The organism is Metabacillus arenae (assembly GCF_014773385.1).
GTDB lineage: Bacteria > Bacillota > Bacilli > Bacillales > Bacillaceae > Metabacillus_D > Metabacillus_D arenae.
In genome coordinates, this window is record NZ_JACXAI010000049.1 from 1 (window position 1) to 44,510 (window position 44,510).

Here is a 44,510-nt window from a genome sequence, read left to right on the forward strand (position 1 = left end):
GCTTAAGGTCTTTCAGATGACTTCAGTCTTAGTTAACGACTTTAGTCGTCGACATTTATGTCAAAATCCACCTGCTTTAGCAGGTGGTCGTTTAAGCAAATTTACCCTCTCCCGTTCTTTTTTGTCAGACTGCCCCAAATTCCTAAAAAGTAATTTAGCCACCAAATTAAACATAATAAATAATTTTCTCATATATCACCTCAAAACCCAATAAATTCTATGTCTCTTTCAATCTATTGACGATCTAGTATTTATAATTGTTTCACCTTTTTTCAGTTTTTTTATAAATAATTGCCTAACTTTAACCTCCTAGCTTCGGTTAGGCTTTTTTCTTCACATGATCGAACTTTTGTTCGTGTAATATAACATAGAGGTGATCGCGAATGAAATATCATATAATGTTAACGCGTAAAGTTGATCTAAGAAGGATTGACGCTCTTTTTGTTGAAGTTACTGCACGAACGAAGCAGGTTAGTGGAAAGAACGCTATCCTGGAACAAGGATTGGCGCTCATTTTTCATTTTAGGGCCAGTTTATGGAGGATTTTAACAGGTTTTTTTAGAGTAATAGGGATTATGAAGTCTTTTGGTGAATATTAAATGTTAATCTATAAAAGATGGAGGTTGTTGCGATGTTGAAACTGTTTCAATATAACTGGCAAGTTCGTGATGATTGGTTTACATTGTGCGAAGACATCCCGGATGAAGAACTATTAAAGAAACGGGTCGGTGGGTTCGGCAGTATCCTACATACCCTATTTCACATAGCAGATGTGGAATATATGTGGATCTTAGGGTTGCGAGGTGAACCAGTGCCTGAGGAGCCATTGTTTGAGAATTATGCCAGCTTACAAAAAGTGAAAAATCTTTCAGCTCAATACCATGAGAAAGTGAAGCCATTTGTGACATCTTGGACAAATGAAATGGATTCTCGGAAACTTTCAGAAACTGATTTCAATGAAGAACCGATTAGCTCTAGAGACGCACCAATCAGGCGCCGAGTCATTGAATGTACACACGGAGAGATCATACGTCATGTCATTGTCCACGAAATCCACCATATCGGCCAGTTATCTATATGGGCACGTGAAATAGGAAAGGAGCCTGTTTCCGCAAATCTGAGAGGAAGAGGGCTATTCGATAATTAGGCTGCCTTTGCCAATTTCACAATCGGGCGCTTTCCTGCAGTAAGGATTGCGTCTTTTTTGCTTTAAAGGGCCTTCTTAAATAACTAATTGAGTAAATAATGGAAATTTGTGATGATTGTTATTAAGTTAAAGGGCAGGTTTAATAACATCAGTAATTTTATTCAGAAATAAATGCTGTAAATATTGAAAATATAAAAACCTTTGAGTGAGAAACAATATTTAAATGATTAAAGGGAGGAAGAATTATGTCCAATAACGTAAGACCAAGAAGAATAATTTTAGATTTAGCAGTTTCTTTAGATGGTTTTATTGAAGGGAAAAATGGGGAAGTTGATTGGTGCATCATGGACTCTGAGATGGGGTTTATTTATTTTTTAAATCAAATTGATACGATTTTATATGGAAGAAAAAGCTACGATTTATGGGGACAATTTACTCCAGAAATGGAAGATACTGATCCTGAAAAAGAAATTTGGGATTTAGTTCATAGTAAAGACAAATATGTGTTTTCCAGAACGCAAAAAGGGACTGATAGTAAAGCAATATTCATAAATAATAATATTCTTGAAGAAGTAAATAAATTAAAGAATAAGCCTGGTAAAGACATCTGGCTATATGGTGGAGCAAGTCTTATGACAACTTTTATCAATTTAGGACTTGTTGATGAATTTAGATTATCTGTTCACCCTGTTATTTTGGGAGAAGGAAAACCGTTGTTTATTGATATAAAACAGAGGTTGAATTTAAAAATGGTTAATACAAGAACGTTCTCATCTGGCGTTGTGCAATTAATCTATCATTTGAATGAGAATGAATAATATTTCCCATTCCAAAGATAAAATACAATAAATATCATTAGGAAATACTCGATAGTAATTGTCACTTCTTCAGCAATCAGGCACATTTCATAAGTAATGAGATGTGCCTTTTAGTATTATTCGATAAAAGGAAAATAGTAATATTTAATTGTATAAAAACATGTTATTATGAATAATTATACAGTTTGATTTATAATATAAAATTTAAAAAGGAGTAGCAGAATGTCTAATAGTGCCCTGATACAAAAATTAGAAGAATTATCAATGAATGCTTTACCAGCACTTCAAACTCTAATGTATGATGGATGGATATTACGTTTTTCAGAAGGATATACAAAAAGAGCAAATTCAATCAATCCTATTTATTCCTCAAATGAAGATATGAAAAGAAAGATAGAGAATAATGAAAAAATGTATCGAGAAAACAATTTAAGGGTTGTTTATAAAATGACACCACTAGTTGGTGGTTTAAGCAATTTAGATAGCGTTCTTGAAAAGAATGAATATACTCTTGAGGGTGAAACAAGTGTTCAATTGTTGCCAATATTTGAAATCGATAAAACAGCAGCAACAAATGTTGTTATTTATTATAATTTGCATGAAAATTGGTTTCATAATTTCTGTATTTTAAACAATATAAGTGAAAAACATCAACTAACACTAAAGAAAATGCTAGAAAATATTGTTTCTGCCTCTTGCTTTATTTTGTTAATTGATTATGATTCAGTCGTAGCTTGTGGACTGGGTGTTTTAGAAGATGAATACATAGGCTTATTTGATATTGTATCGCATGAAAAATATAGGAACCAAGGCTATGGAGCCGAAGTAATTAGACATTTGATCCATTGGGGTAAAGAAAATGGGGCTAAGAATGCCTATCTACAAGTTGAATTAAACAATATTCCTGCATTAAACCTTTATTCTAAATTAGGATTTAAAGAACAATACAGATATTGGTATAGAATTAAAGAATAAAAGTGTGATCACTCGTAATCGGCTGCAATTCTGTAGCAGGAATTGTGCTTTTTCTTTATATATTTGGCCATATTCTTTCATAAGAGATATACATTATTTTTGAGTCCTGCTAAACAATTTGTAACAGGTGAATCAAGAGAAGACGGAGTATCTATTGGTGACAAACTTATACATATGGGATAACGCACTTCCCTGGAATTCATCAGGGAGAATACTTGAAGCTCTAAATAAACAAATCATCGATCGTGGTAAGTTGCCAAAACGATATATGGAAGTAGAAAGGCTGCATAGAATTCGTCCCGAATTCTATAAAAACTTAAGGGTTGTTATGTTTATACTGAGATTAATAAAAACTCAAAAAGTTATTTCTCCAGTCAGAAATCCTATAAATATATGGTTGCTAAAACAATGGCTATATATAAAGTAAAATCTTATTAAGTAAAAGAATAGGAAATAAGCGTTTATGAAACTTACAAATTAGGCCGACAATAAGTAAAACGTTAAGAGCAAGGGGGAAGCGTCAGGAAAATGGGGATTTTAAGATGTATATTTCCGAACAGGGAGGGATCATTTCGTAACATACTAAAGTTGATTTAATGGAGAAATTAAGATGAAAAAAGGTAAAATAAAGTTTATATGGCGGTTTATTATATCTCAGAGAATGAACCCTAAATGGCTAACGAATTCCTTTTTTCTTTTCCTGAACAAATACTAAAGGGGAAGTCCTGACCGTTAAGTATCGTCAAAGGTAAATCATTAACTATGTTTCAATAATAGCAGTATTCTAAAAAGGAGATAGCTGTACTTTATGTATTTACAACTTCGTTTATTCTGTTTTTTTCTGTATTTGATTTTGCTTGTCTCCTCTAATCCTGTATCTGCATCTGTAGAAATGGAGGATCGAACAGCAGGGAAGTCCGATCATTTACAAGATAAAAAAGTATATCGCATCGCAGGCGAAAAACATCTTGCTCCTTTTTCTTATATCAATAATCATGGAGAGTTCACCGGTTTTAGCATTGATCTTCTTGATCATATTGCAGAAGAAGAGAATGTGGAGTTTGAATATATTCCGATGGATCTTTATCAAGCGACACGTGCGCTGCAAGAGGGGAAAATCAATGCCATTATGGGGTTGAAATACTCGGCAGATCAAAATCAAATCTTTCAGTTTTCTGAGCCGTATTTTACGATGGCGGACGTTGTTATTATTCCAAACCATTTGAAATCCTCCGTTAATTCCTTAGCTGACCTGCGCGGCAAAACCGTTGCAATGCGTGAGGATCCTGTTTCCTTCGAACTGCTGCAAAATGTAAGACAAATTGAATTTCAATTTGCACTGGATCCTGAAGATGCGCTTCACCTTCTGTTTTTAGGACGGGCCGACGCTTTTCTTTCCAACAAGTGGACAGCCGAGTTCTATCTTGAACAATCACAGAAAAAAGGACAGTATGCCGTTCTTGATGATTTTGGGGTACCTTCAGAGTTTGCGGTGGCAACTTGGCCGGGGGATACACAGCTCCTCTCAATGATTAACCATGCCCTTGTTGATATGAAGGCCAGTGGCGAATATCAAAGGTTATACACCAAATGGTTTGCCCCTTCTGACGAGCGGCTGAAGGAAATGCAGAATTGGATTACCGTACTTCTTGTTATGATTGGATTGACGTTTGGTAGTTTATTAGTCATTTATATTTGGAGTAAGCGGTTGAAGAAAGAAGTGGAGAAGCGGACATCCGCTCTTGCCGATGCAAACAGGAAGCTGGAGGTTCAGCAACACGCAATTTCACAGGCTCATGCATTTAAGACACAGATTATTGACCATATGTTCTCCGGGGTTCTGACTTTTGACCAATCTCTCAAGCTTACAAGCCTGAACCAGCGGGCGAAGGAAATGCTTTGCCTTACAGAGGTAGAGTCTGTTCAAACAACAGAAATTCATAAACATCCGCTTATCCGCCAAATTTTTCAAACGTATGAAACGGCAAAGCATAAAAAAAGCGGACCGTTTCTGTTTACGGAAGAAATTGAATATAAACAAGATGGCGAGCTTCACTTTGTATTATATCGAGTGATCCCACTTTATGAAGAGCGGGATCAAAAGAATGGATATTTAATTACGCTTGCGGACCGTTCTGAAGAACGAATGCTTGAGAAAAAGCTTGCGACTCAGGAAAAGATGCGGGCTCTCGGGCAGCTTGTAGCGGGTGTTGCACATGAGGTTCGCAACCCGCTTACATCAGTAAAAACTTTTATTGATTTGCTGCCGAGGAAATATGAAGATCCCGCCTTCCGGAAAGAATTGCTTAAACATGTACCGGAAGCGCTTAAAAGAATGAATCATATTGTGGAGAGTTTACTTGATTATGCACGCCCTAAATATCCCCAAAAAATAACTTTTGATTTAGAGTCGTTCATCCACTCCCTCGTGGCCATCATAGAGCCTACTTTGAAAAAACAGGGAGTCCGCTTACGTTTGGAAATCGAGCCTAGTATGCAGCTGTATAGTGATCCGGATCAAATAAAACAAGTTATGCTGAATCTTATGTTAAATGCGCTTGATGCGATGGAAACCAGTGCCGAAAAAAAGCTGTCTATCCGAGCTGAAGTAGAAAACGGAACGGGCTTTATCCATGTTGAAGATACAGGCAGCGGTATGGAAAAGGAGGAGCTTCCTCACATCCTAGAACCGTTTTATACAACGAAAAAACATGGAGTAGGTCTTGGTTTATCGTTATGCTACCAATGGATACAAGAAAATAACGGGGAAATGAACGTTGAAACGAAAAAAGGGTGCGGGACTACCTTTACTCTCAATTTGCCTGTAGCTAAAGAAAAAGGAGATAAATAACATGAAGCCAACTGTCCTCATCGTAGATGATGAACCTGCTATCGGTTCATCTCTCCGATTCGCTCTAGAAACCGACTATGAAGTGACCGCCATCACGCACGTCCTAGAAGCTTATGATCTTCTTGGCAGACGGCAAATACATGTTGTTTTGCTGGACTGGCGGCTCGGTGAATATAACGGGCTGGAAGTGCTGACTAAAATTAAAGAGATCCAGCCGCAAACATCGGTCATTATGATGACTGCCTATGGGACGATCGAGTCTTCTGTTGAGGCTATCAAGAGGGGCGCCTACCATTACATCACAAAACCGCTTGATATTGACGAGCTGCAAATTTTAATTGAAAAAACATTAGAACATCAGGAGCTACATAACAAAATTCGTAAATTGAACGAAACGATTGAGAAAATCAAAGGATATGACCAAATGATCGGCAAAAGCATGGTTATGAGGCAAGTTTTTTCTATCATTGATAAAGTGAAAGATATTGATTCAAGCGTGCTTGTTTTCGGTGAAAGTGGAACAGGGAAAGAGCTTGTAGCTCGAGGCATTCATAGGCAGGGAAAGAGAGCAAATGGGCCATTTATTTCTGTTAATTGTGCCGCCATTCCGGAAGCACTTCTTGAAAGTGAACTGTTTGGCTTTGTGAAAGGTGCTTTTACAGGTGCTGTACGCAGTCAAAACGGCAAAGTGGCGGCCGCTGACAGAGGCACACTTTTTCTAGACGAGATTGGAGAGATGCCACATTCCCTGCAGGCAAAAATGCTTCGCGTTTTACAGGAAAAAGAAATAACTCCGCTTGGTACAACGGAAGCGAAAAAGGTTGATGTCCGTATTATTAGCGCTACGAATAAAGGGTTGCTGCGCATGGTAGAAGAAGGTTCCTTCCGTGAAGACTTATATTTCCGTCTGAATGTCATTCCGATTGAATTGCCGCCGCTGCGTGAACGGAAAGAAGATATAGCACTTCTCATCCCATATTTCCTAAAAAAATATTCTGAAGAAATGCAGCGACCACTCCATTCTCTTTCGCCAGAAGCATTTAAAGTGCTGCTGACATATGACTATCCTGGAAATATAAGACAGCTGGGCAATATACTTGAATATGCTGTTGCAATGGCCAAAGACAGCATAATCTCGGCCAAAGACTTGCCAATCGTAGTGCAAAATGAGCACGGAGACCACTCGCCAATTCCTGCTGATTACATGCCGGAGAAGAAGATCATTGAAATTCCATTTAACTCTACTATGAAAGAAGCAGAGCAGTTGATTATTGAGTCTGTACTTGCACAATGCGGGGGAAATCGAAGAAAAACCGCTGGTATGCTCGGCATTAGCGAACGAAATCTCCGTAATAAACTTCATCTTTACCGTCAAGATCAACAAGAGTAGGCAAAAAATGCCGGGTAGGAATGTTTTGCCGGTCTTATGCGGCATTTTTTGCCGCCTATCCCTCTGTTTCTATTAATTAGTATGAATTTTATAACTGGCATGAAAATTGCATATTAATAATGTAAGCTCTAATAAAATAGGAGTGCAGATATGAAAAAATACACAGGATTGGCGTTTGTTTTATGTTTATTGCTTATCGTGTCTGTGGGGTGTAGAAATCAAGCTTCTTCTGACGAAGAGAGTGAAAGCGGTTCCGAATATGAAGGGCAAGTTACTGAAAAACCACTCACTATTTTGACTGGAGGAACATCCGGAATTTACTTCCAGATTGGTAATGCCATTGCCAAAATTTATGGAGAGAAGCTGGATGCCCAGGCAAGCGTGCAGACAACCGGGGCTTCTGCAGAAAATACCGTCAAAATTTCACAGAAAAAAGCGGAGCTCGGATTTGCAATGGCTGATATTGTGGCAGACGCTTATAGCGGGGAAGGAAACTTTGCTAAGGCAGGAGCGCTCTCCAACGTAAGAGCTGTTGCTTCGCTGTATCCAAACTATATGCAGATTGTAGCGCCTAAGTCGGTAAAAGTTCATACACTACAAGACTTGAAAGGAAAAGATATTGCTATCGGAGAGATGGGCAGCGGTACAGAAATTATGGCAAAGCGGATTCTGGATGCGGTCGGTATCACATATGACGAGATTAACGCGGACTTCCTGTCTTTTTCAGAAAGTATCGAAAGTATTAAAAACGGTACAACAGACGTAGCTTTTCTCTCTTCCGGTTATCCAAATTTGGATATTATGGAATTAGCTATAACCGACGAAGTTGAAATTATTCCGGTACCGAAAGAACTTATAGAGGAATTAAAGAAAAAGTATCCGACTTTTGATATTGGAACAATTCCAGCTAACACATATAATGGTGTAAAGGAGGACAGGGAAACGGTAATGGTTAATAGCCTCCTGATTACAAATAAAGATATGCCGGAAGAAGAAGTTTATGAACTGACAAAAACATTATTTGATAATCTGGAAGATCTACGAAATGCACACAGCTCGGCCAAGAAAATCGAACTGGAAAAAGCCACCCAAAAACTGCCGCTGCCATTACATCGTGGAGCTGAAAAATATTATAAAGAAAAAGGGGTTCTAAAATAAAAGGAAAAGATACATATTACAAGGAAGGGGTAGATTATCTCGCTTGTAATATTGGTGCTACTACCTTTATCATGGCAGCAACATTGGGTTTGTCTAGACTGGTAGTATCTCTATGGCCAAGTTTGATAGATTTTTTGTACTAGAACCAAAATTCCAAAACGTTTAAATACCAGTATTTTCCAAATGATTAGAAATTCCTATTTTATACTTAAGAATAAAACTAAAATGGGTACAAGCATAAAAGAATGGATTTAAATGCTTTTTTGTTTCAAAAAGTTAGGAACTTTTTAATTAAGCCTAAATAGTAAGAAATTAGCTATTGATAAAGAAGTAGCCGAAGAAAAATACGATTTCACACAAATTAACTTATTTTGGCAAATTTTTAGATTCTATTAACTAATAAAAACGAAATCTTGCTGATAACTGGTATGATCTTGGTGGATTTCCAGAAACAGATTCTAGTGATTCTGCTGGTCTATAAGGGAAAATGGATTTTAACACCAAAAATTTGAAAGCGATATCAACATGAATACAAAGGAGTTTACAATGAAAGAAGAAAAACAAATACAGACACAAATTGAGGGAAATCTAGGGGCGAAAAAAGCTTCTATTATCGGACCAGGATTGATCGTTGCCGCTACCGGAGTAGGTGCAGGTGATTTAGTTGCTGCACTTGTGGCAGGTACAAATTATGGATTAGTATTTCTTTGGGCGATTCTAATAGGTTCCATTCTTAAATTTACTTTAAATGAAGGCGTTGGTCGTTGGCATTTAACAAGTGGTAAAACCATATTAGAAGGATGGCATCTTATGGGGAAATGGGCAACAGGTTATTTTGGTGTTTATTCAGTCATTTGGGGCTTTGTTTATGGTGCTGCAGGTACAGCTTCATGTGCGCTGGCAATGGCGGCATTATTTCCTCAACTTTCTTTAACTCAATGGGCAATCATTCATGGATTATTAGGATTTATATTAGTATGGTGGGGAAAATATAAAACGTTTGAAAAGGTCATGAACGGTTTAATTGGAATGATGTTTATTACAGTTGTTGGATCTGCTATCCTAGTTATCCCGCAACTAAGTGATGTTTGGGGCACCGCTTTACCAACACTTCCAGAGGGTTCATTGGTATATGCTCTCGGTTTAATTGGCGGAGTAGGTGGTTCACTAACGATGGCTTCTTATGGATATTGGTTACAAGAGAATAAATGGAAGGGACCTTCATTTATTCGTGCCGTTCGCTATGATTCTGCGATTGCATATATTGTTACTGCGTTGTTTACGATCTCACTCCTTGTGTTAGGTGCGGGATTACTATATGGAACGAATGTGAATATTAGCGGGGAAAAAGGATTGATCGAATTTGCTTCAATCTTAGGTAACGAACTACATCCATCTGTTCGATATTTATTCTTAATTGGATTTTGGTCAGCTTCATTTACTTCTGTACTTGGAGTATGGAATGGCGTTCCTTATTTATTTGCTGATTTTATTAGAACGATTCGTCATCAAGACATTAGTAAAGATGATTTAAGTAAAACAAAGGCCTATCGTTTCTATGTATTATGGTTAACATTTCCTCCAATGCTGTTGCATTTCATGGGAAAACCTGTTGGGTTAATCATTGCATATGGTGCATTAGGAGCTATTTTTATGCCCTTCATGGCAATCACTTTGCTTTATTTACTAAACAAGAAAAAATATGTTGGTACGATTGATCGTCATCAGTGGTTATCTAATATTGGACTAGGTGTTAGTATTTTATTATTTATTATTTTAACGGTTAATGAATTAAAACATATATTTTTTGGTTAATCGGTAGAAAAATGATCGTATGTGATGAACGACTTCCTTATAGACGAATCCAACAAAGGGGCTGTCCAGAAAGTCAGTGAAAACTGATTTTCTGGAGTCCCTTTTTATTCTTTATCAAAAAAACTGCCTACATTGTGTTGATTGACAATAAAGTCGTTAAAATACAAATAAAGTAATTTAATAATGCCAATTAGGTTGTTCAATAAAATGCCAGATTGTTTAATAGAAAAGCAATTGGTTAAGTAAAATAGGAGTTATATTTTATCAAATGAGAAATAACAACAGGTTTCAAAGTCAACACCTTCATCTTGAATGTATGTTATGCCAGTTTGTTAAAAATCCTATATTTATATGCGCAATACAAAATTAATAGATAAGGTAAGTCTTTGCATACCTGTATCAGTGAGTGCCAAGGAGGAATTATTCAGATATGATAACAAGAGAAGAAATCTTTAAACACGTCAAAGAAAACTATGGTACATCGCCTGATTATCCATTTCAAAAATTCCCAAACTATGCCGCCTTAAGACATGAATCTAACAAAAAATGGTATGCTCTTATAATGAATGTTCTCCCTGAAAAATTAGGTCTAGATGGAAATAAGGAAATAGATGTTTTGAATTTAAAATGTCCCCCCGAAATAAGTGACAGTTTAAGAAATGGAACAAATATTTTATCTGGATATCATATGGATAAAGAAAATTGGATTTCACTTGTTTTAGATCGTACCGATCCAGAGGGAGAAATTTATAACTTAATTGAGCAAAGTTTTTATTTAACCAAGAAAAAATAAAGAGTTGTTTCAATAAAGGTTACATGACCTGTGCCGCAATAGGGCGCTTTAAAGGGGTAACGAAAAAAGCCCAATTTCTTAATATTAATACAAAGAAATTGGGCTTTTTAATATTGGAATTTCTTAACGTTGTAAATCTGTATTTTCCTGACGCTGCATGAAATGATTGGATAGTTGGATATCATTTTTTGTGAGTCATTTGTCTTGTGAAAAGGGGTTTTTCTTCCTATGAATTTGCAACAATTATGGTCGTGTATATACATTGATAAAAATGAGAAACTATGGTAAATTTATATGGATACACTAATATATTATTTTTTGTATAAATTATCCCTATTATAATTATACATTATAGAATCCTTTGCAGTCAACCCCTATTTTTATTTTTTTAAAGGAGTGTTTGATAGGAACATGGAACTTTGCCAGGAGCGAGAACGAGTGGACAGCGTAATTGGTTGATCAGATAAACAATTTTTGTCATATGATTCGTCTAGGTAATGAGCGATAAATGGGAGGGAAAGAAATGAAACCATATGTACTAGCGTTTCGGGAGATCGATAAAACGAGACAAATGTTGGTCGGTGGCAAAGGGATGAATTTGGGGGAACTATCGAAGATTCATAGAATACAAGTGCCAGAAGGATTTTGCGTTACCACTGAGGCATATAAAAGAGTCATTGGGAAAAATGAGGAGCTTCATCAATTACTGGATCAACTAACACTGCTAAAAGTAGAGGATCGAGATCAAATTGGTGAAATCAGCAGGAAGATTCGGAAAATCATTATGGAAGTAGAGATTCCTTCCGATGTTGCGTGCGCTGTTGCTCACTATCTCTCCCGGTTTGGCGATGATCATGCTTATGCAGTGCGTTCCAGTGCAACTGCTGAAGATTTACCACATGCCTCTTTTGCCGGTCAGCAAGACACCTATTTAAATATCATCGGAAAAGAAGCCATTTTGCGGCACATCAGCAAATGTTGGGCTTCCCTATTTACGGATCGCGCAGTAATTTACCGAATTCAAAACGGATTTGATCACAGCCAATTGTATTTATCCGTTATCATTCAACGGATGGTGTTCCCACAGGCTTCAGGAATTTTATTTACTGCTGATCCGATTACTTCCAATCGAAAGCTGCTATCTATCGATGCTAGCTTTGGACTAGGAGAGGCCCTTGTCTCCGGCTTGGTATCTGCCGATTGCTATAAGGTCCATGAAGATAAAATCGTCGATATGATGATAGCAGCCAAAAAATTGGCTATATATGGACGAAAAGAAGGCGGAACAGAGACACAGCAGATCGATCCGGATCAGCAAAAGACTCAAACACTTACTGAACAACAAATTTTACAACTGGCACGCATCGGAAGACAGATCGAAGCTTATTTTGGTTGCCCCCAGGACATCGAATGGTGTTTGGTTGATGATACATTTTATATTGTCCAGAGTCGTCCAATCACTACTTTATACCCCATCCCTGAAGCAAATGATCAGGAAAATCACGTTTATGTATCTGTCGGTCACCAACAAATGATGACCGACCCCATGAAACCATTGGGATTATCTTTTTGGCTGTTAACGACTCCTGCACCCATGCGTAAAGCTGGCGGTAGGTTGTTTGTTGATGTCACACATCAACTGGCTTCGCCTGAAAGTAGAAACATTTTATTAAATGCTATGGGACAACACGATCCGCTCATGAAAGACGCACTAATGAACATCATTGAGCGTGGAGATTTTATAAAATCGTTACCAAATGATAGTAAAGCACCGAGTCCCAGCAGAGGCAATACAGATATGTCGGAACAAATTGAAAACAATCCATCATTCGTTTCTGATTTGATTAATCGCAGCCAAACATCCATAGAAGAGTTAAAACAAAACATTCAAACGAAAATACGATCAGATTTATTTGATTTTATTCTAGAAGATATACAGGAATTAAAGAAGATTTTATTTGACCCACAAAGTTCAGCTGTATTTATGGCTGCTATAAATGCTTCATCATGGATCAATGAAAAAATGAACGAGTGGTTAGGTGAAAAAAACGCGGCGGACACGCTTTCTCAATCTGTACCAAACAATATTACTTCGGAAATGGGGCTGGCACTGTTGGATGTCGCAGATGTGATTCGTCCTTATCCAGAAGTAATTGCTTATTTACAACATGTAAAAAATGATAACTTTTTGGATGAACTGGTTAATTTTCATGGTGGACAGGGTGCTAGAGATGCCTTCAATGCTTTTCTCAATAAATACGGAATGCGATGTCCCGGAGAAATCGATATCACGAAAACTCGTTGGAGTGAAAAACCTATTACACTTGTCCCTATGATTCTTGGTAATATCAAAAACTTTGAAGCCAATGCTGGCAAGCGCAAATTCGAGCAAGGGCGACAAGAAGCTTTGGAAAAGGAACATGAGTTATTGGATCGATTGAAACAATTACCGGATGGTGACCCAAAAACCAAAGAAACAAAACGAATGATTGACCTAATTCGAAATTTCATCGGTTATCGAGAATATCCAAAATACGGCATGATTAATCGCTACTTCGTTTATAAACAGGCTTTACTGAAAGAAGCCGAACAACTCATACAAGTGGGCATTATTCACGAAAAAGAAGATATATACTATCTCACCTTCGAAGAATTTCGCGAAGTCGTACGCACAAATAAGCTGGATTACCAGATCATCAGCAAACGAAAAGACGAGTACAAATTATATGAAAAACTAGCTCCCCCACGTGTTATCACGTCTGATGGTGAAATCATTGCAGGTAAGTACAAACGAGAAAATCTCCCAGCTGAAGCTATTGTAGGTCTACCGGTTTCTTCCGGAGTTATAGAGGGCAGAGCACGCGTCATCTTAAAGATGGAAAATGCAAATCTAGAAGATGGAGATATCTTAGTCACAGCCTTTACTGACCCTAGCTGGACACCATTGTTTGTATCCATAAAAGGTCTCGTCACCGAAGTTGGCGGACTGATGACCCATGGAGCGGTTATTGCCCGTGAATATGGATTGCCAGCAGTTGTCGGTGTAGAAAATGCCACCAAGCTGATCAAGGATGGACAAAGGATCAGGGTGAATGGAGCAGAAGGGTATATAGAAATACTATAATTCATTACCAGTGACAAATAGGGCTACTGTCCGCGATTGGATAACAAGAGGCGAATGAAGGGAGACCTTCACGATCTGTTCCGTGAGAGACTAGAGGATACCCCCGGTCTACTTACCTCTTTTACTCCATGAACGAGCGTTCGTTCAAGGCATCGTATTTTAGAATGTCCATTCTCATCCTGTTTCCCCACTTTTTTAAAAACGGCGCCGTTTCATGTCTTTCAACATGGGCCGTCAGCGATTCTTGATCTTGCCACCGCTGGACAGTCAGCATGCGTCCGGCGCGCGCATCTTCCAAAGTAAAGGCATAAAAGAGGCCTCCCTTTTCAGCTCTCGTGCTGGAAGCGACGGCCTGAACGTCTGCGGTGAACTCATCCACATCAGACGGATTCAGGTGAACGTAACCCATGAGTATAATCATTTTTTTCATCCTTTTTCTCTTAATGAAGTTAGCAAACTCTTCAAAGCTCATTCACAGTCCTCGCTTATGGAACGTTGCAAAGTTTTGCGACGTTCCACGAGGAGTGCAATGATCAATCGAGCTGTCGCCTCAAACGACCGTGAGCACGATCTTGCCTTGGTTGTGCCCACCGGCGGCTCGTTCATGCGCCTTACGAGCATCTGCAAGTGGGAACGTGCTGTCGATGGCGACGCGAACCGTCCCGGCATCAAGCAAGCGCCCTAATTCCGCTAGCTGCGGGCCGTTCGAGCGCACTTGGGTCGTTGAAACTGTAACGCCCAGCTTTGTGGCTTCCTCAGCGTCGGAGAAACCTAGGAACACCGGGAACAAAGCGCCGCCACGCTTGAGTGTACGCAGGAAACGATCGGTTGTTGGACCGCCGAAGGTATCGAGGACGAGATCAACGTCATGCGCGACGTCCTCGGGAGGGCTCTTGGTGTAGTCGATGAATTCGTCGGCACCGAGCTCATGCAGGAACGACTCATGCTTGCCTGATGCCACCGCGATGACGTGCGCACCCTTCCATTTAGCTAGCTGCACCGTTAAATGCCCCACGCCGCCCGCGGCACCATTGACGAGCACCGTCTTGCCGTTGAGCCGTACCGGGCGATGCATCTCCGGTTGAAACGGATTCGCTTCATTGTGCCCCAGATCGATCAGGAACTGCCATCCGGTGAGACCTGCCATCGGCGCTCCTGCGGCGTGCACGTGATCGATGCCAGCCGGTTTGAGTGCAAGATCGGACGCTGGCGCGATGACGTACTCGGCATAAGCAGCGCTCTCTCCCATGCTAGGAAAGCGAACCATGCCGAAAACTTCATCGCCGATGGAGAAGCCTTGCACATCCGTGGCTACCGCCTCGACGACGCCCGACACGTCCGACCCCAGAATGAAGGGAAAGGACACCGCCGGCTGCCACTCAGGAGGCAGATCCTTATACCCCTCGCGCAGGTACCAGTCGGGGGGATTGATGCCAACCGCGTGAACGCGGACAAGCACCTCACCTTGCTTCAGCTCGGGGAGCGGCGCCTCCTCGTAACGCAGTACCTCTGGGCCGCCGAAATTATGCAGACGAATCGCCTTCATTGTATCTGTAGACATCTTGCTTTCTCCTTTCATGCAAATGAGTTATACTTACCAGGGCAGTGCTCCACATAAGAGGATCACTGTTCCGTTTACGATTATACGGAGCGTCGCTCCGATTGTCAAGGAGGAATTCTATGCGAGCTGATGCAAAGAAAAACTATGAGCACATACTCGCAGTCGCGAACGTCGTTGTAACCGAGCAGGGCGTCGATGCATCGCTGCGCGAAATCGCTCGCAGAGCTGGTGTCGGGCTCGGCACACTGTATCGTCATTTCCCGACGAGAGAGGCGCTGCTCGAAGCTTTGCTCCGCTCAAGCTTCGACGAGTTTACGACAAAGGCACGTGAGCTCGAAACTGCGAGTTCGCCCGATGATGCACTCGTGTCGTGGCTGCGCGACGTCGTTGCATTCACGGGCAACTATCAAGGTGTTGTGGACGCAATGATGGCAGCCAAGGAGGACACGGAGTCCGCACTCCACGCTTCGTGCGTCACCATGCGCACGGCAGGCACGCGACTTCTCGCTCGTGCTCAGACCGAGGGTCTGGCACGTACCGACATGGATGGTGATGATCTGTTCTCGCTAGCTGCTGCGCTTGCATGGCTCAGCAACCAGCCCTCGTCCGCGCCACGAGCTGAGCATCTCTTCAGTATTATCGCGAGCGCGATCTTAACGAATCGAGCGAGCGGTCCATCAAGCCATTTGTAATCGGGCGAAAGAACTGGCTGTTCGCCAACACACCGGGCGGCGCAAAAGCGAGTGCGACGATCTATAGCGTAATCGAGACAGCGAAGGAGAACGGGCTGCGTCCATACAACGACTTGAATTACCTCTTCGAGCAGTTGCCGCAGCTCTCCGGTCCGCTGGATGCCGAAATGCTGGAATTGTTCCTGCCCTGGTCAGCCTCGCTCCCCGCCGATTGTCGGATGAAGCAGGATCTATAGAAGTATGTCCCAAGTCCGCTCACGCTGCTAGGTGGGGGCTATCTGACACTCACCACAAACTAAGCGGCTCCACAACACTGAAAAATTCAGCGTACAAAAAAAGCAGCTCTGGACATTTGCCTGAAGCTGCGTTGACCGATGTGTTTTCCCGACAAGGGCACCTGTTATCTTTTTCATTACATATTTTTACGGCTTGATGATAGGTCCAAATATCTCATTCTAGATACGGAAACAAACGGCTTAGATTAAGACTCCGAAATTGTAGCCGGCCACATCCGAAGGCTTAGTGTATATTTATGCGAATTTACAACGTTAAGGAAATACAATATTAAAGAGTCCAATTTCTCAGTATTAAAATTGAGAAATTGGACTTTTTCCTTACTTCATAAAAGCGTCCTTTAATAGAATAAAGTAATCAGTATTAGCCGCCTTATTCAACTAGCCTTTTAATATTTTGTATATCCTTCTCGCTTATTCGAGATCCTAAGCTATCATTAATCAGCATTTGCATTTCTTGAATAAATTGTTCTCCTTTTTTCATGAGAAAGATATCAACAGATCGTTTATCAATTGCATCCGTTTGGCGTTCAACTAACGACTCGCCTCGATGTTGTTCCAGTCTTGTAATTAAGCGTGATAGAGCACTATGACTAAGACCCACTTTTGGAACTAAATCTGATAACCTCATCTTCTTTTGTTCTGATTGTGCCAAGTAATACATAAGGTAAAATTCTTTAATTCCTAATTGGAATTGATCCTGAAGTGTATAATCCATTGCTTTCAGTATACGGTCGTGATATTTCGTCAGATTAATCCAAGTATTAAACAACTCATTATTATTATTCATGATAATAATCCTTTCAAGCCCTATTTATTGACATCATTATAACACAAGTTATAATATATGCATGCGCAAACAAATAGTTATTCGATGTTTCCCATTCTAAATTCTAGGCATCATAATTATATGTATGTGCAAACAAACAAAAGAAAAGGAGTTTTCCGTTATGAGTCGTTTATTCAGTTCATATACAATTAAAAATCTAACGTTGAAAAATCGTATTGTTATGTCACCGATGTGTCAGTATTCAGTCTCAAAAGAAGATGGTATCCCAAACGATTGGCACTTTGTTCACTATGTCTCAAGAGCGATCGGAGGAACAGGTCTCATTATTATGGAAATGACTAGTGTTACCCCCGAGGGGCGTATAACAAATGGCGATCTTGGTCTTTGGTCAGATGAACAAGTACCACATTACCAACGACTTGTTAATGAAATAAAAAAGTACGACACCAAGGTTGGAATTCAAATTGCTCATGCAGGCAGAAAAGCAGAAGATGCCGATCAACCTGTAGGAGCTTCCGATATACCTGTAGAAGTATTACCAGAGGAAACAATTAATGGTGAACTTAAACCCCCAAGAGCTTTAACAAATCAAGAAGTGAAAGAAACCGTTCAGCAATTTAAACACGCTGCTGAAAGAGCAATAAAAGCAGGTTTTGATACAATCGAATTGCATGGAGCTCATGGTTATCTCTTGCATCAGTTTATATCACCAAGCATCAACAATCGTACAGATGAGTATGGAAAAGACCTAGCGCTTTTCGGAGAAGAAGTTATTAAAGCGGTCAAAAGTGTAATGCCAGAAGATATGCCACTAATCATGCGATTGTCTGCCATTGAATATATAGATGGGGGCTATGACATACCACACTCCATTGATATGGCAAAACGTTTTAAAAAAGCTGGTGTAGATGTTTTTCACGTTTCAAGTGGTGGGGAAGGACCTCCCGGAGAACGCAAACCACAAAACACACCGGGTTATCAGGTGCCCTTTGCACGTGAGTTTAAAAAACAATTAGACCTTCCAGTTATCGCTGTTGGTAAATTAAGTAGCCCAGAACTGGCAGAAGCAACCATTTCAAATGGAGATGCAGAACTTGTAGCTATTGCAAGAGGTATGCTTAATGATCCTTATTGGAGTTTGCACGCAGAGAAGAGATTAACTCATAAAGTAAACCCACCTTTTCAATATTCAAGAGGAATAAGATAAGAAATAAGTTTCACTCCATTTTTTTCACTATGTTTGTTCTTTCTCTACTTGACATATCGAGAAATCTAGATATACAATTATACTCATGGAACCTATTAATGTATTCAAGGCGTTATCCAACGAAACACGACTGAATATTCTAGAGTGGTTAAAGGAACCCGAGAAGCATTTCCCAAAACAAGGCGCTCACCTGCCAAAGGGGGTAAGTTCCAAAGGTGGAGTATGTGTTGGGGATATTCAAGAAAAAGCCAAAGTTTCTCAATCTACCGTTTCTAGCTACTTAACCATGATGCAAAAAGCTGGTCTGCTTGAATCGATTCGTCATGGTCAATGGACTTACTACAGGCGTAATGAAGAATTTATTCAACAGTTAGCTAAATATTTTAAAACAGAGATCTAATTTTTTTGGGTTTCTGTTTTTTTACAGGTTACATCTGTTTTTCTAGATATATAATTATACTAAAAAGGAGATTTTATCTATGCGTTTTATATCTTATTTACTAGCCCTATTGGCTGGAGCAGCACTTAGCTTTGAAGGAGCTATCTATGCTGAATTAGGAAAAACAATTGGACAAATAGAAACAAGTTTTTATAATTTCTTTATGGGTTCAATAATCATGGGGCTGTTATGGCTCTTTTTTGGAAAAGGTAAGCTTTCCTATACATTTGAAGCACCTAAATGGTCATTACTTGGAGGTGTCTTGGGTGTTGTTTATATAACCTCAATTGTTGTAAGTGTCCCATTTGTTGGTGTTGGCATAACAATGGTTGCTGTAATTATCGGACAATTAGTAATGAGTATGATTATTGAACATTTTGGTTGGCTTGGTAGTATGAAAACCAGGATTAATAAGGAGAAGATTTTTGCAGTTATTTCAATGATTATCGCACTTATTTTAATAAACTAGGAGGTCTATAATTATGGCTTTATTTATGATTCTATTTACATTGATTGGCGGTATCACATTAAGCGCACAATCATCTATCAATGGAACATTTAGTCGAAAAGCTGGAACAATTGAAACAACATTTTTAACCTTTCTCACTGGAACAATGTTTCTTACCATTTTCATTTTATTTTTTGCTAGTGGAAATGTATTTGCACTTCTAGAAGCACCTAAATGGCAATTAAGTGCAGCATTTTTGGGCACTTTGTATTTACTTCTGAGTGTGATGGCAGTTATTAGAATTGGGGTTATCGCAACTAGTATTGCTGGTATAGCTGGTCAACTTGTAATTGGTGTAATTATTGATCATTTTGGATGGTTCAATAGTTTAGTCATAGAATTAGATATGAAACGTGCCTTCGCATTACTATTTATGATTATCGCACTTTATTTTATCTATAAAGGGAATAAACGCTCTAATAAAGAAGCTTCTTTACGAGAGAATTTACTATAGCTTACATTGAAATTCAAGGGGGCTGTCTAATAAGTTGATTTTTCGGCTATTGGATGCCCCTTTACATGTTTCAGAAAGCTGGTATATTAACATTCTTGAATTTCAATTATTAATGAATTTGCTCTTTTCGGACAGCCTCTTGTTCTAATCCCTCTATCGGCCAAATTTATATTCCTTATTAAGACAACTGATTAGCATTAGTTTAAGTGCTTTTTTTCACTAACTCATACCGATTATAAATATTAGTTATCCAATTTTGTTCAGAATCATTATTATATTTCATTGCATTCTCACCATATCTGTTCAACCCAAGCACCATGATTTACACCACCCCATCGGGTAGGTTTTCGTCAGCCGGACTGTTGCGGTAAATTCTCGCACCTATTAGGCTGGGAACATATTAATTTACTAGGAGAATACCATTTTAATTCAGAGAAAGCGATTTCATTAGATTCTTTAAGACCACTAAAACTTACTTAACGTTGTTAAAATCGGGGGAATCGTCAAGAAAATCAGCTTAGCGTTATAAATCGTTAAAATGTTGGCGGAACCCCTTTTAGTTATATAAATATTTGGTACTATAAAAGCATGAAAACAAATATGAGTATTTTTGATGTTTTTTTGAGTCTAATTTGTTTATTTGAATTTGTGGTGAATAGCAAGACTTGAAGGATATAAAAGTAAGGGAGGATGATATGATGAATCAATTTGGAACATTACATGAATCAAATGGTCGTTATGCTCTAAGATTTAAACGCTTTTTCTCTTATAAACCCGAAGAAGTTTTTCGTGTCATTACGGATCCTAGTTACTTCTCCCAATGGTACCCTTTCTCAACGGGGGAGATGGACCTCAGATCAGGAGGTAAGATTGCCTTCGATGACGGTGAAGGTTCGACATATGAAGGTATTATAACTGAATTAAAAAAACCACATACCTTTGAGTTCCGTGAAGTTGATGATTTGATACAAATCTCATTACTAGAAGAGGATGAAGGATGCCAAATGGTCTTCACCCACACTTTCGACGATAAGGAAATGGCAATGTATACTGCTGCAGGATGGCATAGATGTTTGGATGTACTTCACCAGATAGTCAACGGACATCCAGTTGAATGGAAAGATAATTCAGTTGAGTTAAGGGAATTTTATCGGGAAGCATTTGATCGAATTAGTTAAATATTATGGAAATAATCCTTTAAAGACTATCAATGGTATGGTATAGGAATTCTCCACCAGTGCTTATTCCAAATAAGGGCGCTATTATTAAGTAAACAAAGCCTAATTTTCTCGGTATTGTAAGCTAGAAATTAGGCTTTTTATTATTTGGCTTTTCTTAAGGTAGCAACACGGTTTCCTGATGCTGCCCCTATACAAGAGTTAAATAAAAAGCCGGTCAGTGACCCGGTGTATTCTATAAAAAATTATAGTCTAACCTTAACCTCAGTACCGTCCTTAGCTTTGACATCTATTAGCACGATCCCTCTATGATTTTTCAGTTCCTTGACGATAGGCTTTAGCGTTTCTGTGTCTATCAGTGGAAAGGTAAAGTCCAGTTTTTTTCTTTCGAAGTGCTCTTTTGTCCATTTGTTTGCGTTTTGATGAAAAAATTTTGAAGACAAAATTGAAATACCAATGTTTAAAATAGCATATGGAATTGGGATGGTGAACCAAACGTCTTTTGTTTTTACTTTTAAAAGCAACATAAGCAAATCCTATTCAATAATGACAGAAACGGTATCTCCGTTTGCCGACTTAACATCAACAATTTGACCATCCAATTCGTTTTCGATTGCATCAATAATAAGGTTTATATCTATATCCTTTACATATTTATCTGATTGAGGAATACTCGCTGCGATACTGTGTCCAGCCATTAATACTACCTTGACAAGTTTTATGGGCAAATTGACCGTGACGTTATCATTTTCAGCTGATACAACACGAATTTTTAATGTTTTATCTAAATATTCAGTCGATTTTTCTGATAGCTTACTTCCGGCTTCTTCTTTTTCTTTTAATATTTGAATCAGTTCTGATCCCTTATCTGTATCAATTTTCCCTTCTTGCACCATCATTAGTACTCTTGCAATTTCCTCTTTCATGGTAAATTCCTCCCTATTCATCTTTCAACAGCTTAATGGCTTCTTCTGAAGTGATTTCGCCATTTTCCAACATGGTAACAACCTTTTTCTCGTCTACTTCACTTTTCTTCTTCTGCACATATCCAAGTGATGAAATTATGTCTGTTAGCTTGCCTCGGACAGTTGGATATGAAATTCCCAACTCCTTTTCAACTTCTTTGATATTCCCTCTGCATGTTAAAAATACTTCCACAAAATGAAGCTGATCCTTTGATAATGACGCCAGCTTGGATAATTCAAACTCATTTTCCATAGTCGTGCGACATATGCGTTGGGTTCATCAATATGGACCGGAATTAGATGAAAGAGTACGAAGTCATCTTAAGCCAACAAATGACTCTTGGAGAGTCGATGAAACGTATATCAAAGTAAAAGATCAATGGGTGTATTTATATCGGCAGTCGATTCAGAAGGGAATACCATTGATTTTTATTTAAGTGAATCAAGAGATAAACAAGCAGCCAATCGCTTTTTCAAGAAAGCCTTGGCTACTTCTTATGTTTGTAAACCTCGTGTCATTACAGTGGATAAAAATCCAGCCTATCCTGTAGCGATTCAAGAGTTAAAAGAAGAGAAACGTATGCCTGAAGACATACAAATAGGGCAAGTTAAATATCTCAATAATATTGTAGAACAGGATCATCGTTATATAAAGAAGCGAGTTCGTTCGATGTTAGGATTGAAATCATTTCGTACAGCCATTTACATACTAAGTGGTATAGAAGCCATGCATATGATGAAAAAGAAGCAGGTTCATCAAGGGGTGAAGTCTGCCTAAAATCAAAAAGAATTCATCCATAAATTGTTTGGATTAGCTTCATAAGTTAGCAATTTAAAGAAAACTCACACTCTATGTTTCTAACGATTGATTTTTGCACCAGAACCCTATAGTTGTCTTCGTACCGCCTATATCTACGCCAACGGCATACGACAATCTAATATTCCTCTTTCCTTCTTATCTTGAAACGTCCACCAAAAATGTTTTGATTTCATAAGGTTTAATCTCAAAAATGATTTGTTCTTTATATTGATCTCCGATGGGTTTCTCCATCAGGTTGCATTCTCTCCAAGACTGAACGGTTAAATCGCTATTAATCTGTACGGTACCGCGTCGTCCAGTAAATTCATGTACTCGAAGAACGAGTTGGTTTCCATTCTCTGCTTTTTTGACAGTATCCACCATAACATGGTCGGAGGATAATTCGAATAAGGAAAAATCGCAAGACGTTTCCCCCGGAATGTAGGTAATCGGGTTGTTAAGGTTCCAGGCTTCTTGAACGGTACCTCCATCGATCCAGCTACCCTGATGCGGCAGCAAAGCATAAGTGAAGATATGTGAACCCTGATCAGCTTCCGGGTCTGGGAACGTAGCTGACTTAATTAAAGAAAGGCGAATGACGTTGTTTTTAATGTCATGACCATATTTACAGTCATTTAGCAGGCTGACTCCATATCCCGTTTCGGATAAATCCACCCACTGGTGACCTACCGACTCGAAGCGAGCGTAATCCCAACTTGTATTCCAATGAGTCGGGCGTTTGACATTCCCGTACTGAATGTCAAACGTTGCTTCCGTGGAGCGGATGTCGACAGGGAAAGCAACTTTTAATAATTGCTGTTTTTCATGCCAATCAACCTGGGTTTGGAAATCGATTCTACGACTCTCGGAATAGAGGATCATATCTTGCTCAATAGTAGAGTCCATATATCTCCATTCAAAACGAACGACGGTGCGGACAGGACCCGTCTCTGTTACCATTACTGATATTAAATGATCTACCTGACGAATTTTTTCCTGATAATAAATTTCGATGTCCCATGCTTCATAACGTATGGGTTTGTCCTCGAACACTTGTAACATATTACCTTGTGTTCCTTCGGCTAATACCTGTCGTTTGGCTTCCTTATCATAAATCTTGGTTAGTTGTCCTTTTTCATTCCACTCGATGTCATAATATGGCGTACTCACTCCAGAGGATGTGGCGCTAAAAGGGATGGCCTGAGATTGATCCTGTTCCGGAGTATATGTGAGGTTCATAAGACCCATAGATGGAAGTTCTTCCATTTGAATAATCCAATCTTCTCCTGAACGCTGAGACCGTAATATTTGTCCTTTGGAAGTAGTCCAATATCCACTCTCGGATCCTTTCTGTACAGGAATTCGGACGACCCCTGGATGCTTCCATGGTGCGGAATGGAACACGGTGTATCTCAGATGATCTTGATTGTTGACCAATGATTGAGCCGCAGCAGTCCAAGCCTCTAATCCTATGAGCTCGGCTTCCGCGTATTCCAGCTTGCTGTCCTCGTAAACTTCCTTAATCGAGGAACCTGGGATAATATCATGGAATTGATTGCGTAAAATAATTTTCCAACCCTCATTAATCTTCTCCTGAGGATAAGCAGCCCATCCTGAACAAAGTACACTACGTAAGGATTGAAGCCATTCGGTTTCATGGTAAAGCAGCTCCATTTTCCGATTCATTCTTTTATTATAGGCTTGGCTCGTATACGTCCCTCGATGATATTCAAGATATAACTCCCCATCCCACATATGAACATATTGATCTGTCTCATTTACTTTATCATGCAGGGATTGGAAGAACTCATCAGCACGTCCAGTTATCACATTGGGCACTCCGGGAAGCACATTAAGTCGGCGACGCATCTCGAGCATTTCTCGGTTCACGCCTCCTCCTCCGTCTCCGTAGCCATAGGCAAGAAGCAACTCCTCTGTTAAACCCTTATCTCGATACCCTTCCCATATTCCTTTAACAGTGTGTGGCTTAATCACACCGTTGTATGTATACCACCAACGGTGACTTTGATTTGGATCTGCTTGCGGAGTCGTAATAAAATGGGTGAGGATTTCCGTACCGTCGATCCCTCGCCATTTAAACGTATCATGCGGCATGCGATTATATTGATTCCAACTGATCTTGGTGGTCATAAAGGTATCAATATCCGACTTTCTTAGAATCTGTGGCAAGGCCCAGCTATAGCCAAAAACATCTGGAAGCCATAAATAGCTGCATTCCACTCCAAATTCTTCGCGAAAAAACTTTTTTCCCATCAGGAGTTGCCTGACCAGTGATTCCCCAGAAGTCAGGTTGCAGTCTACCTCTAGCCACATTGCCCCATCTGCTTCCCATCGACCCTCTTTAATTCGCTCTCGAATTTTTTCATAAATATCTGGATAGTCCATTTTAATATATTCATAGAGTTGTGGCGTAGTCTGCAAGAACACGTAATCTGGATATTGATCCATTAGTCTTAGCACGGTAGAGAAGGAACGGGCTGCTTTTTCCCGTGTATGCTTTAAACGCCATAACCAAGCTACATCAATATGGGTATGGCCGATACATCGGACCGTAACCTGATTCGTTTTCTCCAGTTTATCTAATTCTGCATGAAGCAGCCCTTGCGCTTCTGCAATCGATCCATAGAAGCTTTCAGATCCCGGACGTGACCAATCCACCCTGAGAAAAGCCCGATCTAATGCTCTTAGCAAGGAGGTATACTCGTTTCCATTGGGATCTAAAATCGCCACTGTTTCACTAATAGCCCTTGCCGTATAGTAGAGGTCATCCGTCGCCTCATCTAACCAAGCTAAATCCGCTCGATTGATCCTGTGTTCTAGGGAAGCGGGGGTTTCCATTCCCTCTAAACCGGACCAAAGACGAAATCGAAAGGATAAATCCTGACCTGCAAATTGAGAAGAGAAAAATACTTCTTTATGATTGGAATCCACCCCCTGGTAAGGCTCTCCATTCAAGTAGAGCAACGATTCAAACCCGGCATTATGTCCGCGTCCCGTTTTTCCAAAATCGAATATACCGAGGAGTTTACGATCTTTCCACTCCGCAGGAAACGTAACATCTGCCGCTAGCCAGGCGTAAATATCCCTGCCTTCCCATCGGTCGCCAACCCTCATGGTTTTCCATTCACCCTCATCTGACGGGCGTGTCCCAATTTCACCGTGTTCTAACTGAAAGTTAAAGAGAGGGATTTGAATCCGATCCCTATAGCGATATTCTTCTAACTCAGCTATACGTATGGCTAGTTTCTCTTCTGTCCAAAACATCCAATCCACTCCTTCTATATCCAACCACTTAAACTTACATCTTGGCTAATCGTATTCTTAGAGTTTCCACTTTAAGAATGATTTGGCCATCTAATAGAAACGATTTTAATTCACTGTCCGTTTCCAACAGCTGAATGAGTTCATTCATAAATTGCACCAGATAAAAGCGAAACTGCTCAAACGTGTAATTCCATTCACGATCCCAATGACTATGCGGAACAACTAAAATTCCCATGAAGTTGTTAATTGTTCACATCTCCTTTAACCTTTAACTGCTCCATTCGTGAGGGCTCCTACAATAAAACGTTGAAGGATAACGAACAAGGCAATGACTGGCAGAATGGCTACAATACAAGCAGCGGCTAAGTAATGAGTGGTAATAGCTTCAATGCTAGCTTGCGTTTTGACCAGCCCAACGGAAACTGGAAATAACGAATCTTGATCCAATAAAATAAAAGGAATAACAAATTGTGACCAACTCTGAACGGCTACTAGGATAGAAACAGATGTAATACCTGGCAGACTTACTGGCAAGAGCACCTTCCAAATCATTTGCAATCGAGTACAGCCATCGACTATCGCTGCTTCATCCAGTTCATAAGGGATCGTATCGAAATATCCCTTGAGAAACCAGGTGGTAAAGGGGAGTTCAACCGCAACCAAGACTACAATTAAGGCCATATGGTTATTAAGCAGCCCTAGTTCTGAGAAAAAGCGATAAAGGGGGATGCCAATAACGACAGGAGATATCATCTGAAACACAAGAATGGCCATTAAAGAAAATCTTTTTTGGCGAAATTGAAAACGTGAAAAGGCATAGGCAGCCGGAATAGCTATCATTAAGGTAAACAAAATGGTTAAAAACACGAGTTTAAGGGAATTGGTGATATTCCCCAGAATCCCTGTGTTCTGTAGAACATACACATAGTTCGCAAACACAGGTTCTTTAGAAAACAATAAGGGTGGGTCAGCAAAAAGCTCGGGAACTGATTTCAGTGACAGAGAGAACACCCAAAAGACAGGAAAAATAAAAAACAAAATGATCAAAGCATAGCTTAAATAAAGCCCTCCGTTTATAAGTTTATTCTTTAGGACTGGTGTCATCCGAGTTTCCCTCCTTCAGATCTAGATAGCATGCGGAAATAAACAATCGTCATCACCCCGTTTATAGCCAAAAGTACCACAGCGGTTGCCGCTCCTCTACCAAGTGCATCCTCCATGAAGATGGTATTATAAACATTCAACGCAATAACCTCAGTCGCTCTACCCGGACCTCCTGCCGTTAAGGCGGTAACCATATCGAAAGTATTAAACGTCGAAACAGAAGCTAGGATGAGGTTAATGCAGATAATAGGCATAAGAATAGGAAGAATCACTTTAGTCAAACGTTGCCACGCATTCGCTCCGTCTATTTTAGCTGCTTCGAGTACATCATTGGGGAAGGTTTGAAGTCCTGCGTAGAGCAATATCATACTAAAAGCCGTCCCTCGCCAAATATTGGCCACTGTTACGGATAGGAGTGCATTTATAGGATCAGAAAGGAAAGCTATCGATTTAATACCAAAAAAACCTAAAATATAGTTTAATATCCCTGCTTGTGATTCATTGTAGAGAAGAGTCCAGATAATTCCAATGACAACACCAGGGATAGCCCAGGCCATGAGCACTGTAGTACGAGCAACAACAGTTCCAACCAGCTTCCTCTTTGTCCCAATGTCAACCAACAGAGCGATGATAAATCCAAAACTCATTTGAAAAAAAACACTTAGCGATACAAAAATAAAAGTGATGACCAACATACTAAAAAAGCCAGGGAGAGTAAACAAAGTAATGTAAGATCGTAGGGTGTAAGAATAGTCGCCTCCACTCAACTGAGCATCTGTAAAACTAAGGCGCACGACTTCAAGAATGGGGTATAGGAATACAAATAAAAGAACGACAGCTAAAGGAAGTAGCCAAGGTACCGGAGAATTCCCCAGTACCTGCCACACGTTTTTTTTCGGCTTATAGTCGGATACATGAACATTGTTTTTCGTTGTTAAATCCATTCCTTTCATATCTGAACAGACCCTTCTATTTTTTATTCACAACAATCCAAGCTTCATCTAAGGCCGCTTCCGGAGTTTTCGTTCCAGAAGTAACCTCTGAAAGAGCTACTTGCAATGCTTGTGTAACCTTTCCATAAGAACCTGCCGAAGGACGAACCTTTGCCATAGTATCTAAGTACTCTTTAAATGTAGGGCTAAATTCGTTCCTCTGGTAATGCTCAGAATCATATACGGATTTTCGTGTAGGTAAACTTCCTGCAATGGAGTTCCATTTAGCCATTCCTTCATCACCAAAATAAGCTTTCAGCAGGAAGTTCACAGCAGCCTCTTGTTTTTCCGGGTCATCAGTAAAGACGCCAAATGACCATCCGCCTGCAGTTGTAAGCGCTTTATCATTAGCGTTAGATGTAGGGATAGGTGCAATCGCCCACTTTTCAAACTCTTCTTTCGGCAGGATCTGCTTCATGTTCTCTACCTGCCAGTTTCCGCCAAAGAACATGGCAACCTTTCCAGTTGATACTTCCCCATTCATATCATTTTCTCTTGTATAGCTAGATACTCGTTTCGGAACAACCTCACTAGCAATAGCTTGTTTATAGAAATTAAATACATTTAGCATCTTGGTTTTATTGTCACCTTCTCCGAAGTTCGGGTTTCCTTGCTCATCTACGAGTTCTCCACCCTGAGACCAGAACTGCGGCCAAAGCGAAGTCGTCATAGCCCCTTCTCCACGTCCGCCTGGTAGCAAAAGGGCATCAAAACCTTGACTTTTCACCTGTTCTCCAATTTTCAGCAACTCATCAAATGTTTTTGGAGGGTTCGGAATCAGATCCTTACGATAGAACATCACACGTACATCTGTACTAAAGTAAAGAGCGTAGATTTTTCCATCTTCTCCCTTGACTACATCCTGAACAAATGGAAAGAGATCTTCCTCTTTGATACCGGCCTTTTCTAGATACGTGTCTAATGGTTGGAGGTAATCTTTAAATCTATCAATCATATAACCGTCAATCATCGCCATGTCCGGTGCTCGTCCGGAGGAAGCCTGCTCATAAAGCTTCGCCATAGATTCATCAGAATTGGTGGAAGCCAATGTGCTGGATTTTATATTCACGCTAGGATTTTCTTTTTCAAATTCCTCAACAACACCTTTTAGATACTCGGCTCTCGGAACATCTGAAGCGGATAAGGAATAGTTAGGGTGTGCCATCCATTCCAAAGTAAATTCCTTATTCTCATTCCCTTGATTCTGACTCTCAGATCCAGTCTGCGTACTGCTAGAATTTTGACATCCTGTAGCCAATAAGGACAGGGACAGCAATAACATGGGTACTACACGGCTCCATTTTTTCACTTCAATTCCCCCTCGAATTTATGTTTAATTGTTTTCTTAACTAGATAACTCTTTAACTACTAAAAAAGCAGCTTACTATTATTACAAATTTAAAGGATCTTCAGCTCTTGTTCCGACACAAAAAATGTAACCTACATGTTGTTAGGAAATTCATCAATTATTCGATGATAACCAAGGGCGCCATAAGGACTATCAAGTTGAGGAGTACCCGATGGATGTATGCCTATTTTCACTCCATAATCTTCTGCCATTGGAACTAGACACCTATACACTTTATTGAATTTTTCTCTCCACTTAATGCTCTCCTCAAGAGTAGGGGTATTGACTTTTTCTTTTGTAAATCCCAAACTTTCACATCGAGAGATTGCTCCTCCCGCTGAATTGCTGATACGGAGTTGTTATTCCATGGAAAACATCTCCTGAAAATCTTTGTCTAACAATTCTTATTCCTGCTTCATCAAAGACTTTCACATAATTGACAGCGTTCTCAATTACACGTTCACTACCTTCTCCCTCATTCATAAAGTTTTCAGTAATATTAGGTGAAATTAAATAATACTTATACTAGGAAACTATCTAGGTTTTAAACTTTTAATTGCTTTCTGTCTAACATAATTAAGATGGTGATACATACTTGAATATGCTGCTATTGGGTCACGTTTTTCAAGTGCATTATAAATTTCAATATGCTGGCGCATTGTCTCTTTTAAATCCCTTTCTTCCAACGGGATTTTTTCTAATATTTTGTGATGAAACTGTTGCAAGGGATTTATGATGCCTTCAAACAAAGCATTTTTGGCACTCTGAGCAATAATCTTATGAAATTCTTTATCTTCTTCCGAAGAATCTTCTGTTGTTAAAACTTTCATTCTATCAATCGTTCCTCTTAATTTAGCAAGATCTTCATCTGTTATTTTTTCAGCCGCTAACGTTACTAAACCAAGTTCTAGTGCTACTCGAATCTCGGTAATTGAAAGCAGATCTCCGGCCGAAAGCGCCAACATCATTGAAAAAGGTTCGTTGCCAACTTTATCTGAAAAGAATGTGCCGTTTCTCGTTTTGCGGTTAATGATCCCCATAACCTCTAAGGATGTTAATGCCTCTCGTATAACCGGTCTACTAACATTACAAATGTCCATCAATTGAAACTCTGAAGGTAATCGTTCCCCAGGTTTAAGTTGGCCAGTCATAAGTAAATCAATAATTTCATCAATCACTTGTTTTGACAGTGTTTTTCGATTGACAGATTTTATTTTAACTTCAAGCCCATTAATTTCTCCCAAAAAACTCCCTCCTTTTAAAAGTATTTGGAAAATTGAAATTTTCATATGTTATATTGTAAGACAATTAATCATTACTAGTTTAATTGTAAGACAAATAAAATTTTCTGTCAATTCTATTAACTCAGAAATTTTTGATAAAGTTAGTTATTTTTTGTCACTTTAGGAGTTATTTTGTACTTATTTTTGGCGATATTTTGCACTATAAGTAAATGTAAAAAAAGCTATCTTCTAATGATAGCTTTTATAATTTATTTAATCCCGATAACTAAACGATCTCGTGCAGCTTCAACAACTTCTGTTGTAATGGTATTCATCGTGGGCCAGATCCTCTGCGAGACCGACATCCCGTACTATTCGGTTCTCTGATGAAATCGACGATCCCGAACCGAAGTGTCGAATATATGGATAACCGGATAAGTCGCTACAGTATGAAAATGGGGAAATGTGAAATAGCAGGCATGAACTTGTCTGCCCCCGAAGTACACTGTCATCACTATATCCCGTTGTACCTTAGAGGAAACGATAAATTTCATAATTTAAGTTTATAGAGATCATTTAAACAAACGTTTATTTCAAGGATTCACATGTATATGAAGAGAAACTGGATTCATTGGCACCGATAGTTAGCCAGCTTTCTGTTTGGTTAACTTAAACTTTGAAACATTTCAATTACAACAAGTATATCTGTGTAATTTGGAACAAATATTATAATTGTTGCAAACAAAAAGGAGGTGCTACAATGAATGCACAACGGGCACAAGACAAGTAGATGAACAAAATGGAACAGCTACAATCCATCCTCTTGATGAACCAAATAATAAACAAAGTGTTTCTATAAGCAGTCTAATAGAACAGTGATTTGTCAAATTTTTGCCTAATACAATCATAACCACCGGTCTATAGACCGGTGGTTATGATTGTATTAAGCATTTCGGGAATTAGATTGTGCTATTCGTACTTTGTTTTTATTGAATTACCTATCGGATGAAGAATTACGGAGCACAATTCAAGCAGCTACTAATAAGAGTGAATCCTTTCATGGAATTACCTTGATGCACCTTTTATCTTTGTGTACATGTATTTCAAGATAAGAGGTAAAGGACTTGACATGGAGCCTCTGTGGGTAAGATTAGTCTTGAAAGTCTAATGCCGTTGTTTTATCAGGCATCCGAGCCTATCATACCAACCTCTCCACGTAAATTCCTATATTTGTGCACGTTGAAAACTATAAATAATTACTGTAGAAAATGTTTCCACAAAGTTAAAATTAAGCCATTTTTTATATCTTAAAATACGATGAATACGCTGGAAAAACATACTATAGATAAGAGCATAATTGTTGAATAAATACAATTCTCTTAAGATTAAGGATGGAGAACCGTATAATTTTCGAGTCTGATGAACTAAGTTGATCGCTAAGTTCATTTTTCTTTTGGCTAATTAGGTTTTCGATTTAGATACCTTATGTAACCGTTCCTGTAATATGGAGACAGGGGGGAGGTTTTATTCAAATGCTCCATATATTTTTCTTGCATGGCACTGGCTTCTTCAAGCTCCATTTCAATAGGATTTGCAAGAATAAATCATTCAATTTTATATTAAAGATTTAGTGATTCTAAAAAACAGATCATTTTCTAACGCTTTCTATAATTAGAAGGAGTCATACCAAAGTATTTTCTAAAAGTACGATGGAAGTGAGGCATGCTATTAAACCCACACCCTTTAGCAACTGTTTCAACAGTATCATTAGTATGGATTAAGCGCTCTTTTGCTAGCAAAATTTTCTTAGACGTTATATATTCTGATACATTCATTCCTGTCATTTTTTTAAAGACTCGGCTTAGGTGTTCTGGGCTTATCTCAGCATATTCTGATAAGGAAACAAGGTCAACAACCTGGTTGGTAAAATTTAATTCTATATGATCCAAAACTTTTTTAAACCAATTAGGTAATGAATTCTCTGAATCTTCTCCTTTTTTTGGAGTTTGTAGTATTGATCGACTTGAGTAAAGTAACATACTTTGTAGAATAATAGTGATTGCTTGAATATAGCCTAACTTTTTTTGTGTAATTTCCGTATAAAGATTATCCAAATGTTTAACTATATTATTCCGTTGTTCCAAATTTAAAACATATCTAAAATTTTTTGAATTTACACATTCATCAAAAATTTGCAAATACGAATAATGATTACTGTACTTTTGATTACTAACCATTAGAGGGTCGAAAAAAATTGCAGTTGAAGTAACAGGGTTTTCTTTATCCGGTATGGCGTAGTGGATGACATTCCCTGGTAAAATAAATAGATCTCCTTCATTCATGAATTGAATAGATTGATCGATGAAGAATGTTCCTTTTCCTTTATAAACATAAACAATTTCATACCATTCATGAAAGTGATCAGGTAATTCATTTTGAGGATTTTTTGTATCCTTATAAACAATTTCAAACGGAAAAAATCTATTTTGGGTAAAAGACTTACGAATTGGCTGTTCCATTATATCACCGTCATTATATTTAGAATATTATATATATAATATCAATAAAGGGTATATATTATCAATAATTATTAATTTTCATTCTAATATTTGATGTTATAATAACATTAAGAAAGCGTTATCACAAAAGGAGTGCTGATATGAAATTTAAAAAAATTTTATCACTGCTAATTTTTACATTTATTTTATCTAGTATTCTAGTAGCATGTAATTCAGGTACAACAAATAGCTCAGGTGAAAGTAATGAAAAAGAAGGTTCACCAACTGATAGTGAAGAGAAAATAACAATTAATATTGCTTATGGTAATCAACCAGGGGAACCGATTGATCAATTAGCGAAGAAGTGGAAAGAATTAGCTGAACAAAAAAGTAACGGAAAGTTAGAATTGAAATTATATCCAAGTTCGCAATTAGGTTCTGAAAAAGATGTTGTAGAGCAAGCGATGATGGGGAATAATGTTGTTATTTTAACAGGTTATGATTTCTTAATGGATTATGTACCAGATGTGGGCATTTTAACAGCACCCTATTTGACTGATAGTTTTGAAGATTTATTTTATCTAACGACAACAGACTGGTATAAAGATTTGGTAAGTCAATTAAATGGGCAAGGCATTGATATTGTTACAACAAATACAATTTATGGTAAACGTCATTTGATGACAACTACTCCAGTAACTAAGCCAGAAGATTTAAAAGGGTTAAAGATTCGTGTTCCAAACAATCATGTGTACATTAAGTCATTTGAGGCTTTAGGTGCTACACCTACACCTCTACCGTTAGCAGACTTATATACATCTTTACAACAAGGGTTAGTTGATGGGGCAGAGAACCCATTACCTGTATTATTGGGTTCAAAAACAAACGAAGTTGCAAAACACTTATCTTTAACAGAACATACTAAAATTATTAGTCCTTGGATCACAGGAACAAGCTTTATCAAAACACTTCCAGAAGAAATGGCAACTATCTTAAAAGAAACAGGTGATGAAGCTGGTGAATATGCGAAAGGAATTGTAGAAGAAGAGTCTGAGAAAGTTCTTGCACAATTTAAAGAAGAAGGAATTGAAGTACACGAAGTCGACCTTGCTCCATTTAAAGAACAGGCGAAAAGTGTTTATGACGGATTTCCAAATTGGTCTCCAAACTTACATCAAACAGTTCAGGAGATTTTAGAAGAGCGTTAATTCGAATTAGCAATGACTAAGTGGTAAAAAGCAGGAGGAAAGTTATATGTTAAAAAAATGGTTTAATTCGATTGATGATTTACTCTCACTCATTGCTCTATCGGGTATCACAGTATTAACAATTTTAAATGTGTTTTGTAGATTTATATTAAATAACCCTATTGCTTGGGTAGAAGAAGTTACGTTGGGGTTATTTGTATGGTTGGTATTTATAGGAGTAAGCTCTGCAATGAAGAGGGATGGTCACATCGGAGTAGACTATTTTTTAAAGAGGATGCCAAAGATTTTTCACATCCTCTTTACTATAATTGGATCTCTCTCCATTTATTATGTATTAGTTTATGTCTTTATAGTCTTAGGTCTAGATTTGACATCAAAAGCAAGCAGCAAGGTGACCCCCGTTTTAGCTATCAGTTATCAGTGGATAGATATTGCGATACCAATAGGTGGTATCCTAACAACCATCCATTTTACTATTAAGTTACTCCATTCTTTTCAAGGTGATGACGAGAAAGGGAGGGAGATATAAATGGCGTTAACAGCTATGTTAGTAGTATTACTGATACTTTTTTTGATAAATGTTCCAATAGCGTTTGCATTAATTGTAAGTACATCAGTTTACTTTTTCTTCACTGATAGTTTTGTCATGGCTGTACTTGTGCAACGTATGATTGGAGGAATAGAATCAATCCCGCTTTTGGCTATCGTCTTTTTTATTACAGCGGGTATTTTAATGAATTATACAGGGATCACAGCACGGATGTTAAAATTTGCTGAAATCATAACTCGACCGTTACCTGGTGGATTAGCTCAAGTAAATGTAGTACTCAGTACATTAATGGGTGGATTAAGTGGTTCAAATATTGCAGATGCAGCAATGCAATCAAAAGTGCTTGTACCAGAAATGGTGAAAAAGGGCTATTCTAAATCTTTTTCTACTGTTTTAACGGCAGCTACATCCCTAATCACGCCCATTATACCTCCTGGAATTGCACTAATCATGTATGGGTATGTTGGAAATGTTTCAATAGGAAAGTTATTTTTAGCAGGTATACTACCTGGAGTCGCTCTTTGTCTATCACTTATGGTTTATGTCTATTTTTATGCGAAAAAACATAATTTAGAAACTGGTGAAAAGGAAAAAATTACGTTAAAAGAATTCATGGCTAGCTTTAAAGATGCAATCTTAGCTCTATTACTACCCATTATAATTATAGGTGGTATTCGTTTTGGAATTTTTAGTGCTACCGAGGCAGGAGCAATAGCAGTTTTATATGCTTTGGTTTTAGGACTAGTCATCTATCGAGAAATGTCTATAAAACAATTAATTCGTGCTTTAATAGAGACTGTCCATACAGCTGCATCTATTTTAATTATTATTGGTGCAGGATCTGCTTTTGCATGGATTTTGACTCTTGAACAAGTTCCTCAAAAAATGACTGCATTTATGGTTGGGAACATTTCTTCACCTTTACTATTTTTTATTGTTGTTCTTGTCTTTCTTTTAATTGTAGGAATGTTTATAGAAGGAAACGTGTCTATTATTATACTAACTCCGCTATTTATACCGATGTTAATCCAATACGGAGTTGACCCTGTTCACTTTGGGATTTTCTTCATTATTTGTTTAAGTATAGGGACATTAACACCACCTTTAGGGACAATTATGTTTACAACATGTTCAATTACAGGAACGAAAATAGAAGATTTTATTAAAGAAAGTTGGCCGTTTTTAATTATCTTAATCTTAGCAGCGTTATTAATTGGATTTATTCCACAAATCACAATGTGGTTACCTTCAATATTATTTTAATAATAGGTTGGGACATAAAAAGTTCATTTTATGATTAATTCAGCAAAGAAAGGGTTGTAAAGATTGAAAACTCTCATTTGTCAAGAACCTGGTAAAATGGAAATTATTGAACAAGAAAAGCCAGAGATTAACAATCAAGGTGATGTATTAATTTCTATTAAGAGAATAGGGATATGTGGTACAGATATACATGCATATGGAGGAAATCAACCTTTTTTTCAATACCCTCGAATTCTTGGACATGAATTATCTGGAATTATTGCGGAAACTGGAAGCGCTGTTAGTTCTGTTGCAGTTGGTGATAAGGTTACAGTCATTCCGTATATGCATTGTGGTACTTGTATTGCTTGTGAAAGTGGAAAAACGAACTGTTGTACTAATATCAAAGTGGTAGGTGTGCATATAGATGGAGGAATGAAAGACTTTCTAGTTGTTCCTGAAAAGCATGTATTAAAGGTAAACTCTCTTTCCTTGAATCAAGCTGCAATAATTGAGCCGTTAAGTATTGGTGCACATGCAATAAGAAGAGCAGAGATCAAACCGGAAGATACTGTATTAGTTATCGGTGCTGGCCCTATTGGATTAGGGGTTGCAGCGTTTGCGAAGACTCAAGATGCTAAAACAATTGTTATGGATATTAGTGAAAAAAAGTTAAAGTTATGTAAAAGTTGGGCGGGTTGTGACGAAGTAATAGTTTCCGATGAAAATAATGAGGAGAAACTTCGAGCAATCAATAATGGGAATTTACCATCTATTGTTCTAGATGCGACTGGAAACAAACTTTCCATGATGAATGCATTTAACTATGTTTCACACGGTGGTAAGTTGATTTATGTTGGGTTAGTAAAAGACGATATTAGCTTTGATGATCCTAATTTTCATTCCAAAGAATTAACTCTAATGGGAAGTAGGAATGCTACTTATGAGGATTTTCAGTATGTCATTGAACGCATAGAAAATGGAGAAATAAATGCAGATGACTATATAACGTATGAACTTTCATTTAATGATACGGTAGAACATTTTCATAATAAGAACCATAACACAAATAAGTCAGTTATTGTTCTAGAATAAATTCAAGAATCTTTATATTAAAGAAGGGTATTAGTATAAGGGCTCAAAAATACTGTTTTCGAAATAAGGGAATAATAGAATCGTTTTTAATTAGCGGATTGAATTGAATTAGTCTAAGAAGATGTAGAAAGCGATTCAAAAAATTGCCTAGGTAAGGAGGTGGTTTCTGATAGGGTCCTAGGAGGCGTTACTAGAAACTACCTTCTTCTTTTCTTTTATTTTGAAAAAACTAAAAATTCTTTTCACTTAATCTAATATCGAGAATAGTTTAGCTATCTTAATCAATACTGTTACTAGTTTGATAGGTTCATAAAAAGTTCTGAAGTCAAGAAGTGATTTGGAGGGATAAAATTGAGTGCAAACTACTTAATTATAAATGCTAATGATAATGTGTTGGTTGCGTTGAAGAATTTTACAAAAGGGGAGAAGGTTGAGGTAAAAGATCGAATTATAGAAGTTTCTGAGGATGTATCATTTGGCCATAAGATCGCTTTAACACAAATACCGCAAGACCAAGATGTCATGAAATTTGGTTTTCCAATTGGGAAGGCTAAAAAAGATATTGCAGTTGGTGAGTGGGTGCATACCCATAATGTTGCAACTAAATTGGAAGGAGCCTTGGAGTATAAATACGAACAACAACCAAAAAATGTGGTGAAGGCTTCGAGTACCAATCGGACATTTAAAGGGTATGTACGGAAAAATGGTGATGTTGGTATTCGTAATGAGATTTGGATTATTAATACTGTAGGCTGTATCAATAAGATTGCGGAACGTATTGCAACTACAGCTGACAAAATGCATAAAGGGGATCAAATAGATGGAGTTTATCATTATCCTCATCCATTTGGTTGTTCACAGCTAGGAGATGATTTAACAAACACTCAAAAAATTTTAAAGAACCTTGTTAATCATCCGAATGCAGCTGGTGTACTTGTCTTAGGATTAGGCTGTGAAAATAACAATATACCAGAGTTTAAAAAGGTGATTGGTAATTACGATCAAAATAGAGTGAAATTCCTAGCTGCCCAAGGTGTAGATGATGAAATTGAAGCAGGCTTAGCAGCTATTGAAGAGCTTGTAGAGTATGCGTCCACCTTTAAGCGTAAGGATGTGCTTTTATCAAAGTTAAAGGTGGGGTTGAAATGTGGGGGGTCAGATGGTCTTTCAGGTATTACTGCCAATCCTCTCCTCGGATCATTCTCTGATAGGTTGATTTCTGAAGGTGGAACCACGGTTTTAACAGAGGTACCAGAATTCTTTGGTGCTGAACAACTACTTATGGAACGTACGGCAGATGAGGGGGTATTTAATGCAACCGTAGAACTTGTAAATGACTTTAAAGAGTATTTCATAAGGCATGGTCAGGTGGTTTACGAAAATCCTTCTCCCGGTAATAAAGATGGTGGTATAACAACTTTAGAAGAAAAGTCTTTAGGAAATGTTCAAAAGGGTGGATTTGGAGAAGTTGTGGATGTTCTCGAATATGGTGGCAAAATGGAGAATTCAGGATTAAATTTACTTCAAGGGCCAGGTAATGACCTTGTAAGTGTAACAAATATGGCTGCAGCAGGAGCCCATATTGTCTTGTTTACAACAGGAAGAGGGACTCCATTTGGTGGGCCAGTTCCAACGGTGAAAATTTCTACAAACAATAGCCTATTTGAAAGAAAATCGAATTGGATAGACTTTAATGCTGGTGAGTTGGTCGTAGATAAAGACATGGAAACAATGACTGATGAGTTTTTCGATTACATTATTCAACTAGCATCAGGTGAAACACAAGCTAAAAATGAAAAGTATGGATTCAAAGAAATTGCGATATTTAAAGATGGAGTAATGCTTTAAAAAATTACGAAAGGGCGGGATATCATTGGCATACCTAAATCGTGTTTCTATTAAGAGTAGAAAGGGAATTGTAGAGTTCCAGGATCAAGCTAATTTACCCGAAAAAATAGTTCAATTTGGTGAAGGGAACTTTTTAAGAGGCTTTGTAGACTGGATGGTCCACGCAATGAACAAACAAGGTCTCTTTAATGGAAAGATTGTTGCTATTCAACCGACACCTCATGGAAAGGTCGTACCTAAGTTAGAAAGACAGGATGGGCTTTATACACTTGTTTTACAAGGGGTTGACCAAGGTGAAAAAATTGATAAATATGAAGTGATTCCTTCTATTTCGAAGTGGGTTAACCCGTATGAAAATTGGTCAGAGGTGTTAAAATATGCAGAATCAGACAGCATTGAGTTTGCATTTTCAAATACAACTGAAGCAGGATTAACCTACCAACAGGAAGAATTCACATCTGACAAATCTGTTCTTTCCTATCCAGGGAAGCTAACGGCATTTCTCTATCATCGTTATCACACGTTTAAAGGAGATGAAACAAAAGGAATTACAGTAATTCCTTGTGAATTAGTAGAAGGAAATGGAGATATTCTAAAAGAGATTGTACTCAAAATATCAGGAGATTGGAATTTGCCAACTGATTTTATAGAATGGGTGAAAAATCATAATCGCTTCTGTAATACACTAGTAGACCGTATTGTACCAGGATATCCAAAAAATAATATAACAGCATTTCAAGAGAATATAGGATATGAAGATTCGCTTCTTGTTATAGGTGAACCCTATCATTTATTTGCCATTGATGCGAATGAACAAGTTTCGGAAGCCATTCCATTTGATAAGGCTGGATTAAATGTCAAGTGGGGAGATGTTACACCATATCGTAACTTAAAGGTAAGTATTTTAAATGCGCCGCACACGATGATGTTTTCAATTGGGTATTTATCGGGGGTGGATACCGTATTTGAGATAATGGAGGATGAGGCGTTATATCAATTTGTTCACCAATCTATCTTCAATGAAATCTTACCTGTTCTTCCTTATGGAAAGGAGGAACTACATAGGTTTGCCGAATCAGTTTTAGATCGTTTTAAAAATCCTTTTGTAAAGCATTATCTTGGTGATCTAGGATTAAATGCAGTTTCAAAATTTAAAACAAGGGTACTACCAACTTTTCATAAATGGGTAGATGAAAAAAATGAGATTCCAAAAAACATCGCATTCTCCCTTGCAGGTTTAATAACATATTATCGTCCTATTAAGCTTTTAGATGAAGAGCATTTAATTGGAAAACGTGGGAATGATGAATATAAGGTTCGTGATTCTAAAGAAGCTATTCGCACATTTTATGAGGCATGGAATCAATTTGATGGGAATGGTGAAAGTTTAAGAGAGGTTGTTTCTGTAGTATTAGATAATGAGTTACTATGGGATATAAAATTAAGTGAAGTTGACGGACTAACTGATTTAGTTACGAAGTATACTAGAGGAATTATTGAAGATGGAATGAGGGAAGAATTAAACGAGTTAGTGCGGAAAAAGGAATAAATGTTTCAAGATATATGATGGAATAGAAGACTATAACTAGTATTTAAATTTTTAAATAAGAATACGTGATTAATAAATTCAATCTCTTAATATGGGTGTAACTATGGATGTTGTAACATTAGGGGAGACGATGGTTTTATTTACGCCAGGGAGTTTTTCAAGAAAGTTTGGTGGAGATGAAACTAATGTAGCTATTGGGGTAACTCGATTAGGCCATCAAACTGGTTGGATTAGTAAAGTAGGGAAAGATGTATGGAAAAGCATTGCGTTCCTTTATTCGTGGTGAAGGTGTGGATGTAAGTCAAGTACGTTTTGATACTGAGGCGCCAACAGGTCAGTACTTTAAAGAAGTGAAAGTGGGGATCGAGTTCAGGTTCAATATTTTCGTAAAGGATCCGCGGCGAGTCGTCTCTCTCCTGAAGATAAATGAAGAGTATATTGCCAAAGCTAAGTATTTACATATTACCGGGATTACACCTGCGTTAAGTGACTCATGCTATAAAGCAGTAATAAAAGCTATCGATCTAGCAAAAAAGCATAAAGTTAAAGTTGTATTTGATCCAAATTTTCGTCCTAAGCTTTGGTCAGAGGAAAGAGCTAGAGAGGTGTTATTAGAAATTGCTGCAAAATCTGATATCATTCTTCCTGATATAAATCTTTTTGGTGGGGGTATAAACCAATTGAATGTGAAAACTGTAATACTGAACATAGAATAACAGTTCTTGGAAGGTTAATATTTGTTTCTTTGACTATCCTACCAATGTTGGTATTTGGAAATTTCTTCACACCCTTTGATAATGCTTTTGCAACAATTGGTTTAGGGATTGCTATTTTAATAATCGGTTCTCTTTTTGCACCATATTTTGTTAAATACAAAAAGGTAGATCAGTAATCATGCTTCAACTAAACCAGCAAATAAAAGCTGCACAGTTATTCCGAAGGGCGCTATTCTTTAATAAGAAGGGGTCCTTCTTTATCGGCTATTAAATGTTGTTCACCCTTACACAGAGTTCTTAATACAACCCGGTGTCATTGAATTTTGCTCAAGTGAAACACACAAAAAGGGCTCCTCAAGAGTGAAGAGACAGCCCCATAAAAGCTTTAAATTAATGTTGCTGGGAACCAGGCGGAACGTAAAACGGCGGTACTTTAATCCAGCCGCGTTTGCGCATTAGATGTTTTAATCTCGTCGCGAAAGCTAACTTTTCTGCTTGAAATTGAATAAATAATAATCCGACATCTGTTCGAATTGATTCGGAAGCAGCACTTGCAGCACGCATAATTAAACTAGCGATTTTTAAAGATAATTCGTTTGCAATCACATCATCCGGTAATTTAACTCCAAGAGGAATACTGTTTGGGTCTGATATTGGCATATCTTCGGGGGCTGTAGGTAACGTAATTCCTTCTTTAATCATGAAGTCATGAAGTCGTTCCCTTTGACTGGACCCTAATTTCATATCTTCTTTAAGTATTGCTTTTAGTTCATTATCCTCCGTGGTATTAATACCTGCTTGAACAGATACCTTTGCGATTTCAAGACCTGCCAAGTAAATCCAACATGCCATCACTTCACCGACATGAAGAGGTTGATCTTCGTCTTGAATTGTCAGTGATTTCATGGCATCCATGACTGTTTCCCATACATTTACCATGTGATTTCCTCCTGATTTTCTATTGAATATGCATATTGTGTGTACCATAGCAATATTTATTCAGAAGTTGATATGAAGAGACAGATCAGAGAGCTTTTGAAAATTAGACTTCTGTCTCCAAAGAGGTTCGATCTTGAAAGATATACTTACTTCATACGTAATTGAGCTATTGTATACAGAATGGTATGTATGGTAATAGGAGAGGTTGGAAGATAGGGGTCTCCTTCTATTCGATTCGTCCCTCTGTATCAAAGCAGTTTTAAATAAGCTTTCCTTCTACTCGAAGACTAGCCCCAGTAAGCACCCCATTTTTTCATTTCTTTAATTATTTTATGTAAGGCTTGTCCTTTTTCTGTAAGGGTATATTCTACCGTTACCGGGACTGTTGGGTATACGTTTCGAATTAATACATTATGATCTTCTAAATGTCTTAAAGTATCTGTTAATGCCTTTGGACTTACCTTTGAAATGGCTTTTTGCAATTGTCCAAACCGTTTTGTACCTTCGAACAGTTCTCTTAGTACGAGAAAAGACCATTTCCCTCCAATGACATTAAGTGCTTTTTCAATGGAACATTCTATTTCCATTTTCTCAGATTCTACGACTTTGCTCATAACCCACCTCTTCCTTATAGTTACAAACTATAAAATTTATAGTAACTATAGTTTATGTAATTATATCAAATAAATTTCAGTAATTGAAATTCAATGAAAAGAACAATATACTTTTGTTGAAAGCAGTACTTTACAAGAATTTATGAAAAGCAAAGTGTCAAAAGAAACCAAACGAATTGAAAAAGGAGAAATGTAAAATGAATTTTGTTACATTAAACAACGGTATAAAAATGCCGCAGCTTGGTTTTGGTGTTTGGCAAGTTTCTGATGAACAAGCAACCACTGCCGTTGCGAAAGCAATTGAAGCAGGCTACACATCAATTGATACTGCAATGATATATGAGAATGAGAAAGGCGTTGGGAAAGCTGTCAGAGAATCTTCTGTTCCTCGTGAAGAGTTATTTATTACGACAAAAGTTTGGAATAGTGATCAAGGCTATGAAAATACATTACGAGCATTTGATGAAAGCTTAGAAAGATTAGGTCTTGATTATGTTGATTTATATTTGATTCATTGGCCTACTCCTCAATTTGACGAGTATGTTGATACATATAAAGCATTAGAAAAGCTATATCATGATGGGCGAGTAAAATCTATTGGCGTTTGTAACTTTGAAATTGAACATTTAGAACGTATCTTAAAGGAATGTGATGTAAAGCCTGTTTTAAACCAAATTGAATGCCATCCATACCTTGCTCAAAATGAGGTAAAAGAGTTTTGTGCAAAACATGAGATCTTTGTAGAGGCATGGAGTCCTCTTGACCAAGGCGGAGAAGTGCTCCAAGATGAAGTGATTAAAAAGATAGCTGTATCACATGGCAAAACTCCTGCTCAAGTTGTGCTGCGCTGGCACCTGCAAAATAATACGATCGTCATTCCTAAATCAGTAACACCAGCGAGAATAGAAGAGAACTTTCAAGTATTTGATTTCGAACTAACTGCGGATGAATTGCAGGAAATAAATCAACTAAATCGCAATAGACGTAAAGGTCCAAATCCGAGCGAAATGAATAATCGATAAGATTAAAAAAACTGTGAGTTTTCACAATTGAATAGATTAAAAGCGTGTTTTGATCAATCTTTTTTCAAAACACGCTTTTTCTATTTGACCTTTTATCGAAGTTTATAGAGATCATTTAAACAAACGTTTATTTCAAGGGTGCACATGTATATGAAGAGAAACTGGAAAAACATTTACACCGATAGTCAGCCAGCTCTCTGTTTGGTTAACTTAATCTTTGAAATATTTCAATTACAACAAGTATATCTGTGTAATTTGGAACAAATATTATAATTGTTGCAAACAAAAAGGAGGTGCTACAATGAATGCACAACGGGCAC

40 protein-coding genes and 6 pseudogenes are annotated in these 44,510 nt (G+C 38.0%); 31 read left to right on the forward strand and 15 right to left on the reverse strand.

Annotated elements, in window-relative coordinates:
• The 11 genes from IC621_RS26710 to ppsA all read left to right on the forward strand — a co-directional run.
• On the forward strand, window positions 1-214 hold a 214-nt coding region (locus IC621_RS26710; RefSeq protein WP_224752776.1), incomplete at its 5' end, for a hypothetical protein.
• A gap of 169 nt (window positions 215-383) precedes the next feature.
• Window positions 384-599 carry a hypothetical protein gene (locus IC621_RS23945; RefSeq protein WP_191162223.1) on the forward strand — a complete coding sequence of 72 codons (216 nt, stop codon included), beginning with the start codon at window positions 384-386 and terminating at the stop codon, window positions 597-599.
• Between the two features lie 32 nt (window positions 600-631).
• Window positions 632-1,147 carry a DinB family protein gene (locus tag IC621_RS23950; RefSeq protein ID WP_191162225.1) on the forward strand — a complete coding sequence of 172 codons (516 nt, stop codon included), beginning with the start codon at window positions 632-634 and terminating at the stop codon, window positions 1,145-1,147.
• Between the two features lie 245 nt (window positions 1,148-1,392).
• Window positions 1,393-1,965: a dihydrofolate reductase family protein gene (locus IC621_RS23955; protein ID WP_191162227.1), complete on the forward strand. Its 573-nt coding sequence runs from the start codon at window positions 1,393-1,395 to the stop codon at window positions 1,963-1,965.
• Between the two features lie 222 nt (window positions 1,966-2,187).
• On the forward strand, window positions 2,188-2,940 hold the full coding sequence (locus IC621_RS23960; RefSeq protein WP_191162229.1) for a GNAT family N-acetyltransferase: 753 nt from the start codon (window positions 2,188-2,190) through the stop codon (window positions 2,938-2,940).
• An 808-nt stretch (window positions 2,941-3,748) separates the two neighbouring features.
• Window positions 3,749-5,791, forward strand: a complete 2,043-nt coding sequence (locus IC621_RS23965) for a transporter substrate-binding domain-containing protein (RefSeq protein ID WP_191162231.1) — start codon at window positions 3,749-3,751, stop codon at window positions 5,789-5,791.
• Window position 5,792: 1 nt separating this feature from the next.
• Window positions 5,793-7,181, forward strand: coding sequence for a sigma-54-dependent transcriptional regulator (locus IC621_RS23970; protein ID WP_191162233.1), 1,389 nt, complete (start codon window positions 5,793-5,795; stop codon window positions 7,179-7,181).
• 150 nt (window positions 7,182-7,331) lie between these two features.
• Window positions 7,332-8,339, forward strand: a complete 1,008-nt coding sequence (locus tag IC621_RS23975; protein WP_191162235.1) for a TAXI family TRAP transporter solute-binding subunit — start codon at window positions 7,332-7,334, stop codon at window positions 8,337-8,339.
• Between the two features lie 546 nt (window positions 8,340-8,885).
• Complete coding sequence (locus tag IC621_RS23980) at window positions 8,886-10,154, forward strand: Nramp family divalent metal transporter (protein WP_191162237.1); 1,269 nt, start codon at window positions 8,886-8,888, stop codon at window positions 10,152-10,154.
• A gap of 430 nt (window positions 10,155-10,584) precedes the next feature.
• The gene (locus IC621_RS23985) at window positions 10,585-10,947 is read left to right on the forward strand and encodes an MmcQ/YjbR family DNA-binding protein (RefSeq protein ID WP_191162239.1); all 363 of its coding nucleotides are present in this window, start codon (window positions 10,585-10,587) and stop codon (window positions 10,945-10,947) included.
• Between the two features lie 523 nt (window positions 10,948-11,470).
• On the forward strand, window positions 11,471-14,071 hold the full coding sequence (ppsA, locus tag IC621_RS23990) for a phosphoenolpyruvate synthase (RefSeq protein WP_191162241.1): 2,601 nt from the start codon (window positions 11,471-11,473) through the stop codon (window positions 14,069-14,071).
• A gap of 121 nt (window positions 14,072-14,192) precedes the next feature.
• Here the strand turns inward: ppsA and IC621_RS23995 are convergent, their stop codons facing one another.
• Window positions 14,193-14,543 carry a putative quinol monooxygenase gene (locus tag IC621_RS23995; protein ID WP_224752777.1) on the reverse strand — a complete coding sequence of 117 codons (351 nt, stop codon included), beginning with the start codon at window positions 14,541-14,543 and terminating at the stop codon, window positions 14,193-14,195.
• 78 nt (window positions 14,544-14,621) lie between these two features.
• Window positions 14,622-15,632 (reverse strand): NADP-dependent oxidoreductase, encoded by a 1,011-nt coding sequence (locus IC621_RS24000; protein ID WP_191162243.1) that lies wholly within the window; start codon window positions 15,630-15,632, stop codon window positions 14,622-14,624.
• A gap of 119 nt (window positions 15,633-15,751) precedes the next feature.
• Between IC621_RS24000 and IC621_RS24005 the strand changes: the two genes are divergently transcribed.
• Both IC621_RS24005 and IC621_RS24010 read left to right on the forward strand, forming a co-directional pair.
• Window positions 15,752-16,324, forward strand: coding sequence for a TetR/AcrR family transcriptional regulator (locus IC621_RS24005; RefSeq protein ID WP_191162245.1), 573 nt, complete (start codon window positions 15,752-15,754; stop codon window positions 16,322-16,324).
• Window positions 16,288-16,560, forward strand: a pseudogene (locus IC621_RS24010) (transposase domain-containing protein); the annotation flags it as partial. The gene IC621_RS24005 and the pseudogene IC621_RS24010, both read left to right, overlap by 37 nt.
• Before the next feature lie 430 nt (window positions 16,561-16,990).
• On the opposite strand, the gene IC621_RS24015 reads toward IC621_RS24010, so the two are convergent.
• Window positions 16,991-17,407 carry a MarR family winged helix-turn-helix transcriptional regulator gene (locus tag IC621_RS24015; RefSeq protein ID WP_191162248.1) on the reverse strand — a complete coding sequence of 139 codons (417 nt, stop codon included), beginning with the start codon at window positions 17,405-17,407 and terminating at the stop codon, window positions 16,991-16,993.
• 160 nt (window positions 17,408-17,567) lie between these two features.
• Here IC621_RS24015 and IC621_RS24020 point away from each other — a divergent pair, with 160 nt between their 5' ends.
• The 5 genes from IC621_RS24020 to IC621_RS24040 all read left to right on the forward strand — a co-directional run bounded on the left by IC621_RS24020 (window position 17,568) and on the right by IC621_RS24040 (window position 21,193).
• Window positions 17,568-18,614 (forward strand): NADH:flavin oxidoreductase/NADH oxidase, encoded by a 1,047-nt coding sequence (locus tag IC621_RS24020; protein WP_191162250.1) that lies wholly within the window; start codon window positions 17,568-17,570, stop codon window positions 18,612-18,614.
• Between the two features lie 85 nt (window positions 18,615-18,699).
• On the forward strand, window positions 18,700-19,014 hold the full coding sequence (locus IC621_RS24025) for an ArsR/SmtB family transcription factor (RefSeq protein WP_191162252.1): 315 nt from the start codon (window positions 18,700-18,702) through the stop codon (window positions 19,012-19,014).
• A 79-nt stretch (window positions 19,015-19,093) separates the two neighbouring features.
• Window positions 19,094-19,522: a DMT family transporter gene (locus IC621_RS24030; protein WP_191162254.1), complete on the forward strand. Its 429-nt coding sequence runs from the start codon at window positions 19,094-19,096 to the stop codon at window positions 19,520-19,522.
• A 13-nt stretch (window positions 19,523-19,535) separates the two neighbouring features.
• Window positions 19,536-20,015, forward strand: a complete 480-nt coding sequence (locus IC621_RS24035; RefSeq protein WP_191162256.1) for a DMT family transporter — start codon at window positions 19,536-19,538, stop codon at window positions 20,013-20,015.
• Window positions 20,016-20,713: 698 nt separating this feature from the next.
• Window positions 20,714-21,193, forward strand: coding sequence for an SRPBCC family protein (locus IC621_RS24040; protein WP_191162258.1), 480 nt, complete (start codon window positions 20,714-20,716; stop codon window positions 21,191-21,193).
• A gap of 245 nt (window positions 21,194-21,438) precedes the next feature.
• Here the strand turns inward: IC621_RS24040 and IC621_RS24045 are convergent, their stop codons facing one another.
• The 3 genes and pseudogenes from IC621_RS24045 to IC621_RS24055 all read right to left on the reverse strand — a co-directional run.
• Window positions 21,439-21,720, reverse strand: a complete 282-nt coding sequence (locus IC621_RS24045; protein ID WP_191162260.1) for a hypothetical protein — start codon at window positions 21,718-21,720, stop codon at window positions 21,439-21,441.
• 9 nt (window positions 21,721-21,729) lie between these two features.
• Window positions 21,730-22,119, reverse strand: a complete 390-nt coding sequence (locus IC621_RS24050; protein ID WP_191162262.1) for a hypothetical protein — start codon at window positions 22,117-22,119, stop codon at window positions 21,730-21,732.
• Between the two features lie 13 nt (window positions 22,120-22,132).
• A pseudogene (locus tag IC621_RS24055) lies at window positions 22,133-22,423 on the reverse strand (DUF2089 family protein); the annotation flags it as partial.
• 1 nt (window position 22,424) lies between these two features.
• Between IC621_RS24055 and IC621_RS24060 the strand changes: the two are divergent.
• Window positions 22,425-22,936: pseudogene (locus tag IC621_RS24060) on the forward strand (IS6 family transposase); the annotation flags it as partial.
• A gap of 177 nt (window positions 22,937-23,113) precedes the next feature.
• Here IC621_RS24060 and IC621_RS24065 read toward each other — a convergent pair.
• The 6 genes from IC621_RS24065 to IC621_RS24090 all read right to left on the reverse strand — a co-directional run bounded on the left by IC621_RS24065 (window position 23,114) and on the right by IC621_RS24090 (window position 30,930).
• Window positions 23,114-26,242 carry an alpha-mannosidase gene (locus IC621_RS24065; protein WP_191162264.1) on the reverse strand — a complete coding sequence of 1,043 codons (3,129 nt, stop codon included), beginning with the start codon at window positions 26,240-26,242 and terminating at the stop codon, window positions 23,114-23,116.
• A gap of 34 nt (window positions 26,243-26,276) precedes the next feature.
• Entirely contained in the window at window positions 26,277-26,477 is a 201-nt protein-coding gene (locus IC621_RS27295) for a glycoside hydrolase family 38 N-terminal domain-containing protein (protein ID WP_191162266.1), read from the reverse strand.
• 26 nt (window positions 26,478-26,503) lie between these two features.
• On the reverse strand, window positions 26,504-27,346 hold the full coding sequence (locus tag IC621_RS24075; RefSeq protein WP_191162268.1) for a carbohydrate ABC transporter permease: 843 nt from the start codon (window positions 27,344-27,346) through the stop codon (window positions 26,504-26,506).
• The gene (locus IC621_RS24080) at window positions 27,343-28,299 is read right to left on the reverse strand and encodes a carbohydrate ABC transporter permease (protein WP_224752778.1); all 957 of its coding nucleotides are present in this window, start codon (window positions 28,297-28,299) and stop codon (window positions 27,343-27,345) included. The genes IC621_RS24075 and IC621_RS24080 overlap by 4 nt, the downstream gene beginning before the upstream one ends.
• 16 nt (window positions 28,300-28,315) lie before the next feature.
• Window positions 28,316-29,647, reverse strand: coding sequence for an extracellular solute-binding protein (locus IC621_RS24085; RefSeq protein ID WP_191162270.1), 1,332 nt, complete (start codon window positions 29,645-29,647; stop codon window positions 28,316-28,318).
• Between the two features lie 572 nt (window positions 29,648-30,219).
• Entirely contained in the window at window positions 30,220-30,930 is a 711-nt protein-coding gene (locus tag IC621_RS24090) for a FadR/GntR family transcriptional regulator (protein WP_224752779.1), read from the reverse strand.
• Between the two features lie 359 nt (window positions 30,931-31,289).
• Here IC621_RS24090 and IC621_RS27300 point away from each other — a divergent pair.
• From IC621_RS27300 to IC621_RS27310, 3 genes and pseudogenes are all read left to right on the forward strand, one after another.
• Window positions 31,290-31,475: pseudogene (locus IC621_RS27300) on the forward strand (group II intron reverse transcriptase/maturase); the annotation flags it as partial.
• Between the two features lie 169 nt (window positions 31,476-31,644).
• Entirely contained in the window at window positions 31,645-31,788 is a 144-nt protein-coding gene (locus IC621_RS27305; protein ID WP_396653117.1) for a small, acid-soluble spore protein, H family, read from the forward strand.
• Between the two features lie 68 nt (window positions 31,789-31,856).
• Window positions 31,857-31,979: pseudogene (locus IC621_RS27310) on the forward strand (Tn3 family transposase); the annotation flags it as partial.
• A gap of 585 nt (window positions 31,980-32,564) precedes the next feature.
• On the opposite strand, the gene IC621_RS24105 reads toward IC621_RS27310, so the two are convergent.
• Complete coding sequence (locus IC621_RS24105; RefSeq protein ID WP_191162278.1) at window positions 32,565-33,428, reverse strand: AraC family transcriptional regulator; 864 nt, start codon at window positions 33,426-33,428, stop codon at window positions 32,565-32,567.
• 140 nt (window positions 33,429-33,568) lie between these two features.
• Here IC621_RS24105 and IC621_RS24110 point away from each other — a divergent pair, with 140 nt between their 5' ends.
• The 8 genes and pseudogenes from IC621_RS24110 (at window position 33,569) to IC621_RS27315 (ending at window position 41,791) form a co-directional block, all read left to right on the forward strand.
• A complete protein-coding gene (locus IC621_RS24110; RefSeq protein ID WP_191162280.1) occupies window positions 33,569-34,615 on the forward strand; it encodes a C4-dicarboxylate TRAP transporter substrate-binding protein in 1,047 nt (348 codons plus the stop codon).
• Window positions 34,616-34,661: 46 nt separating this feature from the next.
• Window positions 34,662-35,144, forward strand: a complete 483-nt coding sequence (locus tag IC621_RS24115; RefSeq protein WP_191162282.1) for a TRAP transporter small permease — start codon at window positions 34,662-34,664, stop codon at window positions 35,142-35,144.
• A complete protein-coding gene (locus tag IC621_RS24120; RefSeq protein ID WP_191162284.1) occupies window positions 35,145-36,428 on the forward strand; it encodes a TRAP transporter large permease in 1,284 nt (427 codons plus the stop codon). It abuts the gene before it with no gap.
• A 63-nt stretch (window positions 36,429-36,491) separates the two neighbouring features.
• Entirely contained in the window at window positions 36,492-37,502 is a 1,011-nt protein-coding gene (locus tag IC621_RS24125) for a zinc-binding alcohol dehydrogenase family protein (RefSeq protein WP_191162286.1), read from the forward strand.
• Window positions 37,503-37,853: 351 nt separating this feature from the next.
• Complete coding sequence (locus IC621_RS24130; RefSeq protein WP_191162288.1) at window positions 37,854-39,350, forward strand: UxaA family hydrolase; 1,497 nt, start codon at window positions 37,854-37,856, stop codon at window positions 39,348-39,350.
• A 25-nt stretch (window positions 39,351-39,375) separates the two neighbouring features.
• Window positions 39,376-40,899, forward strand: coding sequence for a tagaturonate reductase (locus IC621_RS24135; RefSeq protein WP_224752781.1), 1,524 nt, complete (start codon window positions 39,376-39,378; stop codon window positions 40,897-40,899).
• A gap of 130 nt (window positions 40,900-41,029) precedes the next feature.
• A pseudogene (locus IC621_RS24140) lies at window positions 41,030-41,615 on the forward strand (sugar kinase).
• Window positions 41,612-41,791: a hypothetical protein gene (locus IC621_RS27315; RefSeq protein WP_396653119.1), complete on the forward strand. Its 180-nt coding sequence runs from the start codon at window positions 41,612-41,614 to the stop codon at window positions 41,789-41,791. Before IC621_RS24140 ends, IC621_RS27315 begins: the two are co-directional and overlap by 4 nt.
• A gap of 214 nt (window positions 41,792-42,005) precedes the next feature.
• Here IC621_RS27315 and IC621_RS24150 read toward each other — a convergent pair whose 3' ends face one another.
• Both IC621_RS24150 and IC621_RS24155 read right to left on the reverse strand, forming a co-directional pair.
• The gene (locus IC621_RS24150; RefSeq protein WP_191162290.1) at window positions 42,006-42,554 is read right to left on the reverse strand and encodes a DUF3231 family protein; all 549 of its coding nucleotides are present in this window, start codon (window positions 42,552-42,554) and stop codon (window positions 42,006-42,008) included.
• A 287-nt stretch (window positions 42,555-42,841) separates the two neighbouring features.
• Window positions 42,842-43,168, reverse strand: a complete 327-nt coding sequence (locus IC621_RS24155) for a winged helix-turn-helix transcriptional regulator (protein ID WP_224752782.1) — start codon at window positions 43,166-43,168, stop codon at window positions 42,842-42,844.
• Window positions 43,169-43,365: 197 nt separating this feature from the next.
• Between IC621_RS24155 and IC621_RS24160 the strand changes: the two genes are divergently transcribed.
• Window positions 43,366-44,190 carry an aldo/keto reductase gene (locus IC621_RS24160; protein ID WP_191162292.1) on the forward strand — a complete coding sequence of 275 codons (825 nt, stop codon included), beginning with the start codon at window positions 43,366-43,368 and terminating at the stop codon, window positions 44,188-44,190.
• Window positions 44,191-44,510: the final 320 nt, after the last annotated feature.

What these genes read in the sequence shown, in the direction of transcription:
- IC621_RS23955 (WP_191162227.1), top strand. Translation starts at nt 1,393, where the DNA reads ATGTCCAATAACGTAAGACCAAGAAGAATAATTTTAGATTTAGCAGTT.
- IC621_RS24110 (WP_191162280.1), top strand. Translation starts at nt 33,569, where the DNA reads ATGAAATTTAAAAAAATTTTATCACTGCTAATTTTTACATTTATTTTA.
- IC621_RS24150 (WP_191162290.1), bottom strand. Translation starts at nt 42,554, where the DNA reads ATGGTAAATGTATGGGAAACAGTCATGGATGCCATGAAATCACTGACA.
- IC621_RS24020 (WP_191162250.1), top strand. Translation starts at nt 17,568, where the DNA reads ATGAGTCGTTTATTCAGTTCATATACAATTAAAAATCTAACGTTGAAA.
- IC621_RS24005 (WP_191162245.1), top strand. Translation starts at nt 15,752, where the DNA reads ATGCGAGCTGATGCAAAGAAAAACTATGAGCACATACTCGCAGTCGCG.
- IC621_RS24025 (WP_191162252.1), top strand. Translation starts at nt 18,700, where the DNA reads ATGGAACCTATTAATGTATTCAAGGCGTTATCCAACGAAACACGACTG.
- IC621_RS23995 (WP_224752777.1), bottom strand. Translation starts at nt 14,543, where the DNA reads ATGAGCTTTGAAGAGTTTGCTAACTTCATTAAGAGAAAAAGGATGAAA.
- IC621_RS24035 (WP_191162256.1), top strand. Translation starts at nt 19,536, where the DNA reads ATGGCTTTATTTATGATTCTATTTACATTGATTGGCGGTATCACATTA.
- IC621_RS24065 (WP_191162264.1), bottom strand. Translation starts at nt 26,242, where the DNA reads ATGTTTTGGACAGAAGAGAAACTAGCCATACGTATAGCTGAGTTAGAA.
- IC621_RS24160 (WP_191162292.1), top strand. Translation starts at nt 43,366, where the DNA reads ATGAATTTTGTTACATTAAACAACGGTATAAAAATGCCGCAGCTTGGT.
- ppsA (WP_191162241.1), top strand. Translation starts at nt 11,471, where the DNA reads ATGAAACCATATGTACTAGCGTTTCGGGAGATCGATAAAACGAGACAA.
- IC621_RS24155 (WP_224752782.1), bottom strand. Translation starts at nt 43,168, where the DNA reads ATGAGCAAAGTCGTAGAATCTGAGAAAATGGAAATAGAATGTTCCATT.
- IC621_RS23970 (WP_191162233.1), top strand. Translation starts at nt 5,793, where the DNA reads ATGAAGCCAACTGTCCTCATCGTAGATGATGAACCTGCTATCGGTTCA.
- IC621_RS24105 (WP_191162278.1), bottom strand. Translation starts at nt 33,428, where the DNA reads ATGGAACAGCCAATTCGTAAGTCTTTTACCCAAAATAGATTTTTTCCG.
- IC621_RS23975 (WP_191162235.1), top strand. Translation starts at nt 7,332, where the DNA reads ATGAAAAAATACACAGGATTGGCGTTTGTTTTATGTTTATTGCTTATC.
- IC621_RS23985 (WP_191162239.1), top strand. Translation starts at nt 10,585, where the DNA reads ATGATAACAAGAGAAGAAATCTTTAAACACGTCAAAGAAAACTATGGT.
- IC621_RS27295 (WP_191162266.1), bottom strand. Translation starts at nt 26,477, where the DNA reads ATGGGAATTTTAGTTGTTCCGCATAGTCATTGGGATCGTGAATGGAAT.
- IC621_RS23965 (WP_191162231.1), top strand. Translation starts at nt 3,749, where the DNA reads ATGTATTTACAACTTCGTTTATTCTGTTTTTTTCTGTATTTGATTTTG.
- IC621_RS24015 (WP_191162248.1), bottom strand. Translation starts at nt 17,407, where the DNA reads ATGAATAATAATAATGAGTTGTTTAATACTTGGATTAATCTGACGAAA.
- IC621_RS23945 (WP_191162223.1), top strand. Translation starts at nt 384, where the DNA reads ATGAAATATCATATAATGTTAACGCGTAAAGTTGATCTAAGAAGGATT.
- IC621_RS23960 (WP_191162229.1), top strand. Translation starts at nt 2,188, where the DNA reads ATGTCTAATAGTGCCCTGATACAAAAATTAGAAGAATTATCAATGAAT.
- IC621_RS24045 (WP_191162260.1), bottom strand. Translation starts at nt 21,720, where the DNA reads ATGTTGCTTTTAAAAGTAAAAACAAAAGACGTTTGGTTCACCATCCCA.
- IC621_RS23980 (WP_191162237.1), top strand. Translation starts at nt 8,886, where the DNA reads ATGAAAGAAGAAAAACAAATACAGACACAAATTGAGGGAAATCTAGGG.
- IC621_RS24030 (WP_191162254.1), top strand. Translation starts at nt 19,094, where the DNA reads ATGCGTTTTATATCTTATTTACTAGCCCTATTGGCTGGAGCAGCACTT.
- IC621_RS24115 (WP_191162282.1), top strand. Translation starts at nt 34,662, where the DNA reads ATGTTAAAAAAATGGTTTAATTCGATTGATGATTTACTCTCACTCATT.
- IC621_RS23950 (WP_191162225.1), top strand. Translation starts at nt 632, where the DNA reads ATGTTGAAACTGTTTCAATATAACTGGCAAGTTCGTGATGATTGGTTT.
- IC621_RS24080 (WP_224752778.1), bottom strand. Translation starts at nt 28,299, where the DNA reads ATGAAAGGAATGGATTTAACAACGAAAAACAATGTTCATGTATCCGAC.
- IC621_RS24040 (WP_191162258.1), top strand. Translation starts at nt 20,714, where the DNA reads ATGAATCAATTTGGAACATTACATGAATCAAATGGTCGTTATGCTCTA.
- IC621_RS24050 (WP_191162262.1), bottom strand. Translation starts at nt 22,119, where the DNA reads ATGAAAGAGGAAATTGCAAGAGTACTAATGATGGTGCAAGAAGGGAAA.
- IC621_RS24120 (WP_191162284.1), top strand. Translation starts at nt 35,145, where the DNA reads ATGGCGTTAACAGCTATGTTAGTAGTATTACTGATACTTTTTTTGATA.
- IC621_RS24075 (WP_191162268.1), bottom strand. Translation starts at nt 27,346, where the DNA reads ATGACACCAGTCCTAAAGAATAAACTTATAAACGGAGGGCTTTATTTA.
- IC621_RS24000 (WP_191162243.1), bottom strand. Translation starts at nt 15,632, where the DNA reads ATGTCTACAGATACAATGAAGGCGATTCGTCTGCATAATTTCGGCGGC.